The organism is Paenibacillus sp. J31R122, assembly GCF_056269185.1.
The window spans coordinates 230,685-288,355 of the sequence record NZ_JBWDNM010000002.1 but is presented as its reverse complement, the minus strand read 5'-3'; the positions used below and the strand labels follow the sequence as shown (position 1 = coordinate 288,355).

Here is a 57,671-nt window from a genome sequence, read left to right as displayed (position 1 = left end):
CGAATGTGGCCAAAGAAAAGAAACCCAAATCCGATAAGGGATCAAAAGGACAAACTTGGGAATTTATAGCACTAGCTACTATCCCGATGGTTCTCGTATTCGGCAACTCCATGCTGGTGCCGGTTCTTCCCGAAATGCAGAGAGTGCTTGGTATAAGCAAATTCCAAAGCAGCTTGATTATTACTATTTTTTCATTAGCTGCTGGTCTATTCATTCCGATAATCGGGTATTTATCCGATCGTTTCGGGCGAAAGGTAATTATTATCCCCGCGTTGTTTATTTATGGCAGTGGTGGCATTTTGGCGGGATTAGGTGCGGTATGGAACTCTTATACGATCATTATTATAGCGAGAGCTATTCAAGGAATTGCAGCCGCAGGTACAGCACCAATCGCTATGGCTCTTGTAGGTGATATGTACGAAGGCGCGACAGAAAGCAAGGCACTTGGTTTGACTGAGGCTTCTAACGGTGCTGGCAAAGTTCTAAGCCCGATCATTGGATCCTTACTTGCATTAATTGTGTGGTACGCGTCCTTTTTCGCCTTTCCCGTGTTTTGTGCCCTCTCTTTGTTAGCCGTTATTTTTATGATAAAAGAACCCAAGCATGATCAGAAGCAAAATTTGAAGGAATACATCGGCAAAATAAAAGACTTATTTAAAGAAAAAGGCCGTTGGCTAATAACTGCTTTTTTCGCAGGCTCATTAGGCCTTTTTATTTTGTTTGGCGTGCTCTTTTATTTATCCAATATTCTGGAAGAGAAGCCCTATAACATTGATGGGGTAAAAAAAGCTTTGGTCTTAGCCATACCGCTGCTGGGCTTAGTCATTACTTCCTATACCACTGGAGCTTTAATAAAGAAAAATGGTGTATTAATTCGATGGCTCATCAATATTGGATTGCTTGCCATGACACTTTCTCTTGCGTCAACGATATTCTTTTTCAAAAACATTTACGTATTTATCGGTTTATTAACAATAAGCAGCATAGGAACCGGACTGCTTCTACCCTGTCTGAATACGATGATTACCGGCGCCGTTCAAAAAAGTGAACGAGGAATGATTACCTCCCTTTACAATTGCTTGCGATTTTTAGGAGTTGCAGCAGGTCCGCCCTTATTTGGCTGGATGATGGAGAAATCAGATCGACTTGTATTCATTACTGTATCTTCACTTTCTCTGCTTGCGCTAGGTCTCGTTTTCTTCTTAATCAAACCACCGCGTGAGATTAGCTGATTTGTTATCGGTATGCTTCAAAGATACAATTCTCTTATCATCCCCTCCACTTGTCTGTGCATATCGATCGGGTTATTTGAATTTGAGATGGTATTACTCACATGATAATATTCAAATGATTGGGCACATGCCCGGACCGACTCGCATATGATACTCCAGTCATCCGATGACGCAAGATACTTACATGAAGTGAGGGGATTTCAGATGAAATGTTTCCCAAATGCAGTTTGGCCCGCAGAACTGCATGATCCGAGCGGACAGCGCAAAGTGTTGGAACCTCAAGCCAATAACCTCAGCTCGGATCGAGTTGCCGGACGCGGTCGCACGATGGTTATTGATAAGGGTCTAGGCAGAAACGCTTTTATGGATTTAATCGAAACCGCTGCTGACTATATCGATTGCGTGAAATTCGGCTTCGGAACAGCGACTCTCTATAAGCCTGAGTTATTGCTATTCAAGATAGAGCTGGCCAAACGGAATGGCATTCTTGTAATGCCAGGCGGCACATTGTTAGAATCGGCTGTACAGCAGGATGTGGTCCCCGCGTTCTTCGATACGGTAAGTTCTTTTGGCTTTAACGGAATTGAAGTTTCTGATGGTACAATTGAGCTTTCTCGCAAAAAACGAACTGAGCTCATTCAAGAAGGCATAAAACGTGGTCTGCGTGTAGTGTCGGAGTATGGAAAAAAATTGTCAGGATCACTAATTGATGCATCTCATTTAGCTGTAACAGCTGAAGCAGACTGGGAAGCTGGAGCAGATCTAATAACAGTCGAGGCACGTGAATCTGGGATTGATGTCGGAGTGTTTGATGAAAACGGAGATTGCAGGGAAGATGTTATTGAAGCCGTTCTCAAATTTGTACCTGACACGAAACGTTTGTTGTGGGAAGCGCCGCTTAAGCAGCAACAAGTGACTCTTCTTCACAAATTCGGTTCAGACGTACATTTAGGGAATATTCCGCCAACCGATGTATTATCTCTTGAAACTATGCGACGCGGGCTTCGTTCAGATACTTTTGTATTTGGAAATAAGGAAAAACAGGCTAAAGAATATTTTTATATGATTTAAAAATCATTCAACTACGGGCGCTCTAATAGAAGAAGCGCCCTTTCCTATGTATGACCTTAATCACAAAGACTTACGTCTATCCATAAATCGTTGGTATATCCCAATGGTAACAGCTAGCCAGGTACCACTAACTAAATATCCCCCAACAATATCGCTTGGATAATGTACGCCTAAATAGATGCGGCTCACTCCAATCGCTAAGATCATAAAAGAACCTAGAACGATAAGAAGAGTACGAGTAAACGCCCCTCGAGCATGTTTCCATAATAGGAAACACAAGACACCATAAAGTGTAAATGCCGCCATAGAATGTCCGCTAGGAAAGCTATAGCCATTGGCTTCGGCGATTCGATGCAGAGTGGGACGAGCACGATGAAATATGAGCTTCAAGACGACATTCAATAACGATGAGCCAACTATAACACCTACAAAGAAAAGCAATTCCCAACGAAATCTGAAATAAGTATACAACACAACCATAATTAATATCGATATAATGGCTATAGGAATACCTGATCCAATAATAGTGAAAAAGTTCATTATTTGTGTTAAAGTATCGTTCTCCAACCCTTGGATTAAGGAAATCAATCTGTTATCGAACCAAGCAATATTTTGCTCACCAACTAAAAACGCAATTAAGGCAAATCCGAGCGCACAAACGATACTAATGATAAAGGATTTGGTAAAAACGACTTTCAAGTTCATATGCTGCTCCTTCATAATTTAACTTTGTAGTAGAAACGAAAACAGCCTAATCAAATGTGATTTAGGCTGCCTACCCTCGTTATCTGATCCTAACGGCTTTTCACTAGCAATTCTACTGCTTCCTTCACAAGCTTGCTCGTATCCCCGCCGGCCTTTTGCTCTTCCAATATGCATTGCTGCAAATTTTCTGCAACGATTTGAGCCATTGCTTTATCAGCCGCATTTCTAACCGCAGACAGCTGACTGACAACATCCTTACAGGACTTTCCCTCATCCATCAAACGAAGTACTCCTCGTACTTGTCCTTCAATTTTTCTCAATCGTGTTTTCATTTCATTTGTGTAATTGTAATCCATTATTACCCCTACCTCTCCTAAACATGTATGGGTATATTATAACTCAAAAAAAAATTCCTAACATCATTCATCAATTAGATGAACAAGTTTACCCTGCCTTGCGAAGCGTCACCCAAATATGCAGCTACTCCACCATACTCCAAGCCATCCATAAGCTCCTCTTGTTGTAAGCCAAGCAGATCCATCGTCATTGTGCATGCTACCAATTTAATTCCTTGCTCCTGCGCTAATTCGATTAATTGTGGAAGTGTTAATGCATTATGCTTTTTAATGACATGCTTAATCATTTTGGGTCCCATTCCAGCAAACTGCATTTTAGACAACCCCAATTTATTAGCGCCGCGCGGCATCATCCATCCAAATGCTTTTTCCAAAATACCTTTATTCGTTTTTATAACTTCGTCTTTACGCATCGTATTCAAACCCCAGAATGTAAAGAAAATGGTTACTTCATGATCGTATGCAGCAGCACCGTTCGCAATAATAAAAGCTGCCATTGCTTTATCATAATCACCGCTGAATAATACAATTGTTGTTTTTTGATTTGTTGATTCCATGCCGTATCATCTCCTTAGTATCTAGTACATATACCCCTATAGGTATAATACATGGCATTAATTTATTATGCAACCCCCCATTCCTTAGAAAGACATGCCAAAAGCCAGACTTTCCATCCGTAATGGAAATCTGGCCTCACTTAATAACAAATTCAATCTCACGTTATTTCCAAAAGAAGCGCAGAACAGATAGCAAAAGTAAAAAGGCAATAATGAAGCATAGCCGCATTAACCACTTATCCTGTCGATCGAATATATTCACGGCGTTTCTCCCTTAACGTATTTAATGTTGAACAAAAATAATCTGAGCAATAACCACAACGACGGAATTAGCAAGAATAAACCCGCGATAAAAGCAATGATCAGTGCTCGCCCCATAATGGGATTAGTTACGCTGGTGGAAAGAGTCAAATATGGATAGAGCAAAAATGGTAAATGAGAACTGCCATATCCAAAGAAGGCAAAGGCAAATTGCAGCATAACCAGAATAAACGCAGTGCCTAATCTTTCACGTCGCCAAATGAACCAAATTGCCACGATAAAGCAAATTAATGACATGACGAACATCCACCATAAATCCAAAGTTTGTTCAAAATGTACCCGGTTATGATTGCGCAGCGCTATAAAAACAAAGAGGCTGGATATGATTGTCGGAACACCTCCCCATAATGCAAAAGAACGCAACCACTCGAGGGCCCTCTTATCCTCTGCACGAGAAGCATAATAGGTCAGGAATGACGAGCTAATAAACAGTACACTCGAAATGGCAAGCAAGACAACAGCCCATGAGTAAGCGCTAAAGAACAGTTCTTGCAGTAGTAAAGTGACGGTATTGCCGCTAACAGATAAAAAGCCTCCCTCAGATATCGTAAATACAGTCGATAATGAAGCAGGTATGAGCAGACCAGTCGCTCCATACGCTAGCAGATAGTAGGTATTTTTTTTGGCGCCATAATTAGCAAAAGCGTAATAGGATCCTCGAATTGCAAGCAAAATAAGCGCAATACTCCCAGGGACAAGCAGAGCGGTTCCGTAATAATAAGCTGTTTCTGGGAAAAACCCGACAATACCAACAAAAAAGAACACGAAGAACACATTTGTCACTTCCCACACCGGAGACAAATATCTGGAAATTATAGGAGAGATGACGGATTCTATTCCAATTACTCTCCCATAATAAGCGTAAAATCCGGCTCCGAAATCGATGGAGGCAACGATCAAGTATCCATACAGAAATAGCCAAAGGACGGTTATTCCAAGCAATTCAATCGACATTTCGATGCCCTCCTATAAAATGATTCGACGTTCTTCCAGCTCCAGCTCTGCCGATTTGTTGCGAAACAATCGTCTCAGTACAAGCAGGCAAACGACACCCAGCAGCAAGTATAAAGCGGCGAACAGCCAAAATATAACCTCTACTTGGGGATTGGTTGTAGACGCATTTGACACGCGCATATAGCCTCTTAGTATCCATGGCTGTCTGCCTACTTCCGCGTAAAACCAGCCCAGCTCAATTGCAAACAGAGATAGAGGTCCACCAGCTAAGATGGCTCCTAGAATCCAGCGATTATAAGCATTCCATCGCTTCATTAGACTCATTATAAGGAATAATATAGGAACAATTAGCAAATAAGATCCGATTCCCACCATAGCATCAAACAAATAATGCACATACAATGGAGGCCATTCATCTTTCGGGAAATCATTTAATCCGATTACCGTTCCATTCGGGTTATTGGTAGCAAGAATACTAAGTGCCCATGGTATTTCAATTGCACCTGTTATCTCATGTGTCACTGGGTCCAATTGACCGCCAATGATTAGCGAGGCTTGCTTGCCCGTTTCGAAATGCCACTCGGCTGCAGCTAGCTTTTCCGGCTGAACTTCAGCAAGAAATTTGGCTGAGAAATCTCCGATCCATATCGTAGCACCTGCCAGGAACAATCCGGCAACCATGTTTAGTTGAATTGATTTTTTGTAATACGTATCCTTCCTCCCTTTCAACATAGCAAATGCGGCAATCATAGCTAAAACAAAGGCAGACGTCACATAAGCGGAAGACAATACATGAGCCACTTTGGAAGGCGTAGCTGGATTGAACATCGCAGCTAAAGGATCGAGATTCATTAATTTTCCATTTTCGATAGTAAACCCTTGTGGTGTATTCATAAAAGCGTTCACCATTGTAATAAACAGCGCAGATGCTGAAGATCCAATGACAATCGGAATCGTTAGCAGCCAATGAAGATACGGATTTGAAAATCGGTTCCACGTATAGAGATAGATGCCAAGAAAAATCGCTTCAAAGAAAAAGGCGAAGGTTTCTAGGAAGAGCGGCAAGCTGACCACGTTGCCTGCAAAACGCATAAATTCTGGCCATAATAAGCTTAGCTGCAGTCCAATACATGTACCAGTAACGACACCAACCGCTACGGTTATTACAAAACCACGAGTCCATCTGCGTGCCATAAGTGTATAATGAGGATCTTTTTTTCGAATGCCCATCCATTCAGCTATGGATATGAAAATCGGTACGCCGACCCCTATTGTGGCAAACAATATATGAAAGGCAAGTGTCATTTCCGTTAATCCGCGGCTCCACTGTACTGTGTTCACTTTTACCCCTCCTGATTGCACCATTTAAAGTCAATTCATCGTTTAATATCCCTCTCTATTTCCAAAAGTATGCAGAGAAGATCTCGTACAGTGATCTATGGGTTGTACATCCTATAATGAAAAAAAGCCTCAGAAGTGTTTCCTCCTGAGACTCGTTTTGTTTGCTATATATCGGTATGATTCATAGTAATCAAATAAATTTAGATTTTTTTCACAAAAAATTTGTATAAACCGTTTTCTACCTCATGCTTAATGAGCTCATTTTTAGTTTGACTTACCCACGCTTGAAAATCGTTGACGGAGCCTTTATCCGTTGATAAAACTTCCATTACTTGCCCGGCCTCCAAGCCGTCCAGTGCTTTTTTTGCTTTGACAATTGGCATTGGACATGCCATGCCTCTTGTATCTACAGTTAGATCTGTTTTCATTTGTAACTCCTCCTTAGTTATCGTGAACTGCACAGCGGTTTGGACCTATTTCCATATCTCGTTGTTCTTTACTGCTTGGTGTGATTTTACCCATATTGGTTTGACGGATTTCCTGATATGCATTTGGCTGCTGTGGCAAGTTTTTGGTTACCATGCTTCTAAACTGTTGTTCATTATCTATTTGCAAGCCTTGATTCTTCTCATAAAGATCGGATAATCGAGCGGATACATGGCCTCTTTCACCTAATTCCGTTATTTTCCCAAAGTGAGCCGGAAGAACTATTAAATTTTGGGACAACTCTTTATAACGTTCATACAAGGTCTGGCGTAGATCACCTACCCAGTCTTCTGCTAAACCAGCAAGATCCGGACGACCAATGGATTCGATAAATAGTATATCACCCGATAGTAAATACTGATCATCAATGATTAATGATGTGCTTCCAATCGTATGGCCTGGAGAGTAGACCGGTTGAATGTTAATGATCGTATCTTCTACTGTAATCATCTGACCATCTTCCAACCTAGCATAATCAAACGTAACTTCTGCAGCATCTTTAGGAGGCAGCCAATAGGTTGCGTCCATCTTCTCTGCTAATATTTTGCCACCTGAAATATGATCCGCGTGTAGATGTGTGTCAATGGTATGCTTGATTTTCACACCTTTTTCCTCAGCAAAGCGCTCATAAACCTCTGTCATTCTAAGCGTATCCACGATTACGGCTTCCCCATTTGAGATAATCATATAGGAGAGGCAGCCTTTGCCGATCCGCACAAATTGATAAATAGATCCGCCATCTCGAAGATCACCAATTTTAACTGGTTCCATATGTTCACTCCACGACTTCATACCGCCTTCCAAATAATAAATGTTTGTACGGCCGGCTTCAGCAAGCTGTTCGGCGACAAATTTGGATGACCCTTCTTTGGCGCAAACAACAAGGATTTTTCCACCATGAGGAATTTGATCAAGTGCAGAATCTACCCCATCCAATAAATCGAAATAAGGAATATTAATGACGTCAATTCTATGTCCTTCAATTTTCCAATCTTTAAAATCGCTTTCGTTTCGAACGTCTAAAATAAAAAGCTCCTGCCTACATATGACATGTTCCGCCAATTCACCAGCTGTCATTGGATTTATTGTTTTAGACGTAGTCATTTCGTAATTCCCCCTTTAAACAATTTAGAATGATAATGAAATATTGGCGTCCTTAGTGAAATCAAGGAATGTAACAGCCAGTTAGTGTACTTAATTACTTTTTTCTGTAGGTCCTGTCCAAGTCGACATGCCTGAAATGACATTTTTCAACTGTTTAAAACCTTTTTCTTCTAGTAATTGGCAAGCTAAGTCACTTCTAGTTCCTGTACGGCAGATGACATGAATCTCTTCAATTGGACTAAGCTCATGAATTCGATTTTCTAATTCACCAAGTGGTATAGAAAACGATCCCGGAATTCGATTGAATGCATATTCCGCTTGTTCACGCACGTCCAGAATGAATACTTTTTCATCCTCACTAATCTTTTTCACCAATTCCTCATTTGTTATAGTAAACGGGTATTTGGTTTCTTCCTTTACTTCTATAGGACTTGATTTCCGAAGGTAATGCTTTAATACCTCACCCTCTTCTACCGTTCCCAAGTACTGATGACCTGTATTTTTAGCCCAGCCTTGCATATCAGCTAGCGATCCTTTATCTGTAGCCTGTACTTCAATAACCTGCCCTGCTTCCAGCAGGTCTACTGCTTTTTTTGTTCTGACAATAGGCATTGGACATGCAAGTCCTTTGCAATCTAATATTTTATCTGCTTTTATCTCTGAATGTGTAGACATTCCTCACACCTCCGTATTATTTTTTGAAAACAATTTCATTCAAAATGGTAAGGTATTTCATAGACACGAAGCTTGTCAAAAAATAATATCAATCCAAATCTTTATTACCGTAGCCGTTATCAAAACTGCTAATATCCATTGAAGTATTTTAATGTTAACTTTTTGACCTAGCTTCGCACCTATTGGAGCAGCAATTATGCTGGCAATGACCATTATGATTGATGGTATGAGCAGCATATGTCCGCCCATTAGTTTCCCTGACGTTGAGCCTATTGAAGAAATAAATGTAATCGCCAGGGAAGAAGCAATTGCAACACGTGTAGGAATTTTAAGGATAACTAACATTATTGGAATCGTAATAAAAGCACCTGCCGCACCTACAATTCCGGATAATCCACCAACGATTAATGCGGAGATTGCAGCAACGCTCCCATTAAAATGAACTTTCGAATAGTCATCACTCTCTACCTCTTTCTTAGGTAGAAATATCATAATGGCCGCAACGAGAGCCATAACTGCATAGGTGAAATTGATTGCCGAATCTGGTAGAAACTTCGAACCGTATCCACCGATAAAGCTGCCTACAACAATGGGGATACCCATAAATAGAACCAGTTTTTTGTTGATCGTTTTCCCTTTGCGATAAGCGAACATACCGGCTAAGGTTGCAAAGAAAACTTGTACCGCACTTATTGCTGAAACCTCTTGTGCAGAAAAAGCTACAAATCCTAGAGCTGGTGGGATATACAGCAGCATTGGATACTTAATTATTGAGCCTCCAATACAACCATTCCTGAAATAAAAGATCCTATGAAGCCTATTGCAAACAACATTAAAATCCAATTAAGGTCCCATCCCATGATAACTCCTTCCTCGGATATGATTATTGTTTTCATATCCGGAAATTCATAGTTGTACGATTGATCATTTCAGATTAATTTCTCATCCCTCCCAGCGCTCGTACATATACCCCTATGGGTATAATATTAGTCGTGAAATATTGTTTTGTCAAACTTCTTTCATTCTCGTTGCATAAGAAACTAACGATTCACAAGCTTTCATTTGCTCCACTACATTATCGATACTATAATTTTATTAAGTTAATGGAAAGGAGCGAACGTAATTGTTTTTAACGATTCTATTATTCGTAATCGCAGGTCTTGCTGAGATTGGCGGTGGTTATTTAGTATGGCTCTCGCTGCGTGAATCCAAGCCTCTTTGGTATGGTATTGTAGGTGGTATAACTCTCATCTTGTACGGCATCATTCCAACGCTTCAGAGCTTTCCAGCATTTGGACGAGTCTATGCGGCTTACGGCGGCGTGTTTATCATTCTTGCCGTGTTTTGGGGATGGTTGGTCGATAAAAAAACGCCGGACATGTACGACTGGATCGGAGCCGCTGTTTGCGTCGCCGGAGTCTCTATTATGCTTTGGGCTCCTAGAAGTTAATTTAAAATCGAAAAAACACCCTTAATGTATCATTGGCTTCCCAAATGGGCCTTTCCAATGTCAACTTTAAGGGTGCGCTGATCTCATTAGAGTGTCTCTATTTGTACCATGGATTCAAATGGATTAACACTTCTCCAACATCACTATGGTTTTTCATAATAATCCGCTTAATTTCTCTGCTTATATCGTGACCTTGTTGAATAGTTAGACTTCCTAACACTCCCACCCTAACATCTACAAGAATATAATGACCATGTTCCCGCGCTCTGATCCGATCAATTCGTTTAACCTCAGTAATGCTAAATATAAGTTCGGCATACTCATTCATTTTTGCTTGATCGATCGTTTTATCCATTAAGATGTCTACTGCTTCTTTGGCCATATGAATCGAAAGCTTTAATACTAGAAAAGAAACGATAATTCCTGCTATAGGATCACCATACGATAATAACGTTATTTCATACTTGTCACCAAGCAAGCCTAATCCAATACCGACAACTGCAGCGATAGAAGCGTAAACATCAGCCAAGTGATCATACGCTGTTGCAATTAATCCTTTGCTATTAGCTTCTCTACCGATCCGAATGGTATATACATATAAGCCTTGCTTCCAGACGAGAGACAATAAGGCTGCAATCCAAGCAATTACACTCGCTTCTGAGGATTCGTGAAATAATGATTGGATCGCCTCATAGCCAATATATATAGCCGCTAACCCTAAAATACTGGCGACAACACCGGAAGCAATAACCTCGGCTTTACCATGTCCATAAGGGTGATCATTATCTGCAGGCTGCTTGGAAATTCGCATGGAGCTGAAAGCGGCGACCGTTGCAATTACGTCTCCCGCATTATGAATTCCGTCTGCTAATAAGACAGGACTGTGAAAAATATAACCAATAACAACTTTAATAACGGTTAAAATAGCGTTGCTTACTAAGCTAAGCCACATTGCGAAAGAAGCTTTGTTTTTCCCTGTATTCACAAATTGTCCCCCAACCATATTTATTGCACCAAGGAAACAAAAAAACCTCAGCCATTCTAGGCTGAGGTTTACTATATTCATATAAATGGTTCCTTGGGTTCGAAAAATAATTCAACAAAACAATCAACTCCATAAACAAACGTTTGATTATTTTAGCACTTTCCAACTCTTATTGCAACAAATATAACACAAATATTACGAACAAATATAACGAACAAATATACCCACATGAGTATACCGCATATATATTAGTCCATCTCTAAGTGATCATTTAAAATCCCTTACATATTGAATAAAGCCGCGATATTCGCGGCTTTCGTTCTCTTATTCTCTTAATCTTATATACCTCTATTAGTTAGAACTATTCAAAATGAGCTTCATGCCTTCAATCTTAATCTGATCCATACGAATTACCCAGCTTTTGAATGCCTCGTACGTATCATCCGTGAGATCGAACAGCCGCTTCATATCCATGATAACCTGCTTCTCATTATCATTGTAATCACCATCAGCATAAATCAGCAGTAAAATTTCTGCAAAGAAGATATGTTGAATCTGTTCGTCTTGTAAATCACCGATAATATCCGAGATTTCTCTATCTGCTGAGAAATTACAGTCCGACTCCTGCATATTCAACTCATCCAAAAAGGAATGCAGAAACCCTTTCTCTTTCTGATTTACGAACCCGTCAACATTTGCAACAAGATATGCTAGTTCAAGGAAAGCTTCTTTATGTTCTTTTTTTTGTATGAAATGCAAAAACAAAACTATCCACTCCTTAGCTTCACTTTTATCACTAATATCGTATTTGTTTCAACTAGTATTGAAATCGAAGACTTCTTAGTTCGTTATGTATTCCCCATGTTCTAGGCAGAAGGTATAATAAAGCTGTCGGGTTATAAGGCCTGACAGCTTATTTTATATGATTATTAGTAATTTTTAATAGCTCGTCCCTTATCATCGATGCTGAATTTCGCTTTTCTAACAACCGCGTCCTTCGTCATCTCCAATACTCTTGATGAAGGATTAGAAGCGTCAATAGTCGTCTTCCAGCCTTCAGTATTGACAAGCTCAAAAATTTCATTTAATTCCTTGTCTTTATAGCCATAGAAGCCGCTTAAACCAGCCCATTCCTTCAGAAGCACCTTTACTCTATGATCAAGTTTTTCTACAGGTGTTTCGCCTTTACTTCTTACTTTTACCATTAATAATTTACCCCTCTACTTGTGTAATTGCGTAGCAGTCCACTCCGTTATTTAAACTTTCGTAGATTCCTATTTCGCTTTAACCAATCCATGAATTCAAGAGCGCCAACGAACATCGCAAACAATATAAAAAGTGGAACAGACTTTTTAATTGGGATGAGATCGAACATCGGAGCAATGATTGCCGTTGCTCCTACTATAAGTATACCAAAAAGAGACAGCTTCCAACCACGTAACATTTCCGTGCTCACCTGCTTTGTTATCAAAGTGTGCTAGTTACAGTATAGTGTGAATACTCTAAGCTCGCAATAAATATCGCTTTAGCTTATTAATCGATATTTATTGACGAACTCACTCTCTCCCAATCAAAAGCTAATGAACCTTACTATGTCTGTTCAACGTGCATAGACTTGTTGCAACCCCTCCAGCTGTAATGGTCATCAAGGATAAGAAGAAAGTGTCTCCTGGAAGCAATATTTCGCCAAGACTAATGATTAGCAGATCGAATACTAATATAACGATACCGACATTTATTGGGAAAATCTTAGATATGAATTCCGCCAGCAAATCCATCCCTCCGGTAGAGCTTTCATAACGAAGCATAATCCCCATCCCTGTGCCGATAAAGAATCCGCCTACTACCGATCTTGTGAACTCCGTCCATTCGATATAATAACTAAAATAATATTGATAAGGCTCCATAAAATCGATAACATAACTTGAAAACAGCAAACCGCTTATACTTAAATACAATAAGTCTCGATTATAAAACCAGGCCAGCACAAATATCGGCACACTGCATAATATCATGATGAGCCCTATTTTAATATGGAATAAATAATTGATAATTAGAGCTATACCTATAATTCCGCCATCTAATACACCTAACGGAACTAGAAAAAAGTTAATGCCAATCGCGATTAAAATACTACCAGATATTATGGCAAAGATCTTATTTAAAGACAGCATCTCAATCATTCCTCCCAAGCGTAAACGGCTGTCGCCGTCCTTGCGGCAAAAACATTCGTTTCGCAGCGAAAAAAAAGCCTGTCTGATATATATGCAAGACCTGTCCAATGAATGAGAGATTTTCTATCTTTATAGATTGAAAAAACAAAAAGAGCCCACCATTAGATTTCCATTGGTGGGACTCCCTAATTGTATATTTCTGTTTAAATGATAAACAAATCAACAAACTCATGAACGGGTGTCTCATTGAGCTCCAGTTGATTATGGCAAAGTTTTAAAATGGCGTTTACTTGCTTTGGCGGAAAACGAGTGCTCAGACTCGACTCAAACTTTTGCTCAAGCAGAGGAATCGCTTCTCTTCGCCTTTTACGATGTCCGATCGGATACTCGACCACTATCTTCTCCGTTGCCGTTCCATCAGTGAAAAACAATTGAATCGCGTTCGAAATCGATCGTTTGTTTTCATCCATATAGTCTTGAGAGTAGCTAGTGTCCTCAATGGTGACCATCTTCCTCCGTAATTCGTCGATACGTGGATCTTGTGATGCATGATCTTCGTAATGATCTGCAGTCAACGTACCGAAGAGAAGCGCTATAGCCACCATGTACTGCAAGCAGTGATCACGATCTGCGGCATTATGGAGCGGCCCTGTCTTGTCAATGATCCTTAAAGCAGATTCATGTGTTGTGAGCTCGATTTTATCGATATCGCCAAGTCTATCTAAAAGGACAGGGTGCAGCAAAATCGCTGCTTCTACTGCTGTCTGGCCATGAAATTCTGCTGGATACGATATTTTGAACAGTACATTTTCCATTACATACGATTGAAATGGTCGGTTTTTCGTGAAAGATTTCCCTTTAAACAGAACATCGTAAAATCCCCAGTTTGGAGCAGACAAGGCAGATGAGTATCCCATTTCGCCCGTAACTGCCAGAAGCGCCAATCGAACAGCTCGGCTAGTCGCATCGCCTGCAGCCCAAGATTTTCGTGAACCCGTATTAGGAGAATGCCGATAGGTTCGGAGAGGATGACCATCGATCCAAGCGTGAGAAACGGCATTAATGATTTCCTCCCTCGATCCGCCAAGCAACTGAGTAACAACAGCAGTTGAAGCAACCTTGACGAGAATGACATGGTCGAGCCCTACTCGGTTGAAGCTGTTTTCCAGCGCAAGTATACCCTGAATTTCATGGGCTTTAATCATAGCGGTAAGCAAATCAAACATCATAATCGGCTGTTTGCCCTGTGAGACATTTCTACGACTTATATAGTCACATACTGCTAGAATGCCTCCTAGGTTATCGGAAGGATGGCCCCATTCTGCTGCAAGCCAAGTGTCGTTATAATCGAGCCATCGAATCATGCATCCTATGTTGAAAGCGGCTGTAATCGGGTCGGTTTGAAATGAGGTTCCTGGCACGCGAGAGCCGCTAGGAACGATAGTCCCTGGGACGACGGGTCCAAGCAGCTTTGTGCATGCGGGATAGCGCAAAGCCAGCATCCCGCAGCCTAACGTATCCATGAGGCACAACCTGGCGGTATCGTAAGCCTCCGTACTTTGGATATTACAATCTATTACGTAATCAGCTATTTCTACAAGCAATTCATCAGCATTCGGCTTGTCATTGCTGCTAATTGCAGACATCGTTCTTCCCATCCTTCCCTTCTCCTATCAGGATCGCATATCAATTGCAGACCAAAGCTTCAAGTCGGGACCGATGTAGTCAGCGTTAGGCCGAATTAGACGATTACTCGCACGCTGTTCGATGATATGAGCTGACCAGCCGCTTGTTCGTGAAATAACAAAGATCGGGGTAAATAACGCAGTAGGTATTCCCATCATTCTATAAGCTGACGCGCTGTAGAAATCCAGGTTAGGAAACAGCTTCTTCTCCCGCTGCATGACCTGTTCAATGCGTTCTGAAATTTGAAAGAGCTTCATTTCTTTTACGTCTTCTGAAAGTTTTCTCGACCATTTCTTTATAATATCCGAACGCGGATCAGAGACCGAATACACACGGTGGCCGAAGCCCATAATCAGCTTCTTCTGAACTAGCATTTGCATAATAGCGGCTTCCGCTATTTGAGCAGAATCAAATAACTCGATTAATGCCATTGCTGCTTCGTTTGCTCCTCCATGTAGATTGCCTCGCAGCGTTCCTACGCCGGTTGTAATTGCAGAGTAAAAATCGGACAAGGTAGAAGCTGTTACACGTGCCGCAAAAGTAGACGCATTAAACTCATGCTCCGCATATAAAATGAGTGAAACATCCAAAGCTAGCTCATGAAGCTTGCTTGGCTGACGTCCATGCAGCAAATGAAGAAAATGTCCGGCGACACTTTTGCTATCCGAAACTGTTTCTATTTTCTTACCATGCTTATGAAAGTGATACCAGTATAGAAGCAAGGATGCACTGCATGCCAGCAGCCTATCGGCAATATCAATTGGGCTATGTCCTTCTGCTTCAGGTTCAAATGCGGCTAGCGCGGATATGCCTGTTCGTATGACGTCCATAGGATGGGTGCTGCTTGGCAATTGTTCAAGTATCTTCTGCAAACCATTAGGAATCCTTCTTAAGCTTGATAGCCTGTTCCTATATTGCTCTAATTCGGTTTCATTCGGAAGCTTCCCATATATGAGTAAATAAGCGGTCTCTTCGAATGATCCGTAATTAGAAAGATCCTCTATCGAATACCCGCGATAGGTCAGTCCTTTTCCTTCCTTGCCTACAGTGGAGATCGCTGTTTGCCCAGCAATAACATCGGCTAGTCCGCCGATTTTGTTAATCGCCATCTAAGGATCTCTCCTCTCTGATCCGAACAGCTGATCCAGCTTCTGTTCATAGTCCAAATAATGAAGAAAATCATAAAGCTCTGCTCTGGTCTGCATAAGATCGATCACATTTTTCTGAGTTCCTTGCTCTCGAATCGCGCGGTAAATCTGAAGAGCAGCCGCATTCATCGCGCGGAAGGCTGATAAAGGATAAAGCGCCAGACTTACTCCCGCTTCCCTTAATTCATCTATGGTGAATAGCGGTGTCTGCCCGAACTCCGTAATGTTAGCAAGAACCGGAACCTTCACCGCATCAGCAAATCTTCTGTAATCCTCTAGGTTCATTACCGCTTCAGGGAAAATCATATCCGCTCCAGCTTCCACGCATTCACATGCTCTTTCAATTGCCGCATTCATACCTTCAACTGCCAAAGCGTCTGTACGTGCCATAATAACAAAATGTGTGTCCTTACGTGCATCAACAGCTGCTTTAATGCGGTCAACCATCTCTCCTTTACTGACTATCGCCTTATTAGGACGATGACCGCAACGTTTGGCCATTACTTGATCTTCGATATGGATACCGGCGGCCCCCGCGCGAATCATCTGATTAACTGTACGCTCAATTTGAAAGGCTCCCCCAAATCCAGTATCGGCATCGACCAACACAGGAAGCTCGGTTACGCTAGTAATTCGCCGCACATCCTCTAGGCAATCGTTTAATGTTGTAATACCGAGATCGGGCAACCCATATGAAGCGTTCGCAACACCAGCTCCTGATACATATAAAGCGCGAAAACCAACCCGCTCCGCCATCATAGCGGAATAAGCGTGAATTACACCCGTGATCTGCAGAGGCATTTCGATCTTAAGCGCATCCCGCAAATGCTTTCCGGGAGAAAATCCCATTCCGTCACCGCCTTTAAAAGTAAAGAACCATTATTTCAACAGTTGACTGCTAATTACGATACGGTGAATTTCATTAGTCCCTTCATAGATTTGCGTTACTTTGGCGTCTCTAAACAAACGTTCCACTAACAGCTCTTTGCTGCACCCATCCGCACCCAATAACCGGATAGCCTCACTAGTTACCTCAACCGCCGTATCGGAGCTAATCATTTTTGCAATAGACGCTTCCTTTGTACATGGTAATCCAACCTGTCGTAAATAAGCGGCCCGATAGACGAGCAGCCTAGCAGCCTCCACCTTTGCAATTAAATCGGCCAACCGTTCATGATGCATCAGCGGCTTGCTATTTGATTTCAAGGCTTTTACTTCATGTTGTATATGATAGTGCTGTTCTAACTGTTGAAGAGCTGCCTGAGCAATGCCAAGCGCTTGCGCTGCGATGCCAATCCGACCACCATCTAACGAGCCTTTGGCAATGGCAAAACCTTCTCCTTCAGCACCAAGCCTTTGATTTACGGGAACCTTCATTTGCTCAAAAATCAACTCGCAGGTGTTGGAACCATGAAGGCCCATTTTTTTCTCCTTCCTTCCTATCCGAAAGCCTGGTGTATTTTTATCTATAATAAATGCGGTCATTCCCCTCGCTCCTTTGGAAGGGTCAGTAACAGCAAACGTGATATAAATATCTGCGGCACCTGCATTTGTTATGAATACCTTGGACCCATTCAAAATATAATGCGCTCCATCCCGTACTGCAGATGTGCGAATAGCGGAAGCATCTGACCCAGCATGAGGCTCAGTTAAAGCAAACGCGCCTAAATACTGTCCTGAAGCTAGCTTGCTTACGTAATTTATTCGCTGTTCTTCTGTTCCATTTTGAATGATCGGAAGGGTACCTACAGACGTATGAACGGATAAAATAACTCCGACAGCGGCGCTTACTTTCGAGATCTCGTTAATGGCAAGGATATAGGATATAAAATCCGATCCCGCTCCGCCCCATTGAATCGGTATAGGAATACCCATCAGCTCGAGCTGAGCCATTCTCCTTATGAGCGCGGATGGAAACTCGTCATTCCTTTCCATAGAATGTACGGCATGGATAATCTCTGTTTCCGCAAAATGACGAACCTTACTCAGAAGCTGTTCTTGTTCCTTCGTATATCGGAGTTCCACATTCAGGCACTCCCTTCCGCAAGCCTACCCCGGAACCTCATAACTGAAAAAGCCACGTCCCGTCTTCCGCCCTAGCCAGCCGGCGTTCACATAGTTGCGCAGTAACGGACATGGCCTATATTTACTATCCCCGAAGCCCTGTTGCAGAGTTTCCATAATGGCCAAACAGGTATCGAGTCCAATAAAATCTGCGAGCGCAAGCGGCCCCATTGGATGGTTCATGCCAAGCTTAATGACCTGATCAACTGATTCAGGGCTAGCAACACCTTCATATACAGTAAATATCGCTTCATTAATCATCAGCATTAGGATACGGTTGGATACAAAGCCTGGAAAGTCCTGCACCTCAACGGCTGTTTTCCCAATTGCTTGCGTCAGCGTCATGACGCAGTCGAATGTTTCATCCGAAGTTGCTATTCCTCTAATAACTTCTACTAACGGCATGACAGGTACAGGGTTCATAAAATGCATCCCGATTACTTGCTCCGCCCTCTTCGTTGCCGAGGCTATTTCTGTGATGGATAGTGAAGATGTATTCGTCGCCAGAATCGTATGGGGCAAACAAACCTGATCCAGTGCTTTAAACAATGTTTTTTTTAATTTCATATTTTCAGGAGCAGCTTCAATAACGAGATCTGAATCCCTTGCGTTTACTAAGTCTATAGATGGCTTTATATGATCGAAAATTTTCTTCTTCTTCTCTTCCGTCAAACGGTCTTTAACAACTAACATGTTCAAGGACTTATCGATTGCGAGCAAGCCGCGGGCTACAGCCTTTTGGTCGATGTCGTAAAGATTTACCTTCAGCCCTTTTTGAGCAAGTATTTGAGTGATGCCATTGCCCATCTGTCCAGCACCAACAACCGTGATCTTATGGATTTTCACTTATACCCACCTCAGTCTCCAGCCAGCTTAACCATCCACCCGAATTAATAGAGCATCTCCCTGTGCTCCGCCGCTGCAGATCGCGGCAATACCAAGTCCTCCGCCTCGTCTCATTAGCTCATGTATTAACGTAAGCACGATTCTCGCTCCACTTGCACCAAGTGGATGCCCTAGCGCTATGGCTCCTCCATTTACGTTAACCCTCTTCGGATCCCATCCTAGTATCTTCTCGCAGGTTAGAATAACAGCCGCAAATGCTTCATTGACTTCGAATAATTGAATATCAGCGAGATTAATTCCTTCTTGCTGTATTAGCTTTCGGATCGCAAGCGCCGGTGCTGTGGCAATATAAGGAGCATCTGTCCCGATAGCCGCATGACCGATAATTCGCGCCATCGGCCTTATGCCTCTTATAGCCGCCTCATCGCTCGACATGACCACCATTACGGCGGCGCCATCATTTACACCTGGAGCATTTCCCGCCGTTATCGTGCTTCCTGTCTCCCCGATTGGACGAAGGTTGGCAAGCTTATCGGCATTCGTATCCGCTCGCGGGCATTCATCTTGTTCAATAAGCGATGAAGTAGTAGTGTATGGAACAATTTCATCGGAAAACAGCCCCTTCTGTATGGCGGAACACGCTAATGAATGACTCCGCAGCGCCCATTCATCCTGAGCTTCTCTACTGATTCCATACTCCGCTGCCACACGACTGCCATGTTCAATCATTGGAACATGAGCAAATGCACATTGTAAGCCATCATGTAGCATGAGATCGGTAAGCTCCGCATTCCCCATTCGATTGCCCCACCTTGCATTAGGGAAGGCATATGGAGCATTGCTCATACTCTCCATTCCACCCGCAAGTAGTATATTGGCATCGGAGGATCGAATGATTTGGTCCGCTAATGTAATCGCCCGAATCCCGGAGGCGCATACTTTATTAATCGTTTCCGACGGCATGCTCCAATCAAGACCAGCCAGCCTTGTTGCTTGCCGAGAAGGCAGCTGACCAGCTCCTGCCTGAAGAGCCATGCCCATAATGACACCTTCTATGCTTGCTGCATCTATCGCAGCCTTCTTGATTGCACCATTCATTGCGGCGGCACCGAGTTCAACAGCTTTTACATCCTTGAACATTCCTCCGAATTTACCGAAAGCAGTTCTTGCACCTCCAACGATGACCGACTCGCGCATCTTTCATTCAACCTCCTAAGTCATCAAGATGCGTGAAATGAAGTCCGATTTCAAGCCTCCAGTTCCGAGTTCAGTTTGCAAGCACTTGGCATCCCTCATCAAACGCTCCATACGATATTCACGCATATATCCGTATCCGCCAAACACTTGGACAGCATCTATGGTGACTGACACTGCCATGTCAGCGGCGTACTTTCTTGCTATAGCAGCCTCCTTACTGAAGGATAAGCCCTCATCCCCGCGCCATGCGGCCTGATAGCTGAGCAGCCTTGCGGCATCAATCTTAGCTGACATATCGGCTAGCTTAAACGAAATACCCTGGTTACGTCCGATTTGTATGCCAAATTGCTGGCGTTCCTTCGCATAAGCTGTGACCGCATCCAACGCCCCTTGTGCAAGACCGACCGCTTGTGCCGCCGCGCTAATGTAACCTATATCAACGAACGATCTAATAATCTCTTGTCCCTGTCCCTCTTTTCCTAATCTATTCCTTTCTAACAGCTTACAATTTTCAAGTGTCATTTCTCCTGTCATTAGGGAGCGCAGCCCCAGCTTGCTCGTTTTTGTCGTAATAGTCAGTCCTGGCACATCACTTTCGATTAGAAAAGCACTGCTGGCCCCCTTTCGTTTAGACCCTTGCAGTTCTGCATAAATGACATAATAATCCGCTGCTCCCGCGTTAATAACAAGTGAATGAGCGCCATTCAAAATATACTCGTCTCCAACGGTATGAGCAGTTATTCCGTTATCTATCTTCGATTTATCAGAATTAATGGTATCAATATTAGGAAAACAGCATCCGCCAAGCCTTGTTCCCTGTGCCGCTTGCACAAGTGTTCCCTTCTTTTGCTCCTCGCTTCCGAATTTGTAAATCGGCCACGTTGCATAAACAATATGAGCAGCTAAGACGGCAGCCGTCGATGCGCATACCTTAGATAGTTCTTCAATTAGGAGGGTATATGTTAATAAGTCGCTTTCTGCACCGCCGTAATTCTCAGGAAAAAGTACACCTGCAAAGCCTAAAGCTGCCATTCTCAAAAAGAGACTGTGGTCAAAACGCTCCTCCTCATCCCGATCATTGGCATGAATAGCGACTTCCCTCCCGGCAAAATCCCGTATGAGTGAACGAGTCAGCTCTAACTCCTTGGATATAGAAAAAAGCATCTCCCTCCTCCTCTGGTACAAAGTGGACAAAGTTCGACGGTTTCCGCGTTTAGCGTATTATATGAGTGCAGCCATATTAAAAATAACTGAATGTACGGAAATTATTAGCCTCTTTCAAATAAGGCAACAATGAAAAAACGTATTCCCCTATGTTAAGGAAATACGTTTATGTTATTTAATATTAATGTGATTAACAATAATTCTAATACGAACACTATTGTTTCAAAGGTCGACGTAGTCGTTTCTTCTTAAAATATAGGAAAGTATAAGTTTCAGGCTTATACTTCGCCTATATTTCACCGCGAAACGAGCTTATGCCGCCAGAGGACGGCACCAGCCGTTTATGCTTGCCCTATAAGTTCTGCTGGATGATTCCTTTGCCAGGCTCAAACTTAAGCAGCTTCGTCGCGATCTTGTCTATGAAAAACCGATCATGACTTACCGTAACCACCGCTCCCGGAAAATGAATCAAAGCTTGCTCCATTACCTGAATGCTTGTCAGATCAAGATGGTTCGTAGGTTCATCTAATATGATAACAGCGGCACCAGAAAGAAGGCATTTCGCCAAGGCAACACGCGCTTGCTGTCCGCCCGATAGGTTTCCGATTACTTTACTTAAGTCCACTTCCGAGAACTGCAGCATCGATAGGAACTTGTTTACTTTCTTGCGCGGTGCGTCCAGTCCTAGCCCATATATATTTACAGCATGGCTAACCGTATCATTCAGGTCGAGCTCGTCCCACATACGATTAAAATAGGCGTAGCTGACTCCTTTCCCGAACAATACGTCACCTGAATCAGGCTGCTCTTGACCTGTAAGAACCTTGATTAGAGTAGATTTACCGCTACCATTGGGACCAATAATGGCAATCCGATCTTCCTTCTGAATGTCAAAGGAGATCTCTTCAAATATAGAAAGGTCTCCAAATCCCTTACTGATTTTGCTTACTTGGCAAAGGTTGTCCGGAAAATGCAGATTCTGATAAATATCAGTAATGAGTACATTAACCGGATGCGGCTCCACACGTTTCTTCATGTCAGCAAGCTTACGGGACAACCGATCCTTTGAGGATTTCTTTTGTGATCGGGTATCGATCTCTTCCGCTTCCATAATAAGAAGCTCTTCCTCCCACTCGAATTGACGGTCAAGCTCCTTCTTGCGCAGCTTCTTCTTTCGAATGTAATCGGTATAGTTTCCGTCATATTCCTGAAAATGATAGTTTTCGATCTCTATCGTACGCGTAACGACCCTATCAATAAACTGACGATCGTGGGATACCAGAATCATGGTACCTTTGAATCGGTGCAGCCATTGCTCCAGCCAGACTAAACCATCTAGATCTAAAAAGTTAGTCGGCTCATCTAACAACACGATGTCAGGGAGTTCAATAAGCATTTTGGCAAGCGCCGCGCGGTTTCTCCAGCCTCCAGATAGCTCATCGACTGGCTGATTCCGCGAATGATTGTCAAAACCCAGCTTCGTTAAGACGGTGTCGATGTCGACCGAGACATTCCAGCCATCCAAATATTCCATCTGTTCAAATAGCTCTGCTTGCCGCTCCAACAGCTTATTTAACTCATTGTCATCTGCTTGACTGAGCTTATCCTCCATCTCCTTCAGCTCTCGTTCGATAATCGAGATATGCTCGAAGCACAATTCAAGCTCCTGTTGGACGGAGTTTGTACCAGAAAGCTCTGAAAATTGAGAGAAGTAGCTCACCTTAAGCTGCGGATCTACTTCCACCTTCCCAGCTGTTGGTTCTTCTCTTCCGATAATCAATTTGAACACGGTTGATTTCCCAGCACCGTTCCGACCAATGAGACCGATTCGCTCCCCATTACTTACCCGAAAATAAATATCTCGAAAAATCAGTGTGTCACCATACTTTTGCGTTACATTTTCCATTCGAATTACACTCACGGTTTACACCTCTAAATTCTATAATCATTGTGTAGAATAATCACATTTGTATTACTCTCTCTGTCGATGCTACAGTAATTTTCGCAACAGTCAAGAAACAAGTCTTTAAACAAAAAAAAAGCCGCATTAACTGCGACTTTAAGCTTAAGGAACATATTGCTGCACGATACGGGTTATAACTCCATTCTTCACCGTTAGATGGTAAGGGAAACTTTTAAGTTGAAGGTCATCCTCGATTTGAATGATCTCTACGAACTTTTCAAGTGAAATTTGTTCATCCCATTCGAAGTCTGCTTCTAGTATATTGCCAGTTCTATTATAAATTTGCATAAGAACGATAGCATCGTCAGCTATAGGCAAAGATTCTATTTTGCTGTCATCATTAACAATGTAGTATCCATCAGGTGGACCATCCAGCTCAGAATCTCCTTCGATCTCAAGAAACTTCTGGTTCGCCAGATCTCCTTCATACCAATCGATTTTGTCTACGGACAATACATAATGATTACCCTTCTGCTCAACATTCTCGATATACCCTGTTTCTACATTTGGCGTAATATTAACGGGTTTATATTCGCGGCTCCCCGCCAGTGCAAAGCTAAACGCGCTCAGACAAGCAATAGTGACAACTGCAACCATCGTATATTTTTTCATCGCTCTTACGCCCCTTCAGTCTGGTCTCTATTCTTATTCCGCCTACTTATATAATATAACGAATGAGGGCCAAATTAAGTTACAAAAAGGCTACAGAAACCATTAAATATTTTGTAAAGATTTTTACCATCCTTTAACCATGCTCAAACCTTCCTAAACAAGAACTTTTTAAATTGTTAACCTCTTGGAATGATGGGCATATGTTCTAGTTGGATGAGGTAAAACTTATAGTTCTTATATTTTAAAAAAATCCCTTTCGGCACACAGTGTCTTATGCTCATATGAGCATGAACGTAAGACACCGATAACCAAATAGGGATTTATCATTATTCTTCATTATTAACTAAGAACTCTAGCTTTCACAACAATTTTGCGAATGCTTTCTACAGATAAGTGGTACTTGTTCTCCAGTTCGGAGACGGTCCACCCGTTAGCATAAAATCTACAGATTTCCTGATTCCTATCTGCCAGCATCTTTCTCGTACCGCTAACCTCACCCCAGTGGGCCCGTTGATTAGTTGGCTTTGGAATATAAATTAAATCACCTTGTATATATTGCTGCAGCTCTTTCAATAAGCTAGGGGGAAGAACATCTCTTCCATTTTTGTAGTTCACGATAAAAATCCTCCTCAAATAGGATAGAACTTGCTTGCGATGTTGAAGTTGGAGCTGTTATCATTTTTCCTACCTCCTTCTTAGTTTTTGAACTTTTGGATTATTTGGATACTGAAACTAAAAAAACCGTGGATGGCTTTTCCTCCACAGGTTTCCCCTCAAACACAAACGGACTATTGTCTATTGGTTTGATGTACCATTTACTTATCATAATGAAAGCACTTACTGTTTACAAGATATATTTCAATAAATTCCCTATTATTTATAAACATGTGGGTTAGGATTTTTTTAAGGGGAGGCCTTACGGCCTCCCGGGTAAAATGGTCTCCGTCTTAAACGGAGATCACCTCATGGTTTGTAATCAAATCGATCAACTCCTTTCCAATTATTTCGTCGGCCCGACTTCTACATTGTACTTCCATTTCATGGATGAGCGAAAGTGCAAGAATATCTATAAAAGAACTTTACCAGACAGCACGCTTGCTGTATAAAAACGCTAAAGTAATCCGACCATTTTAAGCCCATATAGAATGCCGTCCTCAGTTACATCCTTAGTGACATAACGCGCGACTTGTTTGACAACATCAGGTGAATTCCCCATCGCAACACTATGGTATACACATTGAAGCATCTCAAGATCATTGATCCCATCGCCAAATGCATATATATCTTCTTCCTTAAAGCCTGTACGCTCGATAAGCGCTTGAATTCCTCTTGCTTTCGATCCGCCTGGTGGAAGCACGTCACTTCCATAATCATGCCAACGAATAAAACCAAATTCAGAGAAATTATCTTTGTAGCAGCTCTCATCCTCTTTTTTACAAAAGAGCAGACACTGATATATTTCACGGCCTTTATGATAATCATGATCTATTTCAGGCAGCTTGGCTTTCAAGGATTCACAATCTGCTTCCACATAAGCATTCAGCCCCGTGCTTGTGCGCATTTCATCAGGCGTCATAAACACCAAAGGATGATGATTATTGACAGAGATCTGTGTAAGCTCTTCCAGACGATCGGGATCAATGGCATGACTGTAAAGCACCTCTCCCTTGTAACATACATAAGAGCCATTAAAGCTAACATAGGATTCAATACCCAGAGCTTCGCTAACTTCCTTTAACATGAATGGCCCTCGACCGGTTGCGATAACTACTTCATGTCCAGCTTTTTTTAAATCAGTTATCGCCTGCTTCGTGGATGCAGGAATTTTCTTATCATGATCAACTAAAGTTCCATCTATATCAAAAAAAATAAGCTTTCTATCCAAAACTACCTCACTCCATTTCTCATAGCTGCTTAAAGCATTATCGCATAATTACTGTTCTTGCGGTGAAAGTTTCAGTCATTGATACCTTGAATTTATTTGACAAAACATTCTATGTTCGATTATGGTGAATATAAAATAAAATCATTCACATAAATATTAAAAGAAAAGGAGTTTATTCGATGCCTAAAAAATTCAACGAGCAAGAAAAACAGTGGATCAGCCAAAAATTGTTCGAAGAAGGTAAACGAAGCTTTGAAGCTGTAGGGTTAAAAAAAACAAGTGTGGAGGATTTAACGAAAGCTTCCGGAATCGCACAAGGCACCTTCTATAAGTTCTTCGGATCGAAGGAAGAGCTATTCTATCACATTCTGCTCGAGGAAGAGGCCATTATACGAAATCGACTTCTCGCTTCTCTGAATGACACAGACATTGTGACCAAAGAGAGCATTCGACAATTCCTGCTTGAATCATTTCGTTTATTAGGCGAAAGCCCATTGATCCGACAAATGTATTTGGAAGGTGAAATTTCGCAGCTCATCCGAAAGCTGCCGCAAGAGCTGCTGGATCGCAATTTCACGGAGGATACGGATGCTATGCTGCCGGTTATTCAACATTGGCAGTCAGCAGGCATTCTTATACATACACGACCTGAGCTGATTGTCAGTATGATTAGATCGCTTGTGCTCCTTTCTTTACATCAAAAAGAGATTGGTGCGAATATTTATACGGATACGATCGAATTTATGTTTGATTTGATCTCGGAAGGAATGCTAGCAAAGAGTGGTAAAGGGGTGAGCATTGATGATAATTGAGGTTGATCAACTGCGGTACGCTTATCCTGGGACAGCGAAGACAGTACTTCACGGCATCGATTTCTCCATTTCCTCTGGGGAAGTTTTTGGTTTTCTTGGACCATCTGGAGCTGGAAAAAGCACAACTCAAAAAATTGTTATCGGATCCCTCAAAAACTATACTGGCAGCGTAAAGGTTCTAGGAAATGAAATTAAGAGTACTGGTCCTGATTATTATGAACGAATCGGTGTCGCATTTGAGTTCCCTAATTTCTATAGTAAATTTACAGCTCTTGAGAATCTGAATATGTTTCGTTCCCTTTATAAAAGCAAAACGCAAGATCCAATGTGCCTATTGGAACAAGTAGGACTTGAGGATGCTGCGCACATGAAGGTGTCTCAGCTTTCTAAGGGAATGAAAATGAGACTGAACTTTTGCCGTTCGTTGCTCCATCATCCTAATATTTTATTTCTCGACGAACCAACTTCCGGACTAGATCCTGTTAACTCCAAACGAATGAAAGAGTTAATTTTGAAAGAAAAAACTGCAGGTACAACTATTGTAATCACAACACATAATATGCAAGCAGCGGAAGAGCTTTGTGACCGTGTAGCATTCATTGTAGATGGTCAGATAAAGCTCATTGACTCACCTAGAGAATTAAAACTGCGACATGGCCAAAAAAAAATACGTGTTGAATACTTGAAAGATCACGTACTTATTACGGAACATTTTCCAATGCGTGGATTGGCTGAGAACCATACGTTTATAAACCTACTGCGTAATGAACGGGTAGAAACAATACATTCATTAGAAGCCACCCTTGAGCAAATCTTTATTGATGTAACAGGGAGAACCTTAATATGAGACTACTCATGACAGTCATGCACGATATTCGCTTCCAATGGCGCCATCGGTTCTACATCGTCTATATTTTTGTTTGCTCGATCTACCTCATATTACTAAATACTATTCCTGCACAATTTAAAGAATCGGTAACATTATTGCTAACCTTTTCTGATCCGAGTGCGCTAGGGTTAATGTTGGCGGGAGGAATCGTATTGTTAGAGAAAGATCAGGGCATTCATGATAGCTTATTCGTGACCCCCATACGTTTAAGGGAATATTTGCTTGCTAAAGCGATTTCTTTGTCCATACTCTCCATCCTAGCCGCCTGGATCATTCATGGCTTCTCCATAGGCATACCGGCATATCCTTTTCATTTTACGATTGGGGTTATACTTACTTCCAGCTTATTCACTTTACTCTCCATCGGAATAGTCGTTCGGTCGCATTCAATTAACGGTTTTATTCTCTTATCGCAGCTTTATGCCCTGCCTCTTGCGCTTCCTTTACTCGATTACTTTAATATTGGGAACAGAATTCTTTACTTGATCTTCCCAACGGAAGGTACTCTTTTACTCTTAAAGTCGATCATGCACCGTGTCTCTGTAGGAGAAACCATTTATGCGATTATCATTTTATTAATTGGCAACGTTGTTGTTTATTGGTGGACTCAACAGTCCTTTAAGCGTAAAATTCTGATGAATATAGGAGAAGGCAAATGATGATGAAGTTTCAAGTATTATTAAAAAATGATATGCGGCAAATTTGGATGGACCCGATGCTTATGGCTAGCTTGTTTGGACCACTCGCCTTAATTGCTTTTGCGCGTTATATCTTTCCCCTCTTATCGAATTGGCTAGAGCAGCAATTCACCTTCTCACTATTGGATTATTCGGACTTTACTACAGCCTTTCTAATGCTTATTATCCCTCTTCTACCGGGGACGATGGCAGGATTACTCATTCTCGATGAGCGGGATGAGAACATGATCGCTTATTACACCATAACCCCTCTTACAAGAAAAGGTTATTTTGTTTATCGATTGTTTTTGCCAAGCGTCCTGTCCTTATTATTAACCTGTTTATTTTTTCTTGTATCAGGAATTGCTGAGATCCAAATCGAAAGCTTATATATATTGCTATTACTGACAATTGAGGCGCCTTGCCTAGCTCTTTTTTTAGCTGCTTTCGCTACGAATAAGGTAGAAGGCTTAGCGTTATCCAAAATTAGCGGATTGCTATTCACTGGACCCATAGTTGCTGCATTTGTACCTGTGCCATGGCAGTATTTAGGGATGTGGATCCCTACGTTTTGGCCTGCTAAAAGTTATTTGCTTGGTTTATCAGAAGAAACACTAGCATCATTTGCTGCGTTTGGAATCGGACTCATCTTTCATCTCATTTTGTTGAAAATCATGTTTCAAACATTTTTGAAGCGTATTGATTAGAAATATAAAGGCGAACCTGACCATCTCGAAGAATGAAATAGCACAATGAAGGGGATTACTCTTTATTAAGGAGTGATCTTCATGCTATTAAAAAAAACCGGGATAAGTTTAATTATTTTTATACTAATAATAGCTTCAGGATGGTTATTGGATAACTTTATTCGCCAGCAAAGGAATAGCACTGATATGCATTCACAGTCGACAAAAAAATATAATATGTTTTCATCATATGATTCTCATAATAAGTTGGAATATAATACGCCTTATCTTCCACGAGAGTATGTTAGAATAATTCATTTAAATCCGAAGGATTAATTTAAATTCTCTGTAAATACGATTTTAGTGCTGATGAACAGGCACATAAAAGAGAATTTTGTTATACTGTTAAGTATCAATTTGTTGGAGGGCTTGTGAACATGAAAATATACGTCATTTTATCTTTCAACGAGGACGGAATGGAAAATGTATATGTAGGTACGGATGAGGAAAAAGCGCTTGCGTTTAAACCTTCCGATTTTGAAAATTGTGATGCCTTATTTGTAGAGATATGGGAAGACGGGAATAAAACAGACGATTATCGGCTGGAATAAATTTCTTCATATTGGCATACAAAAAACCACGATCCATTCGGAGAGACCACTGAAGAATTATGCGTTTTGTATCCAAAGAATGCGGAGTCTGCGCTCCTGTGACCGATTTTTGTGTCCTAATCTTCCGAGCTCTGCAAATTCTCCAGGTCGTCCGCAGCTGTCTCTTTGAGCACAAAAAAAAACTCCCTGGATTTAAGGAGACCTAAGTAGTAACAAAAATTCCAGATATATCGGTAGTGGATTTATTAGAATACTCATATTAACCGAATTGCTTCAGTCGGTGATAGAAGCTAATTCGACAATGAAGAGTTCCTCAATCTTTCATTGGAACATAATATGAGCTTACCTAGTGTTAGCTACCGCTTGAATGATGTTTTCTTTGAACTATCGAACACTTGGCTTATTGACATATTGTCTTGCAAAATTCCAGCGGATTGATTAACATCTTCTACTATCGTCATTAAGCTTTTATCGATCTGTTTTAATTCATTAATCAAATAACTTTCGGTCTCGTCAACAGCAAAAAATGTAATAGGTAAACTTTAGAAATGATCCCCTATTTCTTCCTTGTTGTTCGTTCAGTTGTTCATTTATGCGTGCCAGCCCTTTAGCGGGAAAAGGCAGCCAATAAAAATATTAGCTGCCTTTTCATATTATATTATAAATAAATTTAACATCTTTACCTCTCAAGCAAAAGAGACCTCAAGGCGGTTTACGCCTTGAGGTCCTTCTTCATTAAGTGTTATTTCACATCATGCAATAGGTGTACCGTTTTTAACAGGTTCATCTGGTTTTAATAATACCACGTCACCTTCTTCTGGTGTACCGCCGATTACTAATACCTCCGATTTAAAGCCTGCAATACTTCTTACTGGAAAATTCATTACTGCGATGACTTGTCGTCCAACCAGTTCTTCTGATTCATATCTTTGGGTAATCTGAGCAGATGAGCGTTTAATACCAAACTCTCCAAAATCTATTTCTAATTTTATTGCCGGTTTTCGGGCTTCCGGAAACGGCTCTGCTTTAATTACTGTACCAACACGGATATCTAACTTCATAAAATCCTCAATTGTAATCACGTTTGCTGCCTCCATTTTTTACAGTTACGCTAATTTCACGAACTAATATCTTTATCCTTGCTTACTCTTCGCGATAGAAAATCATGTATTATGTCTCCTAAAGCAGTCTGATTGTCTAGCCATGGGTAATGTCCGGCTATAGGAATCAACTTGAACTCGCTGTTAGGTAATACATTCGCAAGCTCCTTCGAGTACTTATATGGCCGAGGGTCTACATCACCATGGATTATTAGTGATGGGCCTGTATAGTTAGAAATAGCTTCTGTGAAATCTATATTTTCCAACTTTTTGATTGACCTCATTGTTTACAAACATACCATCCACTCGCGGTAGCATTTCATATTTATCTTGATTATATATATCTGCTCTCAAACTGAGCTCACGTATTCGGTCTTTCGTCCGTTTATGTTCAACATCATCACTTAATTTCCCTATTATTGAGCGTAAATAAGTGTATTCTTCTCTATTTTCAACACTCATATTTTGGAGTCTATTTGCCCGATATTCATTGTGCCAGGCGGGATTAACTCCTGTTCCCGACATATAAATTAATGCCTTAACGCTTGAACTATATTTGATCGCATATGCTAAAGCCAATGACGCACCCCAAGAATGTCCACAAACAATCCAGCTGTCCAAACCTAAATGAATCCTTAGCTGTTCCAGATCTTCAATAAATGTCTCAACATCATAGGGGCCTTTCTTCTCAGACCTCCAGCTTCCTCGCTGCTCATATCGAATTACCTGATAACGATCATTTAGCAAGTCATCTACAGGTTCTAGATAATCGTAAGCTCCCGGACCTCCATGTATTAGCACTAAAGGGATGCCCTGACCTTGAGTTGTATGCCAGAGACATACTCCATTTATTTTCGAGACATTCTCTTGCATGTAACTCCTCCTATTGTGTAGAGACTCTACTCTAAGAGACGACCATTATCATTCCATTGTCCATACATTATATTTATACGGGTTTGTTCTATAAACTTTGTCAATCGATTATAATACAGCTTTTCATCATTCTGCACAGACTGGATATTGTCGATCTTGATTCTAACATACAGTTCTGGCAAAGCTATAAAATTCTGATAAAGTACTTCATCTTTACGCAATTCCTCCATGATAGCTTCATGAATTATAAAAGATTCGGCATTCATATCAGGCAACACTTTTCTTCCTGCTTCTGTCATTAATCCTAATTTATCTAATCGTCTAACACGTTCTTTATTTAGCTCTGTCCAGTTACTCCTTTTTCTCCTGGGTGAAAATCGTTGTCCCGTTTGAGTATCATCCAATTTCTTTTTGGTGCTATCAATCCAGCCAAAACAAAGGGCTTCTTCAACAAAATCTATATAATTGACTGAATGATTTATAGTTGATACTAACCAACAATAATCTTCAGTACTATGATTGTCGATTAGCCAAATTCGCCAATCTTGTCGTGTGTGAGCTTGTACTATTTTATCTATTACCATACGCTGGTCACTCCTTACTAAAATAATTATTATCGGTTCTCAATAACTATTATAAGCAACCATTACAGACACCTGTATGTCCGTGTTCTATTTACTCCTAAATCAAAATCAAGTCTTAGCCCAGTAAAATGCTACAATATCGGTTCATTGCTCATTACGTTCCCAGCGTTCTCGACTTAAGTAAAAATATAATAGCTGATCTCTTAATTCAGGTTCCTTTTCGAAATGAAGCTTTTCAAGTAACTTAATTGATCTATCATTTCCTTGTTTCGCAGTAGCCTCTATTATATTCAAACCCATATGGTTGAATCCAAATTCAATTACAGGTTTCAATGCTTCTTGCATATATCCTTTTCCCCAGTGTTCCTTAGCTAGATCAAAACCAATTTCTGCTCTTGGCAGTAGTTCTCCTTGAATCCAGCAATGGAAACCACAAGTTCCAATGAATTGAAAATCAGTTTTACTAAATATTCCCCAGCGGCAGCCCGTATCTTCAATATGAAATCTAATTATTTCTTCAGCCTCGTTTAAATCTTTACAAGGACTTATATCCATAAATTTTGTAACATTTTCATCCGAAAAATGCTTAAAAACAGCTTCAGAGTCATCTAATGTCAAAGTAGAAAGCTTCAATCTATCTGTCTCTATTTCAGGAAATTTATAATTAGATTTAGTCAATTGGTGTAATTTCTCCTTACCTAAAGTATAATCAAACCTTTTCCGGATAATTTTATAAACATCCTCTTATTAATTCAAGAGTATACTTATTTATAATAATTCTTTACCTAGATAGTAGCTACCTATGATAAACTTAAATTATTAAAATTTACCAATACGCATTGAAGGGTGAGGGACGGGTCATTAATGATATCGATCACCAGACGTTGAAGCTAGACAAAAATAAAAAAGTAGCAAATCAAGATGCAGCTATGTTTGTCAAGAATCAGGTTAATGATAATAAGACAGTCATAAACCAAATTACTCTGAATGAGGATAAGACGATGGTACTTCAGAGCACTTTGATTGTGGAAGGTCAGATCGTGCATGAAGTTAAAGTTAACGCACTGGAAGTGGATGTAAATGCCGATAGCGGTATGTTCGAATCTCCGGATGGTCGTCATGCAGGAAAAGTAGTCGAGCTTAAGTAAGGTATTACGGGTCATTAACGGCTTGTCGTTAGTGGCCCTATTAATCTATTTAGGTGAGGATGAATCTAAATGAAATTGCTAGAAAATTTTGTTATTTGTTTATTTTTAATTATTTTTGTGACAGCCTGTGCAAAAGAACCGACAACGGGAATTGATAAGATCAGCTCTATCACGGATGGTCAGACACCACAAAGGCCTGAGAAGGCTGTCACGACTACGAATATGCTAGTTGTTGAGAATCCTTCGGATAGCATGGACAGAGGTAAACACGAATATGACTCCACAGTGGTAGGGGCAATTGTTGTTGATCCGAAATTCTATACAAATCAATCATTTTCACGTGGAGACGTTGTTTATTTTAAAACACCTGCGTTCAAGAATGAAAAAAATCCAAAAATGAAACCAGCTGAGTTTAATATAACAAGAGTAATAGGGCTACCAGGAGAAAAAGTGAAGATTGAACTTGGCCAAATATACGTAGACGGCAAGCTGTTGGATACGTTTTATGGAAGAGCCCAATCTAAAGGCATGGATCGTGCGTCTTATGAAAAAAACAAAGACAAACTGCTGAATGGGGAATCGTTGAAGGAGTTCTTTGATACCAATCTGAAAGAGGTTACTGTCCCTGAAAACCATGTTTTTGTGTTGGGCGATACTTGGTGGCGAAGCGTAGATAGTCAGTTATTTGGGCCGTTGTCTGCTTCCGAAATTAAAGGGAGGGTAGTTGGTTATGAGAAGTGAATTGGTAGCCACCCCCATTTCTAAGAACCTAAATCTAGTCAATTAGCGCAAAAAATAAATAAAATTACGACTAAAATCTGATGTCAGCCCTTTTACTTTGTATGAGTAACATGATGGTACTTTTCCGCCATCAGATGCGCTGCCAAGAACACGCGAATAGAGCCCCTCCTCCTTTTGGTCTTAGTTGATAGGAAAATACGACTTCTGAGGAAGCCGTGCTATTGCCGAGACGAAGAGCAATCAGCGGAGAGATACTTTCTGAATCGTCAAGGATAAAGCCTACCGGTGTCTTTGACGCTGGCGTTTACCACGCCGCTTCCAAGATAAACTTTCCGATACGCAAAGAAAACCGTCCGAAAGTTAAAGCTTTCGGACGGTTTTTTCGTTCCGCATACGATTTCAAACACCACGGGACGCAAGTCCTGCTGGTTTCTACTTTTATCGTCAATTCGCCATGATCAGCTTTGCAAGAAGCGTCAAATCGGCGGAGGATAGCACGCCATTTCCATCCAGGTCGGCCGGCTTCAAATTCGGATCCCCGTTGCCTTTGCCGAGGTTAAAGGAAGCGATCGACAAATCGCCGACGGACACTTTGCCGTCCCGGTTTACGTCCCCAGGAATAACCCGTTCAACGAGAATGTCCATCGAGGCCGGAGAAGCCTCGCTTTCTTTTCCCTGTGCATCGCCCAGCATTACTTTCAATACCGTAATATTCGCTGTATCCGTCACTTGAATGTTTTTGGCTTTGAATGTAATCGCGATTATGTCGCCATCACCGGTAAACCCGCAGCATGTTCCCTGGCTCGCTACAAAGATCCGTAGCTTTCCTTCTGCTTGCTTAACGGCTCTGACAATGCCGATGCCATCCCTTAAAGGCTGAACCGACACATATTTCAGCAATTCCGGATCGTAATTTACGATAATGTCTTGAGCGTATACGCTATCCGTTACTCCCTTTAACCCATACCGTACCGTAAACTCTTCTCCCGGGCTTACCGCCCCGGCGCCGGTTAACGTCGATTCCGCAGTTGTGCCGGAATTACCGCTCTGCACCGTTACGGGAACTGCCGCCGACAAATGTCCGTAAGCTGCCGTGATGACCGTCGAGCCGGCCGACAAGCCGATTACTTTACCCGCAGCATCCACGCCGGCGATAAGCGGACTGCCGCTTGCATATTCGGCCAACGCCGTCACATCCTGAGTCGTGCCGTCGGACAGAAGAGCCGTAACTGTCAATTGATGCTCGCTGCCCGCCTCAATCGGAGAGGAAAGTCCGCTAATCTGCAGCGAGCGCACGCCGACTGCCTGAACGGTCAATTCATAAACGGCGGTTTGCCCGCCATAGGATGCCGTAATCGATGCCGTCCCTGCGCTCAAAGCCGTTACAAGCCCGTAGCGTGATACGGCGGCAACGGCATTGTCGCTGCTCGTATATTGAACGTCTGCAGTGACGTTTCTTTCCACACCGTTCCCGTATACAGCCGCCGCCGACAATTGAACCCGCTCCCCTCTAATAAGCGGCGCGGAAGAAGCTTCAAGCCGAAGCGATTGAACGTCTTCCCCGTCCTCCTTCTCCGAAAGCGAAACGATGCTGTAAGGCGCAATGGTGACCGTCGCCTCCCCGGCAGACGATCCAGCTGCGTCGGCTCCCGCGGAATGCCGCGCAAATTCGCCGCTGCTGCGAACGGCAAACGTGCGGCTGCCGACTCCGGTCAGCTTCACTTGCCGCGTTTCAGTCGCGGAATTGTTGATCAGAACAATTTCCATTCTGCCGTCCGGCTTCTCGAACGCAGTCACGTACAGGTCGGCTGCAGACGAAGCATCGCGCTGCGATCCTAGCATGACCGAGCCCGGAGGAGCAGCATCGTAGAAATGCTTCAGCATATCGTATACCGGGTACCATGTCCTGCCGTTGTAGTTGTATATGACCAAGCCGCCGCTATCCGTCGCGGAATAGGCGAAATACTGCAGCAAATTTGCTTTGCTGTATGTCAGCGAATCATAGATGGCTACCGCATTTTTCATGGCGCGCGACCATTTGTCTTTGTCCGTAACGATGATCTGATCTTCCTGTTCGCCGACATGCAGCTTGACGCCATAAGCGCGGGACGCTTCCTCGTAACGCTGAAGCCCGGCGACTGAACGCTCGTAAGCATGAAAAGAAATGCCGCCGAAAAGTCTTTCGCCCTCCGGATTCGCATAAGCGTCCTCGAACAGGACGCTCTCGACATACTGCGCGGCGGAAATGGTCGCCGAGTTCGTATCCCCCGCCAAATACTCCGTAAAGTAGCCGTTCGCTTCCAGCTTCCGTTTCAGCTTCTCCGTTAGCGACGCATAACGAGCCGGCGTAATGCCGTTAATGTAGACGCCGCCGCCGTTCGGCTCGTTAGCGACCGCAACATAATCGAAGGTTACGCCATAATGCTCGCGCGCATACAGCATATAGCTGGCCATGCTTTCCGCATATTCGTCGTCCATATCGGCCGGAAGCGTCATTTGGGCGCCGGACCAGTTGTATTCGGGCGGCTTGCCGACCATCCAGTTCGGAAAGCGCCAGGATCCGAGCGTCAGCTTGACGCCCCTGTTGTAAAGCATTTGCAAGGCGAGCAGCTCCTGATGCACGTCCCCTTTGTCGCCGGCCTGGAATTCGCTCCAGTCGAAGGCTTGCGGGTCGTCATCGTCGTTCGCCTGCTCCATCAAATACCAATAACTGCGTACGCGTATATTTGTCGTTTTCAATTCGTCGAGCATCTTGCTCATATAATTCGGATCGTTTGCCGCAAACAATGGCAGGAACTGCGGATAAATATTGCCGCCCCAGCCTTCGATCGTCTGGTATCGGACATTTGTATCGATATGCACGGTCTCCGTGCTAGCCCCTGCGCTCTCGTAAACTTCAACTTCGAATATGCGCGCGATCGTATCGTACCTGCTGCCGTCCGTAACATAGACGCGCAGCTTCTGCGTCTCTACGGGCACAAACGACAAATCGTTGTACTGCCCGAGCTTGCCGTCCATCGTATTGCCAGTGACTGCCGCTGCAGTCTCCCACCCGGAGCCGTTCCAGTATTGAATCTCGAAATCGACGAGCTGCCAGCCCGGCGAGGTCATATTTCCGCTCCACAGCCGGACTCGATCGATACTAACGGAACCGCTCCATTCAAGCTGCAGCCATTGCGGGAGCTTCGGCGTGCCTTCCGGAGGCATGGCGTACCATTTGGAGCTCCATCTGCTCGTATTGCTGTCCTTGATCCCGTCCACGGCTTTGTCGGGTGTATCCTCCGTCCCATATGTACTGGCCGTAACGGTTGCATTCATCGCGATATTTGCGCCTCCGGCCGCTTCAGCCGGAAGGCCACCCCACGGCGATGGGGCAAACAAGCCGAGCAACAGAGCCGCAATGAGGACGAAAATAGTTGAAGATCTACTCTTTTTCATCTTATAACCTCCGATATGTTTTCGATTTCCGACATGAAAGAAAACGCTTACTTTAACCTGGAAAGAAACGGCTCGGCCTTCGTCCGGCGAAGCGAGCCTATTTCTCCGAGCCAGTATGCAGCAGCGCTACTTTTTATCGCCGAATTTTAACTTGTACTGGTCGGTCCCCTTCCAAATCAGACGGCTCGGTTTGTCGCGCCTGATGGCAGCAGGAACGGCTTCTAGCGAACCTGCGCTTCGAATTGTTCTCTCCCCCTTCGTTCTGATTAGCCGGCTACGAACAGCTTAATCCGGAACAGGGCGGCAGAACAGGTTCAATCGTTGTCGTCGGCGGATATTCCCTAAAACCACGCCGTATCAAGCTTTTCTCGGTTCACCGGACATTTTGTGCTCTCCGAAATCCGGGGCTGAATAAAAAATGACCGCCCATCCGGGCGGAATCGGCCTTGCACATATCCTGTTGCAATTCCTCCATTCGGGGGGTAGAACCGGAAGTTGTACTACCTTCTTCCTCTATACTTACTATCAAGCCATAAGTTAATAAACAATAAAAGGGAACCCAACAAAGAAAGAACTATGATAATAAGAAATAAAGTACCCGGATAATAATATGAAAACTCAATCAATGTCATTTGCTTATTTCTACTAATATAGTTGAGTAATAATACAACTGCTACACAAATACCCGCCAAAATCCAATAGGTATTTATACTTTTCATTATCAGGAACTTGTATATGTTAATCTCTCAAAATTCATTTGGCTCTTTTCTAGGTTTAATATCAATCCACATACTCAAAAGACAAACCACAATTACACATGACAGCAGCCACCAATCACTCATTTCATTTTTCAATATCCCATACGAACCTGTTCACTCACTCTGCGGCCAACTCCGCTCGCGTTGTCGAACACCAGCCGACTGGGCACTCCGCCAATTCGCCTGAAGATGTCCTGCAAACCATGCGTCACGCACTCCGCCGTTTCCGTCGTAGAAATCCGCTTCCCCAAAGTCTTCTTGTGCTTCGCCTAGCGGCCATTCCAGCTCTAATTTACCTTCTTGATGATGATAATCTCGCAAGCTTTTCACATATCGCTGGACTAAGGGATACGAAGCATCGTATTCGGGTCGCTCTTGGGTAAGCCGGTTATGGATTCGCTTAGCTGTATGGCGCTGCTTATAACGGTTCTTCCGATCTTCCTCTAACCATTCCCGAATTAACGGTTTGAACGGATCCAATTTCGATGGCAACTACACACTTGCCTTTGGTTCCTTTTTCTCAAAAGCCTCCACTGCCATATACTTACTCCCCGTCCCCGCACCTTTCGCTTCTCTCTACGAATAGGCTACAGGAGTCTTCTATTTCCCTCTATACCCCCACGATTTATTGGGGTATTTCTGCATGATTTTTTTGGGGAAACACCTTTGATTTTTCGGGGTATTAAGTGAAATGATGAAAAGTCATATTATTTGTTCAACCTGCGCCGACTGACCAATTCCCGCTATCGCCTTCTACAGATAAGTTGCATCAGATCCTCTGAACAGGCTAATTGTGCCGCTCGATATAAGCAGGATAAGGCCGTCCGCTAATCAAGCTCTCGCCGTCCGTAAATCGTTCGGGGCGGTCCTGCAGTTTTGCGATCAGTTTCCTTCTACAGCTTCCCTGTAATTCTCGGAATCGATTACATTCCGGCACTCTTGTGGATCTGTTCGAAGATCGAAAAACTGCTCTTCTCCACTCCGTACAAACCAAATGTATTTTTCGATCCCGTCCGTCAACGTATGGTGAGGTTGAAAGCTTACGGTTCCCTCTCCATGCTCTATGTGGACGTAGGGACGCCAGGAAATCTCCTCTTCACGCATTAACGGAAGCAAGCTTGATCCTTCGACCGTATTCGGAATCTCTACTCCTGACAAGTCCAATATCGTGGGCATGATATCTTCGAGTGATACGGGCTTGCTAATGACCTGACCTTTCCTTATTCCGTAACGGGGCGGAGCAGAAATGAAAAATGGAACGCGGACCGACGGTTCGTAAGGAACGCTTTTGCGAAAGAGATAGTGATCCCCCAACATTTCGCCATGATCACTTGTAAAAATGATGATGGTGTTATCCGCTCCATCCGCTTCGACGCTTTTAAGCAGACGCGAAAGTTGATCGTCGATATGATTAATTAAGCCGTAATACGCGGACCTGCATGAAAGCAGCTCTTCACCTGACAGGCATACTTCGGCCGAATCGGCCGGACTTCCCTTTCCCCCGGTTGCAGGTGCTTTAGCCCATTCGCCAATCACTGGTTCCGGAACACCCGTTCTCATAAATCGTTCCATATAAAATGCAGGCGGTATTAACGGCGGATGCGGCGCAAGAAAGGAGACGGTCAAGAAATACGGACACGAAGGATCACGATTTTGTAAAAATCGCTGCGCCTCATTTACGGTCCAGTTCGTATAGTGCAAAGATTCATCATGAGGCCATGGTCTGGCTGTCCTGTCGTTGTGCATGACGCCAGTTGCATAATAGTGTCCGGAAGGCTCATAGGAGATGTAAGATAACCTCTCGTTCAACCATTCGCAGTAATCCGGATAGCTTACGGTATGATCGTAACCGTATCTTTTGTTCTGAGGAAATTGGTGCATATCTCTTCCGACCAAATATGTGTGATATCCAACATTTTTCAGCGCCGTCGGCAAGGATATCGATGCATCCCACTCCGCTTGTTGATAATATCCGACAATGCCGTGCGTATCGGGGTATTGTCCCGACAATAACGACCGCCTGGCCGGGATGCAGACAGGACATGTCGAATAACACCTGTCAAAACGTACCCCTTGTGCGGCGATGCTGTCCATATTAGGTGTCAACAGCACGGGATGTCCTTCAATGCTCAAACAATCGCCGCGCTGCTGATCAGTCATGATTAGCAAAATATTCGGTCTCATTATCAAGATCTCTCTCCTTTCTTCCCGCCGTTAGCCTCGAATCATACCTTCTCGCTCGCAGCCCCGGCGTTCGTCTGCTGATCCAGCGTCAAGTTGACGACATCGGCCAGCCCCAAGAAAATGTTCAGCGCAGTATCGGATGGAGCATATATCCAAGGTTGCAGCGAGACGCCTTCGCGGTGCAAATTCAGTTCGTTCTGTACCATTTCGTATGTTGTGCGGAAATGGAAATGTTCCATACATTCAGCATTTTCGCCTTCCCGACTCAACCGATCGATGCTTGCTTGGATCCGGCAGCGAGCTTCCAACAGCTTCCAGCGCCAGCCTTGCCTTGCCCATTCTTCCATTTGTCCACTAATCTCATCGGCTTGCATTACCAACCGTTCTGCGGTCTCTCCGGATTCCCCTCCTAGGATGAGGTCCTCTAATCTATAAATAAATCGGTCTGCCTGCCGCTCCGTCCCGGCTCCAAAATAGTATCTGCAGTACTCTTGCACGATCTGTTCAATTTCCTCATCACCATACCACATTATTTGCGACCAAATCACTTTGTTCATATCTTCATAGATACCTTCCGAATAAGGAAATGCTCCAATGATACTATCGCTTAATTCCGCATATTCGGCGGCGAAACGACGCGGGGCCGGGTTGCCTCCTTTTCCTCCCCAGGGCACAGAGTCGAACATGCTGATTTCCGGAAACAGCACGAGAGGATGACGCTTCGGTATGACTCTGTCTTTCTGTTTCCATCTTTTCGCTTCGACCGCCCCAGCCAAAATGTATTTGAACCACGACGTCTCCCGCTCGCTTTCTTCCTCCAAAAACTTGAAGAATGCAGCGTCCTCTCCGGTCTGATGCCCATCAAACCACCAAGCGCTTATGTTGACCGTCATGCCGGGCAAGTGCCGCGCCCCTATCGACGCGATTTCTCGGTTCAGTCCCATGAAAGTAGCAGGCCAAGGTGTACACTTCGAACAGTTGCAGCCACCTTGATCGTAAGGCCATAACCATAATGAATCGATAGGCGGCATTTGGGAGAATAAAAGTTCCTTGTTGCTTAAAATCATCTCTCTGCCATCAGGCTGAGACGGACATATATCCGTGTCGAATCCTCCGAACTCGCGGTCTCTAGCGCGCAGTGGGTGGTAATCCGTTTCGTCGAAACTGTTTTTGCTAAGCATCGCGCGTCCGGTTCCTACCTGTCCTTTAAATCCTTCGTTAGCGATCGCGATTCGGCCTACCCTCATGCCAACGTCACGTGCGAACGTTTCGAAATGCGCAAGACGTGAAAGCATCGGCAGTCCTTCCTCCAGTGAGCGGTAATGAGAAATGTCGAACCATACGAGCAATTCGTTGATTCCCCACAAGGCTAACTCTCCCAAATATTCTCTAACGTCATCCAGCTCCGCTTGGCAATACCAGTTTCCGAAGTGTGTGGCAAAATAGATACCGCGTATGGATTTGTCCGGACGAGAGACGATATCCATTTGCGGTATATGCATCGATCCGGCCGAAAACACGATTTGACGAAGCAGCTTGCCTATTCCGTACAGAACACCATGCGGCGTATGAGCGGCAACATAAACAGTCTTATTTGCGCCGCCCTGAATGATAAATCCTTCATCTCCCAAGTCGGCGGGTAGGCGCATTTCCCCATTCGCGCAAAGCTTTCCGATATGAGCGCAGCTTTCCGGAGTTCCTGCGATGATGGTTCTGCCTTCCGTATATCGTTCACCTTCCTGAAGGACAGAAATGTCAATTCCGGCACGATGATGCGATCGCTCAGCGAACAACTGCGCCGCTTTACGCTCCAGTTTCGTAGCTTCCGAGCCTATTATGATGGAAAATGTCATGCTCCCCCTCCTTTACGTCTCGTCTCTTTCACAATATGTCTAGTAAAGATTGCGTATCGCGCAGCAAGTAACCTGCTGCCTCAGCGTTAATGTGCTTGCCGTTCTGCGCCTTCACTTCATTTAGGAACGCTTGCAAATTACCGTGCTCCAGTTTCTTGGTCAAACTGTTGGCAATACCGTTATTGTCGATCCATCCGTTATCCGTAAACGCAGCCACCAACGCTTTAAGCGAGCTCAAACTTGCCGTCGTCTCGAAGTTTACGCTTGCGGTTCCCATATTTCCGGAAAAGTCTTGTGCAATTACCGTCAAAGAATGAGGACCGAGTGGCAAGGTATAAAGCTTGATTAACGTTCCTTCTTGTACGGGGTTACCGTCAAGCATCACGGTTATTTTCGACGGGTCGACTCCGGATCCGGTATCGGAGATGCTGAACATCGGAAGCAAGCTATCCGAATCATTGTAGTTTCCGTTAACAGGCGCATTTATCGTAATGGAAGACACCGTCGTATCGCGAACATAGACCGTACGGGTAACTGTTCGGGCAACCAAATGGTTAGAATCCGCCGCATTGTAAAATAGGTTATACGTCCCGATAGCATCAGTAAGGACGGTACCGAAAACTTTTACTTGATCAGTCAAATCGGTTCCGAATTGGTCCTTCGCCTGAAAGCCCGGTTCGACAAAAGGAACGTTCATTTCAACATACATCGGATTATCGCCAGCCAATGTTATGATCGGACTCTTCGTCGTGCTGCCGGAATATGTTATCGACGGGTCCCAAAGCGTAAGATCGTAAGAGGTTTCCTCATTACAGTTTACAACGAAGCGGATCAAGTCCCCTTTATTCACAACCAAGTCCAAGTCATGCGCCGATCCGGTAAAATCGGTTACCAGCCGCGACCATATCAACTCGCCGTTTTTCAAAATGCTAACGTTTACGCCATTGCCTAATTCCGCATCGCGCTTTTTCGCCGTTCCCTTGATGGCAATCGTACCGTTCTCGGGTGCTTCCCAAGTCCTCACGGAGTCCATGTTCTCGGAAGGATGCTGCCAATTGTCACCGACGTACATGAGAGGAGCGCTTCCTTCCCAAAGCCCGAAATCCGCATTCCAGGTCAGAGCGGAATATACGGCGCCGTCATATTGCTCGTATCGCCATTGGTTGTTCCCTTGAACGCTCGAATAATCCGCCGATGCCGCATAAACGGGCAAAGCCTCTTCCTCCCAGCTTCCTTCGGAAGGATGCACAACTTCTTCAATAAACGGACTCCAGCTTGTACGTGTATTGGAAGGACTGCCATTGGCATGCACAACAAAGTAAAACCGATCTCCACTTTTAACATCAAGCTCAATATCATGGGCAAGTCCCATCACGCTTGTAATCGGATACGGTCCCCATAACGGAATGTCGTTTTTCATAATGCTTACTTCCACACCATCCTCGAAGGAAGAAGCCGCATTCTTAGCCGTACCGGTTATTCTAATACGTCCATCCGAAAGGGAAATCCATTTGCGTACGGAATCGAGACCGTTCGAAGCACTCTGCCAATCATCTGCAATCGATAGTGCATTCGTGCTTCCCTGCCATACCTCCTGGCCGGTGTCCCATTGCATATCCGTATACCCGCTGCCGTCAAATTGTTGATAATACCACCCGTTCTCGCCTTGAATGCCATGGAATTGCGTCGATGCGTTATGAGTAACATTTCCGTTCGGGAGCTTCACCACATTTCCAAAAATATTGTAACTGCCTGACGGCCACGCTTCGGTTGCTTTCGGGTTACGGTCGAGTATCATATTGAGCTTCTGATCCGGATACGCTTTAATAATCGTATTGCCGGATATCGTCCCCCCATTGTCCGCATTGAATTGATGGACAAGGAACGCCGCATGCAAGCCGTCATCTTTGATTCCGTTATTTTCGAACAGATTGTCGATTAAACTCGTATTCACGTTATCCATGCCGCCGGACCACAGCGGATTCCGATAGTACATGACAGCTTCGTCTTCGTTATCGTGGATATAACTGTTTTTGACGGTGACATTTTTGTTCAGCCCTTCAAAATCGATTCCAACCCCATCCGGAGAATTTGGAGATACCGTATGCCCGACCTCTACATCATCAGCAACAAAATGATGCACCGCGTTAAACTGTAGTCCGGCAGTTCCCCACACCATACCATGCAAACCGGAACGCAAGATGCGGCTGTTAGTCAGTGAGCCTTGCGGCTGTCCTGGCCCGGGGTAATTGTAGTTGATACCGGTGAGCAGGATTCCTTCCCTGTATGAATCCAAAGCTGTAATCGAATCGATCGTGAGGTTGTCGGCATGCCTGATTTCCAGCGGGCCGTCCGTACGTTCGATTAAGTTGTTCTTCACGGTTACGTTCTGCAGCCGCTCGCCCGATTGAAGGAACGTGTAAATCCCGACCGAATACGGCATAACCTGCAGCTCGACATCCCTGTTGTCCGCGGCGGGATACGGGGTTAACGGCCATTTCGTAATGTCATGAATATAGCAATCTTCGATCCAAAGACCATCCCGGGTTCCCGGCGCATCATTGACGTATACGATGCCGCTTCTGGAATTTGCAATCTCGATTCCTAGTATTTTCCATCCAGCTGTACTGCTCAATTTAACGGCATAAAGCAAGCCATTGTTGGCGGCACTTAATGGATCCGATGCTGGAATTTCGTCGGGCGAAGCGTATGGCGAAATAATCGGTCGCTCTCCTGAACCATAGGCTGATAACTTGATCCAGTCCGAAGACGATCCACTGCCATGAAGATAAAGGGTTTCTCCCGACCATGTATCGCCTCTCTTTAGCAGAATTGAATCTCCGGGACCGAACGAAACGGAAGATATTTGGGTCAATGATTTCCAAGGCGTGGAAGGACTTAGACCGCTGCTGGAGTCGTTTCCTTCTGAGCTACTTACATAGTAGATTTGCGGGATAGTCGGTATCGAGACCAGCTCTTCGCCCGCACTTTTTGCTTCCGCATAAGCGTTCGATCCTAGCGGTAATACCAGGAGAAAGACAAATACTTGCAGGATTATCTTCCGTTTATTGATGTTCAAATTCATCCATTTTCCCATACGTTACACTTCCTTGGCATCAATTTGTTTTCACAAAAACGGGGAGAAATGAGCTTGGCGCCCTACCCTCCCTTTCAAATAAAATCATTTCAGTTTGTCCATCGTTTCTTTCACATACTGCTGTGCTTTGGCGTACCCGACTGCGTTCAGCTCGCTGTTCATTTGGGTCCATCCGACATCGAGCGCAATCTCGCCACTGACGATCATAACCGTATACTTCTCCATAATATCGGTCATTTTCTTACTGGTTTCCCCAAACTCGACTGGGAAGTCTAATACGTTGGAGACATCCGACATGATCAGATTTTTGTTGATAAAGACATCCTGTCTATCCGCAATTTCACGGTTTTTGTTAAACGTGTTGTTGCTTAACGCTTCCAGCTTGTTTCATTTAAATTGGTACAAGCTGCCGAAATATTGACCGAACTTGTATAGCCCTGATAATTCTCCGCCGATCGAATCGAACGTATTTTGCGGCTCTTTTCCCCTGTTTTCCAGATTTGCCACGATGTTGTCTCCGTCTTTTTTATAATGGACGCCTTCAATGCCAAAATAGGTCAAGTTTCTTCCTTCCGGACTGTAGAGGTAATTTTTGTTCCATTCCGGTTTCACACCAAAGCCGGCAAAGATGATGTTAAAGCAATCCCTGATTTTGGAGCCAGTCAATCCCACGGTATCCTTCTTATTATTGCCGTCAGGATCGCCTTCCGTAAACGCTTTCAACATCGCCGTAAATTCCTCGATATTGGTAGGCTCTTTCAGGTTCAACTTGTCCAGCCAATCCTTGCGGTAATAAATGGCGTGATTGTTTGCTTGAGTAACGACAGGAACAAAGTAATAATGGCCATTTTGATGCTGACTATGAGCTTGTTCGCATCCTTTGAAAAAACTCCGCTGCCGATCGTGTCCATGTTGTCCAAAATGAGAAACTCGAACAAAATGATTTGAATTAACAAGAGTCTGAGCAGACTAATTTTCAACGTATTCCATGTTACCGTTCGGAAATAAGGATCTGTAAACAGCTTGTCGAAATGCTTGGTTCCAACCCACGGACCCCCCCTTTCTTTTTTTAGACTATTGTCTATAGAAAGAGTATAAGGAATGCTTGCTCAGAGAAATATACAGCAGTTTTTTTATTTTGTATCTTTTTTTTGGTTATTGTGAAAACGGGATAAATAGGGGCGCCGCCCTTATTTACAACAGCTTCTTTAACATCGAATTCCCCACCTGCACTTCACCTCCCGTCTCTCAAGAAATCGTTTACAAAAAAAGTATAACACCAGTTCCGGATGCGGAAAGCGAATGATAAAACCCACACGTCAGGTTAAGATCGTCTGAAGGTGGGTTCAACAAATTATGAAATTATTATCGTTCGTTACCAGCGAATGCGGAACGTTTCATACGATAGAGGTTCGGGTACACTTGCTTCGGTCAATGTAATGCGCTGCCCGCCGCCTGCGTGTGCGGATATCGTACAGGATGCAGCCGTCCACTCCCCGTTTCGTTCCAGCCTTTCGAATACCCGTATGCTCCGCTCGTCGGTCAGCCATACATCAACCGTGGAATAACGCTCCATGGCAAAGTGACATAAGCCCATCATTGCTTCATCCCCAGCTTCGCCGCATCCCTCCCACCAAATCGGGTACATCTCGAGCACGTTTTCGATCATCGCAGGACAATCTCCCTGAGAGAGAAATGCGATTACCTGCTGCATAAGCCATTGCCTGCCCCTTTCTTTCATCGGCAGTCCCATATGCGTCATAACCGCCACGCGGTATGGAAATTCCGCCACTGCTACGCCGCTCGAAAGCGCCACGCCTTCAGTATCGTATAGACAGGACCACATTTCCGCTCCTTCCATAGCTTTAACGGTATAAGCGGTTTGGTAGGTGACATGCCAACGAACGGCCAGATTTTTCCCACGCAACCACTCGGGAGCCCTATCGGTCAAAATACGCTCCGTCTGCACCTTTGACTTGAACGGTTCCTTTATGACGCGAATCGGACAATCGCGAAGCAGCCCCATCTCTTGCAGCCGAATGTATGCTTCAGGGGCAAGTATGGCTCCTCGCTCAAGCATTTCTCGAAGATCTACTATGCTGTACAGTTCGGGAACACTTCCGGTCAGAATAACGAGAGATGCGTCGGTTGGTGCCTGAGGGATGCCAAGTCTCGCCAGATTATGATTCCACTGCGGGATGAACAATTCGGATCCGAGTTCCCCGAGCTCCGCCAAGTTAGGTGGAAACGGCATAGAGGCGCCGCGTCTCCGTTTGCCGGTAGCTGTTTGCGCTACTTGACGCAAGTAAGGCTTGACCGACGGCACCGTCATGGCGACATTGCCGGATATGTCATGCAAACCAAGAAAGCTGTCATGGATACTAAGTGTCATAAGCCCGTTAGTAGAAATCGTGTTCAAATACATTTCGAGCGCGAGCACTTGCGCCGATTTCAATCCGGGCACGAATGGATAGTTTTCGATTTCACTGCAAAGACGTACAGGTACCGTCAACATGGCGGGTAGTGGATCAGCGACCTGAATTACCTTATCAAGCAGGTCAAGCGGCCGCTCGTCGCGATAAAATCCGCCTCCTGTACGCAGCCACGGAACTCGACCGTCCCCTTGTAGCGCTTGAAGCTCCTCGTTCAGTTTCCTACCGCTGAAATAGTTATAGAATACTGGGGGGATCATGATCCCCAGTGCAATATCCGGATTTGCGTCCTTAACGGCACCTTGCAGCAGCTTTGCCAAACCGACGAGGGACTCGCCTTGGACTTCGAACCATTGGCGTCGGATATCACGTTGAGGGTCTCGATGGGCAAGCAGCAGACCGATCAGTTCTTCGCGTCCATAGCTTTGGCCGGCTTGGCGCGCAAACTGTTCAAGATGAAGGGGGCAGAAGCATTGCAGCGTTTCCGCACCTTCTCGTCCATATAGCCGAAAATCGTCATCGATCCATATCGACTCGATGTCCAATCCCTCGGCGTAAAGTCTGAACGACTGGACTATATATTGTTGGAATAATGGATCAAGCGGACAGGCACAGCCCTGCACAGCTTTGCCGAACCCGTCTACTATTGGTTGAAAATGTCCCATTCCGGCGGCCGGCTTCGCTTCACCGTGGCCTAGCGTTACAAAAAAATTAAGCATCGGTATCATACCGCGTCTGCGAACTTCGGCAAAGCGTTCCCTAAGCAGTGCCACTCTCTGCGGCAGTTCTTCAAGCGGCGGGTGCGGCGGCATTTCACCGTGCGCGTTGAAAGCCATAATAGCGTCGGCACCTGTCTTTTCGGCGAAATCGAGAGCTTCGTTCCATAGCGATTCATTTTCCAGCAGCGTCCAGCCGGGACGATAAATATATTGCACACGATCTTCTTGATGCCGGTTGTTATTTTCTTTAACCCGCCTGTCATTCCTTCCAGTCATGTTAATCCGCCTTCCTATGTGCCTGATACAGGCGTATTCGAATGCTTCGTTATCAATCCACTTCCTGCTTTAGGAGTATATCGATGCTTATCCGTTTCTAACAATCAAACTGACAGGACGCATCAGACCATAGGGCTTTACAAAATAGCCCGGATCGTCACGGCTCCCTTCGCGCTGAAAGAACGTCCAGTCCACCCATGGATTGTGCGTGCCGATCTGATGGAAGGGGCCAAGTAACTTTCGGAGACTGCCAGCCAACTCGATTTCGATCCCGTTCATTCCAGATAGCAGATATTCGGTTATGTCGATGCCGTCCGCTGAACGCCATGGAATATGTCCTGCGCATCGGCCATTGATTCTTACTTCTACTGTAACGGCCTCCCAATTTCCGAGCTCTAGTATGACCCGGCAACCTTTTGCTTGCTCAATCAATCAACGCTGTTTACAAAGTCGTACCGATACATCATATTTCCGGGATAATGCAAATACCCTTGCAGCGTCCAATCACCGACCGCCGCGGAAGAATGATTCGAGGCCATTTCTGGTCTATGAACCAACCGTCCTGACGATATTCTACAAGGTCGCCGTTCAAGTGGATATGTAAGGGTTGGTAGACGTCAAGCGCTAGCCATACGTCCCCATTCGGTATTTCATCGACCTCAAATGAGAATACCCATTCGACGGGTATTCCATCATGCGTATGTGCAACGTCGGCCCAGCGGTACCTTTGGGACTGGCCGTTATAATGGTTCTCCCGCATCCCGAAACGTTCGCGTATCTTCTTCTGTGCTTGCCATACTTGTAACTCCCCGCTCGGTTGTTCCTCTCCGACCCGATAGGTACAGAAATCCAAAAGCAGCGCATTAGGCATCGTCCGGTCAAAAGCACATAAATTGGGCAGCGTAAAGAGTGCCATTTGCTGCTCATGTGGCAGCCGATGGGAAAATCTCGCTTCAGCCAGCAGCGGTGCAATTTCCCGACGGACTATATAAAGCCGCGAAGCGGCAGGCCCGAACGTGGCCAAGAAACGGATATTGCCGTCCGTTCGATTCACCCCGACCCTCGCATGGTTGCCGGTAAACGGACCCCATTCCTCCACGTCGCCGTCCATCTGTAGGATGATTTCAGCCTCGTATCCACGAGTACGGTCATGATTGACGATGAACAAAGCATGGCAATTGTCATACTCCTTGAGTAGATAAAGTAACTCTGGTATTTCGAAGCCATGCTGTTCGCGTAGCGATACGCTGCGATCCTGGATCGTTTCAAGTGCCAAGACACATTCGCGTATCGTACCGACAGAACGAAAATTCGCATGCTCTGATAAAATGCCCAGCTTTTCCGATCGCTCTCCATTTACACGAAACGGGAGGGGCTCTACCGCAATCACCGTCCCTCCAGCATCCAGAAAACTAATCAACAAAGACAGCGTAGAATCGACCAGATTGGAAAGCATGGGAAGCACAACTATCCGGTAGCCGGCGTGCTTGACGAACAGCTGACTTTCGAGAATGAAAGCATCACCCGCCATAATGAGCTCGTCACCGAAGTCAAAATCGCTGGTTTAATAACTCTTTTATGAAGGTGAATAAGTTAGCCTCATATTCGTTGGCTTTCTGCAGACTCGGATCCATCCATTCCAAATAGCGGTATGGATCCGAGCCAACCGACGTCCATAAGCTCGATGCCGGGTGAACGACCAAAATGTCGCGTACGGCAGCCCCTCCGCTTAATACGGACGAAAGCGCGAAAAATAATCCTCTGTCACCTGATTGTATTTCCACCATGGCGATGAGTCGTTGAAGTTTGGCGGGAAATCACGTTTTCTACAGCCTGTCAGGCTATAAAGAGACAAGTGCTGACAACGGAGCGAGACGCCCAAAACAAACTGCCAGTCACCCACCCATTTCTGCCCTTCGAACGTGAAATCCCAGCCGCTGCAGCCGTACATTTCTGACAGCACATGCTTCCTGCGGTACTGATTGGCCACGCTAGTACACTGCTTGACCGTTAGCCATTCCACAGTCTTTTCCTCAAGCAGATCGATACCAGGAATCCTGAAAACGAGGAATGTCCCCTCCGTTTCCAAAGGCAACTCGTTGATCCGGCACACCTGTCTTAGCACGCTTCCTTCGATACTGGCGGAGAAGATCGCCAGTACATCGTCGTCCTGAGGCATAGCATCCTGATATACTTCGAGCGTGATAGCCTTACGCCACCTTGCCGACACACCAGGCCTCCAGCCCCACCTGATGGAAAATGGTCTTCATCGTATAACCAGGCATGCATACCCATTCTCTTCGCCGCTTCAACCACAACCGCTACGCAGGATATCCAATCCTCGCCCATATACTCGGTTTCAAGTCCTTCCCGGGAATGCATGAAAAACCCGCCCATACCATGGCTTTTCATTTCTTCCGCCTGTCTGACCAGTTCGTTGACTTCAAGCTTATCGTTCCATGCCCAGAATGGGATCAACCGGAATTCTGTCGATGGATTCTGAAACCCAGTACGCAGGCTATTCCACGTTTTGTAAGTCTCTTTCTTTGCTCCCCCCCCCCGTCTTTAGTTTATATGTCAAGTATAAGGAAAGCTCTTACCAAGAAATATGCTGCCGTTTTTTTATTTTGTGTCGTTATTTTAGGAAGTTGGGTACGATTTCTAATTTGTGGATCAAAAAGCTAGGTTCGCACCTTGACATTCCTCATGGCAACTGGTTATGAACAAGTACGGAGTGTTGATGCGGCTTTAGCTAGCAACTGAGCGGCAAAAAAGAAGGAGTTAAGAAATAAGGCCGCCGATCCGAGTCGGCAGCCTAATAATGAAACAAAAGTTTCCGTTAGAATTCCCGTGAAACGATTAATAAAAAAACGAGCGCCTGTTGTCGGGATAGACATTGCCCAGCAGATGCATGTTGCACGCGCTGTAAACTTTCGTGGCATCATTATCGGAGACTACTTATCTTTTTCTAATCACGAGAAGGGGTTTGATTATTAAGATGAATTGAAAAAAGTGCTCAGTTAACTTCCTACAATTTTTGATTTGCAAGAGGTTAAGCCCAAAGATGTTGAAGAATTCATTCCTTATGTATTAGGCGATATGAAGTACGAAAAACGAAGTCATCAATGAAAAACTTAATGTATTTACATTTGATCAGATAGTGGGTTATATAGAGACATCAGTTGATTTGGGGATACTGCATATTAAACCGATACTTACTTAATATAATTTTCTAGGATCTAAATCTCAGAACGAATCCAGTTGAAAATCGGACCTTTTCTAAACCCAGACCTTTGGGCAAGTTTGTGCATGTTTTCATATTTCGTCCACAGCATAAACCAGCGGAACCCATAAGATAGCATTTGCCGACTTACTATCATCAAAGCAGCCTGTCCTAATCGGCAGCCCATATATTTTTCAAAAACCTCTATCCATTCAATATCTGCCATTCCTTTATGTCTTAATCCAAGCGCCAGTGAAGAAGGAAACCATATATCCACTTCACATGTTTTCGATTCTCCTTCGTAAATATTTAAATGTGCTGTTAAGTTATCATTATTGTATTCAAAAGAATACGTCATTTCTGAAGGCAGATCTTTTTCGACTATTTTACCGTCTAACCAGTAACTTTGCCATTTACAATCATCAGTTATTAGGAATCCATTGTTGGAAATGGCATGAATAAGATGGGGCCAGCAATCAGGAATACCCTGCCATCCAATCCCAAAACAATTTCTTATAGCAAAGTCAATGCCAGAGTAGCCTCTCTCCACAACAAGAAGCTTTATTCTTGAAATGAAATCATTAATTTCCTTTTGATAATTCGCGTCACCAAAAAGCCAATTGACTGATACATAGTTACCGTTAACAGGATAAGTTGATCGACGATCGACTGGAAACGTAATTTGTGCGCTTGCTACTACGATCCCCCTTTTAACCCCAACAAACACCTCATGCATATGCTCAAAGCATCCGAACCATATTTCATTTGTATGATTTGGTGCATTAATAATTGAACGAATCTCATCATCCGATGGAACATAAAAAGGAGGTATCTGGCGAACATGGTTTCGAATCATATCAAAGACTTGATTTTCATAATACGGTCTTAAATTTATTACTTCCACCATGTTTTCTCTCCTTAATGTTCCTCTAATTGTCCCTACACAAGGCCTACAAATTTAATGCTTACGTTTAAGCAAACTCAATTAATTTTATATCGATTTCTGCTATTGCCCCTATTTCCGAAATACCATCCCATAAAATCATCTTTTCAGCCTCATCATTTTCTACAAAATTAACGACATGATCCAATTGACCAGAATATAGAGCGCCATACTCCATTCTTTTTGGTCCGTGAAAACTTGGCTGGAGATCAAATTTCATTAATCCCTTGAACACAACATGATGAGCAATTTGGTTGGTTTCTTCAAAAAGCTCTCTAATCACGCACTCCCTAGTAGATTCCCCCTCCTCAATTACTCCACCAGGTAATTCCCAGCTCTTTCTCCATTTGTTTAACATGAAAAGATACTTGTCTTGACAAGTGACAACAATTAATGAATGTGTTAATGGCGCATCCAGTGAGAAATTTTCAATTTCATCCTCTGCAATCGGAAAGAACTCTAGAAAAATGTTACCTTTAGCATCCGTTACTATTGCCATATTTTGTACCTCCATTTCTAATTGTTCATTTATTAACTCTTCCATTCAGGTTTAACGATCTTTAGAGATAATTGAGATGAAGATAAGTTTAAATTTGATACGTATAGTAATCCTGTGCATGCTCTACTTTGAACCCAACTGATTCATACAAACCTAAAGCATGGTCATTTTTCGTTTCGACTTCCAAATGTACCGAATACCCTGCCGAACTTTGATCTCTTATAATTCGTCGTAATACTTTTCTGCCAATGCCTTTACCTTGCTGCTCTGGTAAAATAGAAAAGCCATAGATCCAAGCTTGCCCATCTTCTCGATATAAACGAATTTTCCCAACCGTTTCTTCGTTCACAACAATCATGAACATATCGGTGTCTTTATCCCCGTCGACCATAGTTTCCATAGCTAGAGCATCTTCTTCGTTCAGGCCGAACGCTGTAACCGACAAACGCACTCGCATGTCAAAATCATCCGCTCTTGCTTGTCGCAGAATAATACCATCAACATCTTCAAGTAACCTATCTTGCCACTTCATTTGATGTTCTGAAAATGAATACTCAGCACCTTGTTTATTCAAAAAAGCTTTTGCTGAATCAGATCGCGCGGGCGCATTCAATAAGATTTTCTTGTAGCCATTTTGTTTGACTATGTCCATTCCTTGCTTAAATAATCGTTGAAAATGTCCCTTCCTTCTTTCACTTGGCTTCACCATGCCGCATACTTCGACTGTAGAACCGAAAGCATACAAACCTAAGAACGCTACAAGTTCGTCATTTTCATAATGAAGAAAGTCTAGCTGGTCTGAGTCACGTTTTCGCAACATTTCCCAGTTTAATTTCAACTGTACATGATCATGCATTTCGCACTCTTTCTGAAGTTGTTCAATATCCTGCAGTTGTTGAATCGATAACATAATTGCCTCCTTTTAGTACGAATTTTTTATGTTTGAGTTAAAGACAAGGTCAATTTGTTCTCTATCATAATCAAGGATCCAATGATTATATTTCGTATATAAGTCTTTCAAATCTTCCTTCGAGCTACCGACTATATCTAGTCCCCGACTATCGTAAAAATGAAATATGGTGTGTCTTGTCGTATTAACGAAAAATATAGAACTGTTGCTAAATAAGAATTTCATAACTTTTATATCAGATACCTTGCACTGTAAAACATAGCGATATTTTTCCCAGCCTTCATTATCTTCAAGTATAGGAACGGTTTTACAACTAAGATTGCGGAGAAGCTTGGTGTTTTTCAAAGAATGCCTAAAGGCATTTATTTTTGCTTTTTTGATGTATTTCCTATTGATATAAAAATATAGCATTATAAATATATCATCATTTTCATGATGAGTTTCTTTGAATAATCTAGTTGAACGATAATGAACCTGTTCAAAGTATACTTCGTCACTAACCTCAGGGTTTGGGTTTCCTATTTCAAATCGCAAGCCTACGTCAGCATTATAAAATAAAGGTTTATCAACCTCTAGGTTAGGAAAATGTTGTTCGAGATATTTATCAAGTAAGAGATTAGCATTCATGTTGCCCCTCCTGGTTTCAGTTATCTTGCCAGCCTTACATCCATCACAATCCGAGAATCTATCTAAAGATCGTTCAATCTTTATTTAAGCAGCCAATTCGTCCAATGCTCCCATACTCTTGAACGCAAAGCTTTTCCATGTCCTACTCCATCAACTAAAAGTAATTCACTTTGAGTTGCCCCAATACTTTTAAGCGTTTAATAAAAGGCTTCTGTATGATACGAACGAATTGTCTTATCATCCTGACCATGGACCAGTAGCAACTTACGATTGGATAGCTTTTCAATATATGAAGACGGATTTAATACACTATTACCCTCCAAGAAATCATTCCATTCCATTTCATCCAACCCTCGAAATACATTTTCATGACATCTCTTTAAATATGGATAAAGTGTAGTTAAATCATCTTCAGGCTGTGTTGGGTCACTATTTTGTTGCATTGGTTCAAGCAACGGACAAAATGAAACTGCAGAATCCGCTAAGTCTGTCAATGCAAGAGCACAAACTGCCACTCCCCCACCATAACTATTACCCACCAAAACGAGACGATTAATTGACCAGCGAATCTCTTTTTCAGTTAATAAATCTTTTGCTTTGCCGCTCGAAAGTAGTTCTAATCCTAACTTTATACCTTCAATAGAGCTTGAAGGACTAAACTTCCCATAACTCTGCCAACTTCCTGGATACCTAGCTTGTAAAATGCTAAATCCTGCATTAGAAAGAGGTGCAGCTATGTCTTCTGCAATAGGGGTATTTGGCAAACCTGGGCACCATACAATTCCGACCCCATTAGATTTATCAGGCTGTGGCAAAAATAAGTCCCCAAGAATATCACCATTACGAATAAATGCCTGCATGTCATACCCCCAATTCATCTGTAGGAACCACGTTTCCTTTAAAGCTTCATAAACAATAAATTTTTATGGTCTTTTGAAAGCTTCAACAAATTGAAGTTATCGCCTTTTAAATCGGTTTTGATCCTATGGAATTCGTTCCAAGCCAAATCCAAGGTACATTATCCGAGCTAACTCCATTCTTGTAACAGATATTTATATACCATTGAACTATTTCCCCCTCAGCATCAAACATTGTTGTCACAGAATGGTTCTTATCCGTAGGGAATTGTTGCAACCATAAATAGCCGTCATCACTAATGCAAATATTTCTATCGAGATAATTAACATATAGCGGTTCTTCAACTTTGACTATTTTATTTAGTGTTATATATCCTTCAAAAAAAGGCTGTCGATCTCGTAGCAGTCGACAGCCTTTTCCTGATGTTTATTAAGCTCATCTGTCCCTTTAGTTCAGTGAAATGAAGTGAATTACTCTTCAGGTTTATCTATGTAACCAAAAGACACTCTTGAGGGCAAAACTGTATCTTTTAATCGTTCATACTCATTAATGATATCTGGAACGTTCTCTGATGTATGAATTATACCGTCTATTATAGATTTTAATATTGATAAGTCCTTTTCATCTAATATTGATAACTTTTCTATAGAAAATGTTAAAGTTACCATTTCCTTCGACACAAACATCACTTCAATCGTATTGATCGAAAATTACTCTTTTTATTCTGATTCAACTAATACTATCCCCATCTCTTCTAACTGATTAGCGTCAAATCCACTTAAATGATCTGAAGAAACCCATTCAAAATTAACTAAACCAAGCCTTTGAGCTATTAGATATGCCGGCGGGTTTTCATAGTCTATTTTGCTATCCTTAAAATCGAAGATTTGCCTAAGATCATCAATGGAATGGCCTTGCTGTATAACCAATTCTTCCAACACTTCGAGATCGAATAGTTTCTTCTCTATAACAAGTTCTTCTCCTGCCCAATTCGCTTCATAATCAAACACAAGCTCATCTTTATTGTATATTTTTAATGTCCACATATGGTCTTCAAGAAAGACGTAATACACTAGTATTCCAGGATTCATATCGCTTAATATTTCGTCTACATTTCTTCCTCTATATTCAACTACAAAGGTTACCCAACCATTCGTTTCTTCATAAACATACCCCGTCATATCAGCATTATGAAGGAGATTTACTGCTTTTGTCTGATCAAAAGTTTTAAGATTAAAGCTTTCACTAAATTCGCTCATGCAAATCAACCTCTTTCTAATTATAATCAGTTATTTAAAATTAATCCCATTATAAATCTTGAGATAAACGTATCATATCTACTACTTGTATACCATTTTCAAAAATTTCTTCAATGTAATGTCTAATGAAAAAGTCCCTGTCAATTCCAGATATTCTAAATCCACATTTCTGATAGAGAGCAAGTTGTACTACACTTGAATTTCCAGTACCGATTTCAATCGTTTTAAAACCAGACAACTTTGCATTTTGAATGGCATGGTTAACTAATTGTTTCCCTATTCCTTTGCCTTGGTGCTTTTCATCAACTGCTATATTTACAATTTCAACTGTCTCAGGTCTGGTCGGTAGTAAAACATATACACCTATTGTCTTATTACCCAATTCAGCAATGTAGCATTGACCTCTATTGATATATTCTTCTACAAGTTTCTGGGAAGGGTCCGCTAATAAAAGCAGTTCCATTGGAGGCAATTCATCTGCAATTAACTTACGTATTT

The 57,671-nt window shown here is 43.2% G+C and carries 60 protein-coding genes and 2 pseudogenes (2 of these 62 cut by a window edge); 12 read left to right on the top strand and 50 right to left on the bottom strand.

The genetic code is table 11. The annotated features are described in order from the left end of the window. Positions 1-1,232, top strand: the 3' portion of a protein-coding gene (locus AC0YN7_RS04465) for an MFS transporter (RefSeq protein WP_475808750.1). 64 nt of this gene lie to the left of the window's left edge; the window shows 1,232 of its 1,296 coding nt (coding positions 65-1,296); its start codon lies off the left edge, out of view; it ends in the stop codon at positions 1,230-1,232. 204 nt (positions 1,233-1,436) lie between these two features. After that, positions 1,437-2,303, top strand: coding sequence for a phosphosulfolactate synthase (gene comA / locus AC0YN7_RS04460; protein ID WP_475808749.1), 867 nt, complete (start codon positions 1,437-1,439; stop codon positions 2,301-2,303). Between the two features lie 60 nt (positions 2,304-2,363). Here comA and AC0YN7_RS04455 read toward each other — a convergent pair whose 3' ends face one another. From AC0YN7_RS04455 to AC0YN7_RS04415, 9 genes and pseudogenes are all read right to left on the bottom strand, one after another. Further along, positions 2,364-3,008 carry a phosphatase PAP2 family protein gene (locus AC0YN7_RS04455; RefSeq protein WP_475808748.1) on the bottom strand — a complete coding sequence of 215 codons (645 nt, stop codon included), beginning with the start codon at positions 3,006-3,008 and terminating at the stop codon, positions 2,364-2,366. 89 nt (positions 3,009-3,097) lie between these two features. Beyond that, positions 3,098-3,364, bottom strand: a complete 267-nt coding sequence (locus AC0YN7_RS04450; RefSeq protein ID WP_475808747.1) for a metal-sensitive transcriptional regulator — start codon at positions 3,362-3,364, stop codon at positions 3,098-3,100. 74 nt (positions 3,365-3,438) lie between these two features. Then, positions 3,439-3,921 carry a DsrE/DsrF/DrsH-like family protein gene (locus AC0YN7_RS04445; RefSeq protein WP_475808746.1) on the bottom strand — a complete coding sequence of 161 codons (483 nt, stop codon included), beginning with the start codon at positions 3,919-3,921 and terminating at the stop codon, positions 3,439-3,441. Positions 3,922-4,179: 258 nt separating this feature from the next. Beyond that, positions 4,180-5,196, bottom strand: coding sequence for a cytochrome d ubiquinol oxidase subunit II (locus tag AC0YN7_RS04440; protein WP_475808745.1), 1,017 nt, complete (start codon positions 5,194-5,196; stop codon positions 4,180-4,182). 12 nt (positions 5,197-5,208) lie between these two features. Then, on the bottom strand, positions 5,209-6,537 hold the full coding sequence (locus AC0YN7_RS04435; protein WP_475808744.1) for a cytochrome ubiquinol oxidase subunit I: 1,329 nt from the start codon (positions 6,535-6,537) through the stop codon (positions 5,209-5,211). Between the two features lie 200 nt (positions 6,538-6,737). Continuing rightward, positions 6,738-6,965, bottom strand: a complete 228-nt coding sequence (locus AC0YN7_RS04430; RefSeq protein ID WP_475808743.1) for a sulfurtransferase TusA family protein — start codon at positions 6,963-6,965, stop codon at positions 6,738-6,740. 13 nt (positions 6,966-6,978) lie between these two features. Then, the gene (locus AC0YN7_RS04425) at positions 6,979-8,127 is read right to left on the bottom strand and encodes an MBL fold metallo-hydrolase (protein ID WP_475808742.1); all 1,149 of its coding nucleotides are present in this window, start codon (positions 8,125-8,127) and stop codon (positions 6,979-6,981) included. Between the two features lie 90 nt (positions 8,128-8,217). Next, entirely contained in the window at positions 8,218-8,802 is a 585-nt protein-coding gene (locus AC0YN7_RS04420) for a sulfurtransferase TusA family protein (RefSeq protein ID WP_475808741.1), read from the bottom strand. Between the two features lie 75 nt (positions 8,803-8,877). Continuing rightward, positions 8,878-9,662: pseudogene (locus AC0YN7_RS04415) on the bottom strand (sulfite exporter TauE/SafE family protein). Positions 9,663-9,925: 263 nt separating this feature from the next. Here AC0YN7_RS04415 and AC0YN7_RS04410 point away from each other — a divergent pair. After that, positions 9,926-10,252, top strand: coding sequence for a YnfA family protein (locus AC0YN7_RS04410; protein ID WP_475808740.1), 327 nt, complete (start codon positions 9,926-9,928; stop codon positions 10,250-10,252). A gap of 97 nt (positions 10,253-10,349) precedes the next feature. On the opposite strand, the gene AC0YN7_RS04405 is transcribed toward AC0YN7_RS04410, so the two are convergent. The 16 genes from AC0YN7_RS04405 to AC0YN7_RS04330 all read right to left on the bottom strand — a co-directional run bounded on the left by AC0YN7_RS04405 (position 10,350) and on the right by AC0YN7_RS04330 (position 25,976). Then, positions 10,350-11,255 carry a cation diffusion facilitator family transporter gene (locus AC0YN7_RS04405; protein WP_475809107.1) on the bottom strand — a complete coding sequence of 302 codons (906 nt, stop codon included), beginning with the start codon at positions 11,253-11,255 and terminating at the stop codon, positions 10,350-10,352. A gap of 333 nt (positions 11,256-11,588) precedes the next feature. Beyond that, positions 11,589-12,002 (bottom strand): TerB family tellurite resistance protein, encoded by a 414-nt coding sequence (locus tag AC0YN7_RS04400; RefSeq protein WP_475808739.1) that lies wholly within the window; start codon positions 12,000-12,002, stop codon positions 11,589-11,591. A 164-nt stretch (positions 12,003-12,166) separates the two neighbouring features. Further along, a complete protein-coding gene (locus AC0YN7_RS04395; protein ID WP_475808738.1) occupies positions 12,167-12,442 on the bottom strand; it encodes a hypothetical protein in 276 nt (91 codons plus the stop codon). A gap of 47 nt (positions 12,443-12,489) precedes the next feature. Beyond that, positions 12,490-12,681, bottom strand: a complete 192-nt coding sequence (locus AC0YN7_RS04390) for a hypothetical protein (protein ID WP_475808737.1) — start codon at positions 12,679-12,681, stop codon at positions 12,490-12,492. A gap of 133 nt (positions 12,682-12,814) precedes the next feature. Continuing rightward, on the bottom strand, positions 12,815-13,411 hold the full coding sequence (locus AC0YN7_RS04385) for a YitT family protein (protein ID WP_475808736.1): 597 nt from the start codon (positions 13,409-13,411) through the stop codon (positions 12,815-12,817). Positions 13,412-13,614: 203 nt separating this feature from the next. Beyond that, the gene (locus AC0YN7_RS04380) at positions 13,615-15,069 is read right to left on the bottom strand and encodes a bifunctional 2-methylcitrate dehydratase/aconitate hydratase (RefSeq protein WP_475808735.1); all 1,455 of its coding nucleotides are present in this window, start codon (positions 15,067-15,069) and stop codon (positions 13,615-13,617) included. Positions 15,070-15,084: 15 nt separating this feature from the next. Beyond that, positions 15,085-16,206, bottom strand: coding sequence for a bifunctional 2-methylcitrate synthase/citrate synthase (prpC, locus tag AC0YN7_RS04375; RefSeq protein ID WP_475808734.1), 1,122 nt, complete (start codon positions 16,204-16,206; stop codon positions 15,085-15,087). Continuing rightward, positions 16,207-17,094 carry a methylisocitrate lyase gene (prpB, locus tag AC0YN7_RS04370; RefSeq protein WP_475808733.1) on the bottom strand — a complete coding sequence of 296 codons (888 nt, stop codon included), beginning with the start codon at positions 17,092-17,094 and terminating at the stop codon, positions 16,207-16,209. Positions 17,095-17,124: 30 nt separating this feature from the next. Continuing rightward, positions 17,125-18,270 carry an acyl-CoA dehydrogenase family protein gene (locus tag AC0YN7_RS04365; protein ID WP_475808732.1) on the bottom strand — a complete coding sequence of 382 codons (1,146 nt, stop codon included), beginning with the start codon at positions 18,268-18,270 and terminating at the stop codon, positions 17,125-17,127. Between the two features lie 24 nt (positions 18,271-18,294). Then, entirely contained in the window at positions 18,295-19,155 is an 861-nt protein-coding gene (locus AC0YN7_RS04360) for a 3-hydroxybutyryl-CoA dehydrogenase (protein ID WP_475808731.1), read from the bottom strand. Between the two features lie 27 nt (positions 19,156-19,182). Beyond that, on the bottom strand, positions 19,183-20,352 hold the full coding sequence (locus AC0YN7_RS04355) for an acetyl-CoA C-acetyltransferase (RefSeq protein ID WP_475808730.1): 1,170 nt from the start codon (positions 20,350-20,352) through the stop codon (positions 19,183-19,185). Positions 20,353-20,367: 15 nt separating this feature from the next. Beyond that, positions 20,368-21,516, bottom strand: coding sequence for an acyl-CoA dehydrogenase family protein (locus AC0YN7_RS04350; RefSeq protein ID WP_475808729.1), 1,149 nt, complete (start codon positions 21,514-21,516; stop codon positions 20,368-20,370). A gap of 352 nt (positions 21,517-21,868) precedes the next feature. Further along, entirely contained in the window at positions 21,869-23,437 is a 1,569-nt protein-coding gene (locus tag AC0YN7_RS04345) for an ABC-F family ATP-binding cassette domain-containing protein (protein ID WP_475808728.1), read from the bottom strand. 144 nt (positions 23,438-23,581) lie between these two features. Beyond that, positions 23,582-24,091 (bottom strand): hypothetical protein, encoded by a 510-nt coding sequence (locus AC0YN7_RS04340; protein ID WP_475808727.1) that lies wholly within the window; start codon positions 24,089-24,091, stop codon positions 23,582-23,584. 339 nt (positions 24,092-24,430) lie between these two features. Beyond that, the gene (locus AC0YN7_RS04335; RefSeq protein ID WP_475808726.1) at positions 24,431-24,706 is read right to left on the bottom strand and encodes a CD3324 family protein; all 276 of its coding nucleotides are present in this window, start codon (positions 24,704-24,706) and stop codon (positions 24,431-24,433) included. A gap of 496 nt (positions 24,707-25,202) precedes the next feature. After that, positions 25,203-25,976: a Cof-type HAD-IIB family hydrolase gene (locus AC0YN7_RS04330; protein WP_475808725.1), complete on the bottom strand. Its 774-nt coding sequence runs from the start codon at positions 25,974-25,976 to the stop codon at positions 25,203-25,205. Positions 25,977-26,155: 179 nt separating this feature from the next. Between AC0YN7_RS04330 and AC0YN7_RS04325 the strand changes: the two genes are divergently transcribed. The 5 genes from AC0YN7_RS04325 (at position 26,156) to AC0YN7_RS04305 (ending at position 29,651) form a co-directional block, all read left to right on the top strand. After that, the gene (locus AC0YN7_RS04325) at positions 26,156-26,788 is read left to right on the top strand and encodes a TetR/AcrR family transcriptional regulator (protein WP_475808724.1); all 633 of its coding nucleotides are present in this window, start codon (positions 26,156-26,158) and stop codon (positions 26,786-26,788) included. Continuing rightward, the gene (locus AC0YN7_RS04320; protein ID WP_475809106.1) at positions 26,781-27,635 is read left to right on the top strand and encodes an ABC transporter ATP-binding protein; all 855 of its coding nucleotides are present in this window, start codon (positions 26,781-26,783) and stop codon (positions 27,633-27,635) included. Before AC0YN7_RS04325 ends, AC0YN7_RS04320 begins: the two co-directional genes overlap by 8 nt. After that, positions 27,632-28,336 carry a fluoroquinolone export ABC transporter permease subunit gene (locus AC0YN7_RS04315; RefSeq protein WP_475808723.1) on the top strand — a complete coding sequence of 235 codons (705 nt, stop codon included), beginning with the start codon at positions 27,632-27,634 and terminating at the stop codon, positions 28,334-28,336. The genes AC0YN7_RS04320 and AC0YN7_RS04315 overlap by 4 nt, the downstream gene beginning before the upstream one ends. Beyond that, positions 28,333-29,061 (top strand): hypothetical protein, encoded by a 729-nt coding sequence (locus AC0YN7_RS04310; protein ID WP_475808722.1) that lies wholly within the window; start codon positions 28,333-28,335, stop codon positions 29,059-29,061. The genes AC0YN7_RS04315 and AC0YN7_RS04310 overlap by 4 nt, the downstream gene beginning before the upstream one ends. 416 nt (positions 29,062-29,477) lie before the next feature. After that, positions 29,478-29,651: a hypothetical protein gene (locus AC0YN7_RS04305; RefSeq protein WP_475808721.1), complete on the top strand. Its 174-nt coding sequence runs from the start codon at positions 29,478-29,480 to the stop codon at positions 29,649-29,651. 752 nt (positions 29,652-30,403) lie between these two features. On the opposite strand, the gene csaA is transcribed toward AC0YN7_RS04305, so the two are convergent. The 4 genes from csaA to AC0YN7_RS04285 all read right to left on the bottom strand — a co-directional run bounded on the left by csaA (position 30,404) and on the right by AC0YN7_RS04285 (position 32,886). Then, entirely contained in the window at positions 30,404-30,733 is a 330-nt protein-coding gene (gene csaA / locus AC0YN7_RS04300) for a chaperone CsaA (protein WP_475808720.1), read from the bottom strand. A 249-nt stretch (positions 30,734-30,982) separates the two neighbouring features. Beyond that, entirely contained in the window at positions 30,983-31,624 is a 642-nt protein-coding gene (locus tag AC0YN7_RS04295; RefSeq protein ID WP_475808719.1) for an alpha/beta fold hydrolase, read from the bottom strand. A 26-nt stretch (positions 31,625-31,650) separates the two neighbouring features. Continuing rightward, the gene (locus AC0YN7_RS04290; protein WP_475808718.1) at positions 31,651-32,208 is read right to left on the bottom strand and encodes a YdeI/OmpD-associated family protein; all 558 of its coding nucleotides are present in this window, start codon (positions 32,206-32,208) and stop codon (positions 31,651-31,653) included. Positions 32,209-32,352: 144 nt separating this feature from the next. Continuing rightward, positions 32,353-32,886, bottom strand: a complete 534-nt coding sequence (locus tag AC0YN7_RS04285; RefSeq protein ID WP_475808717.1) for a GNAT family N-acetyltransferase — start codon at positions 32,884-32,886, stop codon at positions 32,353-32,355. Between the two features lie 206 nt (positions 32,887-33,092). Between AC0YN7_RS04285 and AC0YN7_RS04280 the strand changes: the two genes are divergently transcribed. The 3 genes from AC0YN7_RS04280 (at position 33,093) to AC0YN7_RS04270 (ending at position 34,555) form a co-directional block, all read left to right on the top strand. Next, complete coding sequence (locus AC0YN7_RS04280) at positions 33,093-33,356, top strand: hypothetical protein (protein WP_475808716.1); 264 nt, start codon at positions 33,093-33,095, stop codon at positions 33,354-33,356. 69 nt (positions 33,357-33,425) lie between these two features. Further along, on the top strand, positions 33,426-34,097 hold the full coding sequence (lepB, locus tag AC0YN7_RS04275; RefSeq protein ID WP_475808715.1) for a signal peptidase I: 672 nt from the start codon (positions 33,426-33,428) through the stop codon (positions 34,095-34,097). A gap of 221 nt (positions 34,098-34,318) precedes the next feature. Next, on the top strand, positions 34,319-34,555 hold the full coding sequence (locus AC0YN7_RS04270; protein WP_475808714.1) for a hypothetical protein: 237 nt from the start codon (positions 34,319-34,321) through the stop codon (positions 34,553-34,555). Here AC0YN7_RS04270 and AC0YN7_RS04265 read toward each other — a convergent pair. The 13 genes from AC0YN7_RS04265 to AC0YN7_RS04205 all read right to left on the bottom strand — a co-directional run bounded on the left by AC0YN7_RS04265 (position 34,542) and on the right by AC0YN7_RS04205 (position 51,332). Next, positions 34,542-37,535, bottom strand: coding sequence for a cohesin domain-containing protein (locus tag AC0YN7_RS04265; RefSeq protein WP_475808713.1), 2,994 nt, complete (start codon positions 37,533-37,535; stop codon positions 34,542-34,544). The genes AC0YN7_RS04270 and AC0YN7_RS04265 overlap by 14 nt on opposite strands. Positions 37,536-38,407: 872 nt before the next feature. Then, positions 38,408-38,785: a hypothetical protein gene (locus tag AC0YN7_RS04260; RefSeq protein ID WP_475808712.1), complete on the bottom strand. Its 378-nt coding sequence runs from the start codon at positions 38,783-38,785 to the stop codon at positions 38,408-38,410. A 390-nt stretch (positions 38,786-39,175) separates the two neighbouring features. Continuing rightward, complete coding sequence (locus AC0YN7_RS04255; RefSeq protein WP_475808711.1) at positions 39,176-40,477, bottom strand: sulfatase-like hydrolase/transferase; 1,302 nt, start codon at positions 40,475-40,477, stop codon at positions 39,176-39,178. A 41-nt stretch (positions 40,478-40,518) separates the two neighbouring features. Further along, positions 40,519-42,330 carry an alpha-glucuronidase family glycosyl hydrolase gene (locus tag AC0YN7_RS04250; RefSeq protein WP_475808710.1) on the bottom strand — a complete coding sequence of 604 codons (1,812 nt, stop codon included), beginning with the start codon at positions 42,328-42,330 and terminating at the stop codon, positions 40,519-40,521. 28 nt (positions 42,331-42,358) lie between these two features. After that, positions 42,359-45,427, bottom strand: coding sequence for an immunoglobulin-like domain-containing protein (locus tag AC0YN7_RS04245; protein WP_475808709.1), 3,069 nt, complete (start codon positions 45,425-45,427; stop codon positions 42,359-42,361). Positions 45,428-45,511: 84 nt separating this feature from the next. Further along, the gene (locus tag AC0YN7_RS04240) at positions 45,512-45,664 is read right to left on the bottom strand and encodes a hypothetical protein (protein WP_475808708.1); all 153 of its coding nucleotides are present in this window, start codon (positions 45,662-45,664) and stop codon (positions 45,512-45,514) included. 150 nt (positions 45,665-45,814) lie between these two features. Beyond that, the gene (locus AC0YN7_RS04235; RefSeq protein WP_475808707.1) at positions 45,815-46,195 is read right to left on the bottom strand and encodes a hypothetical protein; all 381 of its coding nucleotides are present in this window, start codon (positions 46,193-46,195) and stop codon (positions 45,815-45,817) included. Continuing rightward, on the bottom strand, positions 46,192-46,347 hold the full coding sequence (locus AC0YN7_RS04230) for a hypothetical protein (RefSeq protein ID WP_475808706.1): 156 nt from the start codon (positions 46,345-46,347) through the stop codon (positions 46,192-46,194). Before AC0YN7_RS04230 ends, AC0YN7_RS04235 begins: the two co-directional genes overlap by 4 nt. 455 nt (positions 46,348-46,802) lie before the next feature. Continuing rightward, positions 46,803-48,854 carry a hypothetical protein gene (locus tag AC0YN7_RS04225; RefSeq protein ID WP_475808705.1) on the bottom strand — a complete coding sequence of 684 codons (2,052 nt, stop codon included), beginning with the start codon at positions 48,852-48,854 and terminating at the stop codon, positions 46,803-46,805. An 87-nt stretch (positions 48,855-48,941) separates the two neighbouring features. Then, positions 48,942-49,286, bottom strand: coding sequence for a hypothetical protein (locus AC0YN7_RS04220; RefSeq protein ID WP_475808704.1), 345 nt, complete (start codon positions 49,284-49,286; stop codon positions 48,942-48,944). A 31-nt stretch (positions 49,287-49,317) separates the two neighbouring features. Next, complete coding sequence (locus AC0YN7_RS04215) at positions 49,318-50,385, bottom strand: hypothetical protein (RefSeq protein ID WP_475808703.1); 1,068 nt, start codon at positions 50,383-50,385, stop codon at positions 49,318-49,320. 198 nt (positions 50,386-50,583) lie between these two features. Then, positions 50,584-50,949, bottom strand: coding sequence for a hypothetical protein (locus AC0YN7_RS04210; RefSeq protein WP_475808702.1), 366 nt, complete (start codon positions 50,947-50,949; stop codon positions 50,584-50,586). A gap of 23 nt (positions 50,950-50,972) precedes the next feature. Continuing rightward, on the bottom strand, positions 50,973-51,332 hold the full coding sequence (locus AC0YN7_RS04205; protein WP_475808701.1) for a hypothetical protein: 360 nt from the start codon (positions 51,330-51,332) through the stop codon (positions 50,973-50,975). A gap of 366 nt (positions 51,333-51,698) precedes the next feature. Here AC0YN7_RS04205 and AC0YN7_RS04200 point away from each other — a divergent pair. Further along, positions 51,699-51,842 (top strand): annotated as a pseudogene (locus tag AC0YN7_RS04200) (IS110 family RNA-guided transposase); the annotation flags it as partial. 251 nt (positions 51,843-52,093) lie between these two features. On the opposite strand, the gene AC0YN7_RS04195 reads toward AC0YN7_RS04200, so the two are convergent. From AC0YN7_RS04195 to AC0YN7_RS04160, 8 genes are all read right to left on the bottom strand, one after another. Further along, positions 52,094-52,984 carry a hypothetical protein gene (locus tag AC0YN7_RS04195; protein WP_475808700.1) on the bottom strand — a complete coding sequence of 297 codons (891 nt, stop codon included), beginning with the start codon at positions 52,982-52,984 and terminating at the stop codon, positions 52,094-52,096. A 64-nt stretch (positions 52,985-53,048) separates the two neighbouring features. Beyond that, positions 53,049-53,519, bottom strand: a complete 471-nt coding sequence (locus tag AC0YN7_RS04190; RefSeq protein ID WP_475808699.1) for an NUDIX domain-containing protein — start codon at positions 53,517-53,519, stop codon at positions 53,049-53,051. 88 nt (positions 53,520-53,607) lie between these two features. Further along, on the bottom strand, positions 53,608-54,429 hold the full coding sequence (locus AC0YN7_RS04185) for a GNAT family N-acetyltransferase (protein ID WP_475808698.1): 822 nt from the start codon (positions 54,427-54,429) through the stop codon (positions 53,608-53,610). 12 nt (positions 54,430-54,441) lie between these two features. Next, a complete protein-coding gene (locus AC0YN7_RS04180) occupies positions 54,442-55,056 on the bottom strand; it encodes a DUF3885 domain-containing protein (protein ID WP_475808697.1) in 615 nt (204 codons plus the stop codon). Between the two features lie 197 nt (positions 55,057-55,253). Continuing rightward, positions 55,254-55,916 carry an alpha/beta hydrolase family protein gene (locus AC0YN7_RS04175; protein ID WP_475808696.1) on the bottom strand — a complete coding sequence of 221 codons (663 nt, stop codon included), beginning with the start codon at positions 55,914-55,916 and terminating at the stop codon, positions 55,254-55,256. 106 nt (positions 55,917-56,022) lie between these two features. After that, positions 56,023-56,148: a hypothetical protein gene (locus AC0YN7_RS04170; RefSeq protein ID WP_475809105.1), complete on the bottom strand. Its 126-nt coding sequence runs from the start codon at positions 56,146-56,148 to the stop codon at positions 56,023-56,025. Positions 56,149-56,633: 485 nt separating this feature from the next. Continuing rightward, positions 56,634-57,173, bottom strand: coding sequence for a hypothetical protein (locus AC0YN7_RS04165; protein ID WP_475808695.1), 540 nt, complete (start codon positions 57,171-57,173; stop codon positions 56,634-56,636). A gap of 49 nt (positions 57,174-57,222) precedes the next feature. After that, positions 57,223-57,671: the 3' portion of a GNAT family N-acetyltransferase gene (locus tag AC0YN7_RS04160; RefSeq protein ID WP_475808694.1), read on the bottom strand. It continues 4 nt past the right edge of the window; the window shows 449 of its 453 coding nt (coding positions 5-453); its start codon lies beyond the right edge, outside the window; it ends in the stop codon at positions 57,223-57,225.

Excerpts from the sequence above, each read along its gene's own strand:
- AC0YN7_RS04240 (WP_475808708.1), bottom strand. The coding sequence starts at position 45,664 with ATGACCGATATTATGGAGAAGTATACGGTTATGATCGTCAGTGGCGAG.
- prpB (WP_475808733.1), bottom strand. The coding sequence starts at position 17,094 with ATGGGATTTTCTCCCGGAAAGCATTTGCGGGATGCGCTTAAGATCGAA.
- AC0YN7_RS04390 (WP_475808737.1), bottom strand. The coding sequence starts at position 12,681 with ATGTTACGTGGTTGGAAGCTGTCTCTTTTTGGTATACTTATAGTAGGA.
- AC0YN7_RS04255 (WP_475808711.1), bottom strand. The coding sequence starts at position 40,477 with ATGAGACCGAATATTTTGCTAATCATGACTGATCAGCAGCGCGGCGAT.
- AC0YN7_RS04165 (WP_475808695.1), bottom strand. The coding sequence starts at position 57,173 with ATGAGCGAATTTAGTGAAAGCTTTAATCTTAAAACTTTTGATCAGACA.
- AC0YN7_RS04170 (WP_475809105.1), bottom strand. The coding sequence starts at position 56,148 with ATGTTTGATGCTGAGGGGGAAATAGTTCAATGGTATATAAATATCTGT.
- AC0YN7_RS04245 (WP_475808709.1), bottom strand. The coding sequence starts at position 45,427 with ATGGGAAAATGGATGAATTTGAACATCAATAAACGGAAGATAATCCTG.
- AC0YN7_RS04445 (WP_475808746.1), bottom strand. The coding sequence starts at position 3,921 with ATGGAATCAACAAATCAAAAAACAACAATTGTATTATTCAGCGGTGAT.
- AC0YN7_RS04315 (WP_475808723.1), top strand. The coding sequence starts at position 27,632 with ATGAGACTACTCATGACAGTCATGCACGATATTCGCTTCCAATGGCGC.
- AC0YN7_RS04250 (WP_475808710.1), bottom strand. The coding sequence starts at position 42,330 with ATGACATTTTCCATCATAATAGGCTCGGAAGCTACGAAACTGGAGCGT.
- AC0YN7_RS04175 (WP_475808696.1), bottom strand. The coding sequence starts at position 55,916 with ATGCAGGCATTTATTCGTAATGGTGATATTCTTGGGGACTTATTTTTG.
- AC0YN7_RS04450 (WP_475808747.1), bottom strand. The coding sequence starts at position 3,364 with ATGGATTACAATTACACAAATGAAATGAAAACACGATTGAGAAAAATT.
- AC0YN7_RS04355 (WP_475808730.1), bottom strand. The coding sequence starts at position 20,352 with ATGCGCGAGTCGGTCATCGTTGGAGGTGCAAGAACTGCTTTCGGTAAA.
- AC0YN7_RS04350 (WP_475808729.1), bottom strand. The coding sequence starts at position 21,516 with ATGCTTTTTTCTATATCCAAGGAGTTAGAGCTGACTCGTTCACTCATA.
- AC0YN7_RS04190 (WP_475808699.1), bottom strand. The coding sequence starts at position 53,519 with ATGGCAATAGTAACGGATGCTAAAGGTAACATTTTTCTAGAGTTCTTT.
- AC0YN7_RS04405 (WP_475809107.1), bottom strand. The coding sequence starts at position 11,255 with ATGGTTGGGGGACAATTTGTGAATACAGGGAAAAACAAAGCTTCTTTC.
- AC0YN7_RS04195 (WP_475808700.1), bottom strand. The coding sequence starts at position 52,984 with ATGGTGGAAGTAATAAATTTAAGACCGTATTATGAAAATCAAGTCTTT.
- AC0YN7_RS04180 (WP_475808697.1), bottom strand. The coding sequence starts at position 55,056 with ATGAATGCTAATCTCTTACTTGATAAATATCTCGAACAACATTTTCCT.
- AC0YN7_RS04185 (WP_475808698.1), bottom strand. The coding sequence starts at position 54,429 with ATGTTATCGATTCAACAACTGCAGGATATTGAACAACTTCAGAAAGAG.
- AC0YN7_RS04440 (WP_475808745.1), bottom strand. The coding sequence starts at position 5,196 with ATGTCGATTGAATTGCTTGGAATAACCGTCCTTTGGCTATTTCTGTAT.
- AC0YN7_RS04295 (WP_475808719.1), bottom strand. The coding sequence starts at position 31,624 with ATGCAAGAGAATGTCTCGAAAATAAATGGAGTATGTCTCTGGCATACA.
- AC0YN7_RS04225 (WP_475808705.1), bottom strand. The coding sequence starts at position 48,854 with ATGACTGGAAGGAATGACAGGCGGGTTAAAGAAAATAACAACCGGCAT.
- AC0YN7_RS04325 (WP_475808724.1), top strand. The coding sequence starts at position 26,156 with ATGCCTAAAAAATTCAACGAGCAAGAAAAACAGTGGATCAGCCAAAAA.
- lepB (WP_475808715.1), top strand. The coding sequence starts at position 33,426 with ATGAAATTGCTAGAAAATTTTGTTATTTGTTTATTTTTAATTATTTTT.
- AC0YN7_RS04430 (WP_475808743.1), bottom strand. The coding sequence starts at position 6,965 with ATGAAAACAGATCTAACTGTAGATACAAGAGGCATGGCATGTCCAATG.
- AC0YN7_RS04395 (WP_475808738.1), bottom strand. The coding sequence starts at position 12,442 with ATGGTAAAAGTAAGAAGTAAAGGCGAAACACCTGTAGAAAAACTTGAT.
- AC0YN7_RS04455 (WP_475808748.1), bottom strand. The coding sequence starts at position 3,008 with ATGAACTTGAAAGTCGTTTTTACCAAATCCTTTATCATTAGTATCGTT.
- AC0YN7_RS04380 (WP_475808735.1), bottom strand. The coding sequence starts at position 15,069 with ATGGGAAGAACGATGTCTGCAATTAGCAGCAATGACAAGCCGAATGCT.
- AC0YN7_RS04305 (WP_475808721.1), top strand. The coding sequence starts at position 29,478 with ATGAAAATATACGTCATTTTATCTTTCAACGAGGACGGAATGGAAAAT.
- AC0YN7_RS04420 (WP_475808741.1), bottom strand. The coding sequence starts at position 8,802 with ATGTCTACACATTCAGAGATAAAAGCAGATAAAATATTAGATTGCAAA.
- AC0YN7_RS04425 (WP_475808742.1), bottom strand. The coding sequence starts at position 8,127 with ATGACTACGTCTAAAACAATAAATCCAATGACAGCTGGTGAATTGGCG.
- AC0YN7_RS04340 (WP_475808727.1), bottom strand. The coding sequence starts at position 24,091 with ATGAAAAAATATACGATGGTTGCAGTTGTCACTATTGCTTGTCTGAGC.
- AC0YN7_RS04290 (WP_475808718.1), bottom strand. The coding sequence starts at position 32,208 with ATGGTAATAGATAAAATAGTACAAGCTCACACACGACAAGATTGGCGA.
- prpC (WP_475808734.1), bottom strand. The coding sequence starts at position 16,206 with ATGGCGATTAACAAAATCGGCGGACTAGCCGATGTTATTGCTGGGCAA.
- AC0YN7_RS04385 (WP_475808736.1), bottom strand. The coding sequence starts at position 13,411 with ATGCTGTCTTTAAATAAGATCTTTGCCATAATATCTGGTAGTATTTTA.
- comA (WP_475808749.1), top strand. The coding sequence starts at position 1,437 with ATGAAATGTTTCCCAAATGCAGTTTGGCCCGCAGAACTGCATGATCCG.
- AC0YN7_RS04265 (WP_475808713.1), bottom strand. The coding sequence starts at position 37,535 with ATGAAAAAGAGTAGATCTTCAACTATTTTCGTCCTCATTGCGGCTCTG.
- AC0YN7_RS04215 (WP_475808703.1), bottom strand. The coding sequence starts at position 50,385 with ATGGCGGGTGATGCTTTCATTCTCGAAAGTCAGCTGTTCGTCAAGCAC.
- AC0YN7_RS04310 (WP_475808722.1), top strand. The coding sequence starts at position 28,333 with ATGATGATGAAGTTTCAAGTATTATTAAAAAATGATATGCGGCAAATT.